Origin of the sequence: Morganella sp. Je.2.23, from assembly GCF_051129855.1 — a bacterium.
Classification (GTDB): domain Bacteria; phylum Pseudomonadota; class Gammaproteobacteria; order Enterobacterales; family Enterobacteriaceae; genus Morganella; species Morganella sibonii.
Map to the genome: position 1 here is coordinate 57,672 of NZ_JBCPSQ010000006.1, position 57,671 is coordinate 115,342.

The 57,671-nt window shown below is 51.4% G+C and carries 55 protein-coding genes and 5 tRNA genes (2 of these 60 cut by a window edge); 45 read left to right on the plus strand and 15 right to left on the minus strand.

All coding sequences use genetic code 11. The annotated features are described in order from the left end of the window. The 3 genes from mscM to rsgA all read right to left on the minus strand — a co-directional run. Positions 1-2,404, minus strand: the 5' portion of a protein-coding gene (mscM, locus tag AAZR23_RS16740; protein ID WP_434693882.1) for a miniconductance mechanosensitive channel MscM. Its footprint begins 959 nt before the window's first position; the window shows 2,404 of its 3,363 coding nt (coding positions 1-2,404); its start codon is at positions 2,402-2,404; its stop codon lies beyond the left edge, outside the window. A gap of 12 nt (positions 2,405-2,416) precedes the next feature. Continuing rightward, complete coding sequence (gene asd / locus AAZR23_RS16745) at positions 2,417-3,352, minus strand: archaetidylserine decarboxylase (RefSeq protein ID WP_434693884.1); 936 nt, start codon at positions 3,350-3,352, stop codon at positions 2,417-2,419. A gap of 89 nt (positions 3,353-3,441) precedes the next feature. Next, complete coding sequence (gene rsgA / locus AAZR23_RS16750; protein WP_046894238.1) at positions 3,442-4,491, minus strand: small ribosomal subunit biogenesis GTPase RsgA; 1,050 nt, start codon at positions 4,489-4,491, stop codon at positions 3,442-3,444. Between the two features lie 164 nt (positions 4,492-4,655). Here rsgA and orn point away from each other — a divergent pair, with 164 nt between their 5' ends. The 4 genes from orn (at position 4,656) to AAZR23_RS16770 (ending at position 5,712) form a co-directional block, all read left to right on the plus strand. Further along, positions 4,656-5,201, plus strand: a complete 546-nt coding sequence (gene orn, locus AAZR23_RS16755) for an oligoribonuclease (protein ID WP_025154642.1) — start codon at positions 4,656-4,658, stop codon at positions 5,199-5,201. A 214-nt stretch (positions 5,202-5,415) separates the two neighbouring features. Beyond that, positions 5,416-5,491 (plus strand) — tRNA-Gly (locus tag AAZR23_RS16760). Between the two features lie 35 nt (positions 5,492-5,526). Further along, positions 5,527-5,602 (plus strand) — tRNA-Gly (locus AAZR23_RS16765). A 34-nt stretch (positions 5,603-5,636) separates the two neighbouring features. Next, positions 5,637-5,712 (plus strand) — tRNA-Gly (locus AAZR23_RS16770). A gap of 698 nt (positions 5,713-6,410) precedes the next feature. Here AAZR23_RS16770 and queG read toward each other — a convergent pair. Beyond that, positions 6,411-7,568, minus strand: coding sequence for a tRNA epoxyqueuosine(34) reductase QueG (queG, locus tag AAZR23_RS16775; RefSeq protein ID WP_434693889.1), 1,158 nt, complete (start codon positions 7,566-7,568; stop codon positions 6,411-6,413). Between the two features lie 193 nt (positions 7,569-7,761). On the opposite strand from queG, the gene tsaE reads away from it, so the two are divergent. The 16 genes from tsaE (at position 7,762) to rplI (ending at position 23,541) form a co-directional block, all read left to right on the plus strand. Continuing rightward, positions 7,762-8,226: a tRNA (adenosine(37)-N6)-threonylcarbamoyltransferase complex ATPase subunit type 1 TsaE gene (gene tsaE / locus AAZR23_RS16780; RefSeq protein WP_046894241.1), complete on the plus strand. Its 465-nt coding sequence runs from the start codon at positions 7,762-7,764 to the stop codon at positions 8,224-8,226. Between the two features lie 13 nt (positions 8,227-8,239). After that, on the plus strand, positions 8,240-9,535 hold the full coding sequence (locus tag AAZR23_RS16785) for an N-acetylmuramoyl-L-alanine amidase (RefSeq protein WP_434693892.1): 1,296 nt from the start codon (positions 8,240-8,242) through the stop codon (positions 9,533-9,535). Positions 9,536-9,554: 19 nt separating this feature from the next. Then, positions 9,555-11,453 carry a DNA mismatch repair endonuclease MutL gene (gene mutL / locus AAZR23_RS16790; protein WP_434693895.1) on the plus strand — a complete coding sequence of 633 codons (1,899 nt, stop codon included), beginning with the start codon at positions 9,555-9,557 and terminating at the stop codon, positions 11,451-11,453. Further along, entirely contained in the window at positions 11,446-12,384 is a 939-nt protein-coding gene (miaA, locus tag AAZR23_RS16795; RefSeq protein WP_112549901.1) for a tRNA (adenosine(37)-N6)-dimethylallyltransferase MiaA, read from the plus strand. The genes mutL and miaA overlap by 8 nt, the downstream gene beginning before the upstream one ends. 106 nt (positions 12,385-12,490) lie before the next feature. Further along, positions 12,491-12,796 (plus strand): RNA chaperone Hfq, encoded by a 306-nt coding sequence (hfq, locus tag AAZR23_RS16800; RefSeq protein ID WP_046894245.1) that lies wholly within the window; start codon positions 12,491-12,493, stop codon positions 12,794-12,796. 98 nt (positions 12,797-12,894) lie between these two features. Next, a complete protein-coding gene (gene hflX / locus AAZR23_RS16805; RefSeq protein ID WP_166708787.1) occupies positions 12,895-14,175 on the plus strand; it encodes a ribosome rescue GTPase HflX in 1,281 nt (426 codons plus the stop codon). Between the two features lie 86 nt (positions 14,176-14,261). Further along, positions 14,262-15,539: an FtsH protease activity modulator HflK gene (hflK, locus tag AAZR23_RS16810; protein ID WP_054425248.1), complete on the plus strand. Its 1,278-nt coding sequence runs from the start codon at positions 14,262-14,264 to the stop codon at positions 15,537-15,539. A gap of 2 nt (positions 15,540-15,541) precedes the next feature. Then, the gene (hflC, locus tag AAZR23_RS16815) at positions 15,542-16,555 is read left to right on the plus strand and encodes a protease modulator HflC (protein WP_046894248.1); all 1,014 of its coding nucleotides are present in this window, start codon (positions 15,542-15,544) and stop codon (positions 16,553-16,555) included. Between the two features lie 191 nt (positions 16,556-16,746). Next, entirely contained in the window at positions 16,747-18,045 is a 1,299-nt protein-coding gene (locus tag AAZR23_RS16820; RefSeq protein ID WP_434693900.1) for an adenylosuccinate synthase, read from the plus strand. A gap of 204 nt (positions 18,046-18,249) precedes the next feature. Further along, on the plus strand, positions 18,250-18,678 hold the full coding sequence (gene nsrR / locus AAZR23_RS16825; protein WP_046894250.1) for a nitric oxide-sensing transcriptional repressor NsrR: 429 nt from the start codon (positions 18,250-18,252) through the stop codon (positions 18,676-18,678). 27 nt (positions 18,679-18,705) lie between these two features. Continuing rightward, a complete protein-coding gene (rnr, locus tag AAZR23_RS16830) occupies positions 18,706-21,144 on the plus strand; it encodes a ribonuclease R (RefSeq protein ID WP_434693903.1) in 2,439 nt (812 codons plus the stop codon). 78 nt (positions 21,145-21,222) lie between these two features. Next, positions 21,223-21,957, plus strand: coding sequence for a 23S rRNA (guanosine(2251)-2'-O)-methyltransferase RlmB (gene rlmB / locus AAZR23_RS16835; RefSeq protein ID WP_052926772.1), 735 nt, complete (start codon positions 21,223-21,225; stop codon positions 21,955-21,957). 151 nt (positions 21,958-22,108) lie between these two features. Continuing rightward, positions 22,109-22,498: a 30S ribosomal protein S6 gene (rpsF, locus tag AAZR23_RS16840; RefSeq protein WP_046894253.1), complete on the plus strand. Its 390-nt coding sequence runs from the start codon at positions 22,109-22,111 to the stop codon at positions 22,496-22,498. A 5-nt stretch (positions 22,499-22,503) separates the two neighbouring features. Continuing rightward, positions 22,504-22,821, plus strand: coding sequence for a primosomal replication protein N (priB, locus tag AAZR23_RS16845; RefSeq protein ID WP_072056886.1), 318 nt, complete (start codon positions 22,504-22,506; stop codon positions 22,819-22,821). Between the two features lie 4 nt (positions 22,822-22,825). After that, positions 22,826-23,053, plus strand: a complete 228-nt coding sequence (gene rpsR, locus AAZR23_RS16850) for a 30S ribosomal protein S18 (RefSeq protein WP_004234502.1) — start codon at positions 22,826-22,828, stop codon at positions 23,051-23,053. A gap of 38 nt (positions 23,054-23,091) precedes the next feature. Next, positions 23,092-23,541 carry a 50S ribosomal protein L9 gene (rplI, locus tag AAZR23_RS16855; RefSeq protein ID WP_025154545.1) on the plus strand — a complete coding sequence of 150 codons (450 nt, stop codon included), beginning with the start codon at positions 23,092-23,094 and terminating at the stop codon, positions 23,539-23,541. Positions 23,542-23,616: 75 nt separating this feature from the next. On the opposite strand, the gene AAZR23_RS16860 is transcribed toward rplI, so the two are convergent. Next, on the minus strand, positions 23,617-24,198 hold the full coding sequence (locus AAZR23_RS16860; protein ID WP_434693910.1) for a LysM-like peptidoglycan-binding domain-containing protein: 582 nt from the start codon (positions 24,196-24,198) through the stop codon (positions 23,617-23,619). Positions 24,199-24,463: 265 nt separating this feature from the next. On the opposite strand from AAZR23_RS16860, the gene AAZR23_RS16865 reads away from it, so the two are divergent. The 3 genes from AAZR23_RS16865 (at position 24,464) to AAZR23_RS16875 (ending at position 26,501) form a co-directional block, all read left to right on the plus strand. Continuing rightward, a complete protein-coding gene (locus tag AAZR23_RS16865) occupies positions 24,464-25,084 on the plus strand; it encodes a peptidylprolyl isomerase (protein ID WP_166708785.1) in 621 nt (206 codons plus the stop codon). A 138-nt stretch (positions 25,085-25,222) separates the two neighbouring features. Continuing rightward, positions 25,223-25,963: a 3'(2'),5'-bisphosphate nucleotidase CysQ gene (cysQ, locus tag AAZR23_RS16870; protein WP_046894256.1), complete on the plus strand. Its 741-nt coding sequence runs from the start codon at positions 25,223-25,225 to the stop codon at positions 25,961-25,963. Between the two features lie 331 nt (positions 25,964-26,294). Then, positions 26,295-26,501, plus strand: coding sequence for a DUF1107 domain-containing protein (locus AAZR23_RS16875; protein ID WP_004234508.1), 207 nt, complete (start codon positions 26,295-26,297; stop codon positions 26,499-26,501). A 35-nt stretch (positions 26,502-26,536) separates the two neighbouring features. Here AAZR23_RS16875 and AAZR23_RS16880 read toward each other — a convergent pair whose 3' ends face one another. Next, positions 26,537-27,907, minus strand: coding sequence for a hemolysin family protein (locus AAZR23_RS16880; RefSeq protein ID WP_218454741.1), 1,371 nt, complete (start codon positions 27,905-27,907; stop codon positions 26,537-26,539). 178 nt (positions 27,908-28,085) lie between these two features. Beyond that, positions 28,086-28,751 (minus strand): peptide-methionine (S)-S-oxide reductase MsrA, encoded by a 666-nt coding sequence (gene msrA, locus AAZR23_RS16885; protein ID WP_434693915.1) that lies wholly within the window; start codon positions 28,749-28,751, stop codon positions 28,086-28,088. 133 nt (positions 28,752-28,884) lie between these two features. Here msrA and tamA point away from each other — a divergent pair, with 133 nt between their 5' ends. From tamA to AAZR23_RS16900, 3 genes are read left to right on the plus strand one after another with little or no spacing between them, the layout of a single operon-like run. Beyond that, positions 28,885-30,627, plus strand: coding sequence for an autotransporter assembly complex protein TamA (gene tamA / locus AAZR23_RS16890; RefSeq protein WP_434693918.1), 1,743 nt, complete (start codon positions 28,885-28,887; stop codon positions 30,625-30,627). Continuing rightward, positions 30,627-34,397: an autotransporter assembly complex protein TamB gene (gene tamB / locus AAZR23_RS16895; protein WP_434693920.1), complete on the plus strand. Its 3,771-nt coding sequence runs from the start codon at positions 30,627-30,629 to the stop codon at positions 34,395-34,397. The genes tamA and tamB overlap by 1 nt, the downstream gene beginning before the upstream one ends. Before the next feature lie 3 nt (positions 34,398-34,400). Further along, a complete protein-coding gene (locus tag AAZR23_RS16900) occupies positions 34,401-34,763 on the plus strand; it encodes a gamma-glutamylcyclotransferase family protein (RefSeq protein WP_046894261.1) in 363 nt (120 codons plus the stop codon). Between the two features lie 67 nt (positions 34,764-34,830). Here the strand turns inward: AAZR23_RS16900 and ppa are convergent, their stop codons facing one another. Together ppa and fbp are read right to left on the minus strand one after the other, a co-directional pair. Beyond that, positions 34,831-35,361, minus strand: a complete 531-nt coding sequence (gene ppa / locus AAZR23_RS16905) for an inorganic diphosphatase (protein ID WP_046894262.1) — start codon at positions 35,359-35,361, stop codon at positions 34,831-34,833. A gap of 95 nt (positions 35,362-35,456) precedes the next feature. Further along, positions 35,457-36,470: a class 1 fructose-bisphosphatase gene (gene fbp / locus AAZR23_RS16910; protein WP_046894263.1), complete on the minus strand. Its 1,014-nt coding sequence runs from the start codon at positions 36,468-36,470 to the stop codon at positions 35,457-35,459. A 167-nt stretch (positions 36,471-36,637) separates the two neighbouring features. On the opposite strand from fbp, the gene mpl reads away from it, so the two are divergent. Beyond that, entirely contained in the window at positions 36,638-37,990 is a 1,353-nt protein-coding gene (gene mpl, locus AAZR23_RS16915; protein WP_230060012.1) for a UDP-N-acetylmuramate:L-alanyl-gamma-D-glutamyl-meso-diaminopimelate ligase, read from the plus strand. A gap of 99 nt (positions 37,991-38,089) precedes the next feature. Here mpl and argR read toward each other — a convergent pair whose 3' ends face one another. Then, on the minus strand, positions 38,090-38,560 hold the full coding sequence (gene argR, locus AAZR23_RS16920; RefSeq protein WP_004234524.1) for a transcriptional regulator ArgR: 471 nt from the start codon (positions 38,558-38,560) through the stop codon (positions 38,090-38,092). Positions 38,561-39,008: 448 nt separating this feature from the next. Here argR and mdh point away from each other — a divergent pair, with 448 nt between their 5' ends. Continuing rightward, positions 39,009-39,947, plus strand: a complete 939-nt coding sequence (mdh, locus tag AAZR23_RS16925) for a malate dehydrogenase (protein WP_024474260.1) — start codon at positions 39,009-39,011, stop codon at positions 39,945-39,947. A 93-nt stretch (positions 39,948-40,040) separates the two neighbouring features. Here the strand turns inward: mdh and AAZR23_RS16930 are convergent, their stop codons facing one another. Then, entirely contained in the window at positions 40,041-40,307 is a 267-nt protein-coding gene (locus AAZR23_RS16930) for a helix-turn-helix domain-containing protein (RefSeq protein ID WP_046894265.1), read from the minus strand. A 579-nt stretch (positions 40,308-40,886) separates the two neighbouring features. Between AAZR23_RS16930 and AAZR23_RS16935 the strand changes: the two genes are divergently transcribed. Continuing rightward, entirely contained in the window at positions 40,887-41,273 is a 387-nt protein-coding gene (locus AAZR23_RS16935) for a DNA-binding protein (RefSeq protein WP_046894266.1), read from the plus strand. A 40-nt stretch (positions 41,274-41,313) separates the two neighbouring features. On the opposite strand, the gene ispB is transcribed toward AAZR23_RS16935, so the two are convergent. After that, the gene (ispB, locus tag AAZR23_RS16940) at positions 41,314-42,285 is read right to left on the minus strand and encodes an octaprenyl diphosphate synthase (RefSeq protein ID WP_052926776.1); all 972 of its coding nucleotides are present in this window, start codon (positions 42,283-42,285) and stop codon (positions 41,314-41,316) included. A 262-nt stretch (positions 42,286-42,547) separates the two neighbouring features. On the opposite strand from ispB, the gene rplU reads away from it, so the two are divergent. From rplU to AAZR23_RS16965, 5 genes are all read left to right on the plus strand, one after another. After that, a complete protein-coding gene (rplU, locus tag AAZR23_RS16945) occupies positions 42,548-42,856 on the plus strand; it encodes a 50S ribosomal protein L21 (RefSeq protein ID WP_004241383.1) in 309 nt (102 codons plus the stop codon). Positions 42,857-42,876: 20 nt separating this feature from the next. Beyond that, complete coding sequence (gene rpmA, locus AAZR23_RS16950; RefSeq protein ID WP_046894268.1) at positions 42,877-43,134, plus strand: 50S ribosomal protein L27; 258 nt, start codon at positions 42,877-42,879, stop codon at positions 43,132-43,134. A gap of 128 nt (positions 43,135-43,262) precedes the next feature. Next, the gene (cgtA, locus tag AAZR23_RS16955; protein WP_107680082.1) at positions 43,263-44,432 is read left to right on the plus strand and encodes an Obg family GTPase CgtA; all 1,170 of its coding nucleotides are present in this window, start codon (positions 43,263-43,265) and stop codon (positions 44,430-44,432) included. Positions 44,433-44,691: 259 nt separating this feature from the next. Beyond that, positions 44,692-45,405: a hypothetical protein gene (locus AAZR23_RS16960; RefSeq protein ID WP_052926778.1), complete on the plus strand. Its 714-nt coding sequence runs from the start codon at positions 44,692-44,694 to the stop codon at positions 45,403-45,405. A 7-nt stretch (positions 45,406-45,412) separates the two neighbouring features. Further along, on the plus strand, positions 45,413-45,850 hold the full coding sequence (locus tag AAZR23_RS16965; RefSeq protein WP_166708780.1) for a hypothetical protein: 438 nt from the start codon (positions 45,413-45,415) through the stop codon (positions 45,848-45,850). Here AAZR23_RS16965 and AAZR23_RS16970 read toward each other — a convergent pair. Then, entirely contained in the window at positions 45,847-46,326 is a 480-nt protein-coding gene (locus AAZR23_RS16970) for an Hcp family type VI secretion system effector (RefSeq protein WP_052926780.1), read from the minus strand. The two genes, AAZR23_RS16965 and AAZR23_RS16970, sit on opposite strands and share 4 nt — an antisense overlap. Positions 46,327-46,477: 151 nt before the next feature. Beyond that, positions 46,478-47,920: a serine-type D-Ala-D-Ala carboxypeptidase gene (gene dacB, locus AAZR23_RS16975; RefSeq protein ID WP_434693932.1), complete on the minus strand. Its 1,443-nt coding sequence runs from the start codon at positions 47,918-47,920 to the stop codon at positions 46,478-46,480. A gap of 298 nt (positions 47,921-48,218) precedes the next feature. Here dacB and greA point away from each other — a divergent pair, with 298 nt between their 5' ends. Next, positions 48,219-48,695, plus strand: coding sequence for a transcription elongation factor GreA (gene greA / locus AAZR23_RS16980; RefSeq protein ID WP_107680078.1), 477 nt, complete (start codon positions 48,219-48,221; stop codon positions 48,693-48,695). Between the two features lie 199 nt (positions 48,696-48,894). Here the strand turns inward: greA and yhbY are convergent, their stop codons facing one another. Further along, the gene (gene yhbY, locus AAZR23_RS16985; RefSeq protein ID WP_046894275.1) at positions 48,895-49,188 is read right to left on the minus strand and encodes a ribosome assembly RNA-binding protein YhbY; all 294 of its coding nucleotides are present in this window, start codon (positions 49,186-49,188) and stop codon (positions 48,895-48,897) included. Between the two features lie 158 nt (positions 49,189-49,346). Between yhbY and rlmE the strand changes: the two genes are divergently transcribed. The 10 genes from rlmE to infB form a co-directional block, all read left to right on the plus strand. Next, complete coding sequence (gene rlmE, locus AAZR23_RS16990) at positions 49,347-49,976, plus strand: 23S rRNA (uridine(2552)-2'-O)-methyltransferase RlmE (RefSeq protein ID WP_004234546.1); 630 nt, start codon at positions 49,347-49,349, stop codon at positions 49,974-49,976. A 48-nt stretch (positions 49,977-50,024) separates the two neighbouring features. Continuing rightward, complete coding sequence (gene ftsH / locus AAZR23_RS16995; RefSeq protein WP_054425231.1) at positions 50,025-51,974, plus strand: ATP-dependent zinc metalloprotease FtsH; 1,950 nt, start codon at positions 50,025-50,027, stop codon at positions 51,972-51,974. A gap of 140 nt (positions 51,975-52,114) precedes the next feature. Next, positions 52,115-52,963, plus strand: a complete 849-nt coding sequence (gene folP, locus AAZR23_RS17000) for a dihydropteroate synthase (RefSeq protein ID WP_107680077.1) — start codon at positions 52,115-52,117, stop codon at positions 52,961-52,963. Further along, positions 52,956-54,290: a phosphoglucosamine mutase gene (gene glmM, locus AAZR23_RS17005; protein ID WP_004241391.1), complete on the plus strand. Its 1,335-nt coding sequence runs from the start codon at positions 52,956-52,958 to the stop codon at positions 54,288-54,290. The genes folP and glmM overlap by 8 nt, the downstream gene beginning before the upstream one ends. Positions 54,291-54,534: 244 nt before the next feature. Next, a complete protein-coding gene (gene secG, locus AAZR23_RS17010) occupies positions 54,535-54,873 on the plus strand; it encodes a preprotein translocase subunit SecG (protein ID WP_015422312.1) in 339 nt (112 codons plus the stop codon). A gap of 80 nt (positions 54,874-54,953) precedes the next feature. Further along, positions 54,954-55,043 (plus strand) — tRNA-Leu (locus tag AAZR23_RS17015). A gap of 57 nt (positions 55,044-55,100) precedes the next feature. Further along, positions 55,101-55,177: transfer RNA gene (locus tag AAZR23_RS17020), tRNA-Met, on the plus strand. 196 nt (positions 55,178-55,373) lie between these two features. Next, complete coding sequence (rimP, locus tag AAZR23_RS17025; protein ID WP_004241392.1) at positions 55,374-55,826, plus strand: ribosome maturation factor RimP; 453 nt, start codon at positions 55,374-55,376, stop codon at positions 55,824-55,826. A 26-nt stretch (positions 55,827-55,852) separates the two neighbouring features. Then, on the plus strand, positions 55,853-57,364 hold the full coding sequence (gene nusA / locus AAZR23_RS17030) for a transcription termination factor NusA (protein ID WP_046894278.1): 1,512 nt from the start codon (positions 55,853-55,855) through the stop codon (positions 57,362-57,364). A gap of 21 nt (positions 57,365-57,385) precedes the next feature. Continuing rightward, on the plus strand, positions 57,386-57,671 hold the 5' end (the start) of the coding sequence (gene infB / locus AAZR23_RS17035) for a translation initiation factor IF-2 (protein ID WP_166708776.1). 2,447 nt of this gene lie beyond the right edge of the window; only the first 286 of its 2,733 coding nucleotides appear in the window; the start codon lies at positions 57,386-57,388; the stop codon falls past the right edge of the window.

Genomic DNA, 57,671 nt, shown 5'->3' on the forward strand with positions numbered 1-57,671 from the left:
GGGCAATCATCGTCAGGATGGAGCGGACCAGCCCGACAGACTGCGCACTGATAGTGTCGAGGTCAATGACCTGCTCTTCAATATCAATCACGCCTTCAGCACTGTTGGCATTGCTGTTCACGCTGCTGTCGTCATCACTTTTTGCCCGCTGCGCCAGGATTTCAGCACGGCGCTGTTTGGCGCGTTCAAAGGCAATCCGGCGGCGCTGGATCAGCATCCAGCGGGTGATGATGTTATAGACCACCAGCAGCATAAACCAGATAGCAACCGACGTTTCCAGACGGCCCAGCAGTGCCTGTGAGGTTGCCAGATAGCCGAGCAGAGCCGAAATGGCCGCCACAACCGGTGCCAGCAGAAGCAGCCACCACATACCTTTGCTGACCGCATTGTCACCGCTGCCGTGACGGTCAAGATAGAGCGGAACCCCCGCGCGGCGCAGGCTGCTGGTAATAATAAACAGTGCGGCACACAGCAGCAGGAAGCAGAGGCGGCCGAGTGTCGGGGCGAATTCCCGGTCATTAAAGTATTCGAAGGTGGTCATTGCCATCATCAGCGGCACAATGACAAAAATAGAAAGCTGATAGAAGCGCATCGCCCGTTTGACACGGGCTTCCGGCCAGCGGAACTGTGCGGTAAACAGGCCGTTCGGACGGGCAAAGGTTGCACAGAACATAAACAGCCACAGAACCGGTGTGGTGGCGCTGACACCGTCGCCGATTGCTTTTGCCATCGGATACTGCCAGGCATTCTGTAATCCGTAGCCGATAGCCGACCACAGCACCGGCAGCGGCAGAGAGACAAGCACAGACCAGAACAGGGTACGCAGCGTGATGGAGAAGCGATCCAGTGTCACTTTACCGATACGCTGGCTGGTTCTGTCCAGAAATGCCTGGTAATGACGGCGGTAGTTCAGGCCGAAAATGGCCAGCAGCAGGGTACCGATAATATAGAGCGAAATCTCTTTGTTCTGCCATGAGAACATCGTTTTGAACGCACCGCCGAGCTGCGCCAGGGTATCCAGAGACAGCAGTTTGGTCAGGCTGGTCAGTACTTCAATCGGGTAATTGAGGGAAACCGGGGTGGCATCCGCCACCCAGAACAGATAACGGTGTGTATCATCGCGGACTTCAGCCAGTACATCACTGAGCTGACTGGTGGTCACTTTGAGTTTGGTCAGCTCCAGAATTTCGGTGTCGTAACCGGAGAGCAGGGAGCCGAGCAATTCTTTGCGGTTGTCAACCAGCTGCTGATACAGCGAGGCCTGATCAGCCGGGAGCGAGGTTGTCTGTGAAGTATCCGGTTCATTATTATCACCGGACAGGGCATCAAGCATATTTTCATATTTCAGACGCTCAACGCGCAGGTCGGTGATTTCTTTATCCAGCTGCTGGGGTTTCGGCATATCCGGCAGACGGCTGAGCTGCGCCCTCAGGGCTTCCCCCAGCGCCGTTGAGCCGTTCAGCCACTGTGCCTGTTCCTGAATGGTACCGAGAACCTGGCGTGCTTTCTGGATATCGGTTGCCGCCTGGCGCTGCATTTCTCCGATATCACTCATGTGCACGGCCTGATCATTCAGTACCTGCGACAACTCGCGGTTGATATCAACCTGTTCTTTCAGGAACGGCGGTAAATCACCGGCCTGTTCAGCCAGCAGTTCGGTACGTTCCAGAGCCAGCTCGGCTTTCTGCTGGCGTTTACCGTTCAGTACACTGCGCAGTTGCTGAAGCTCGAGATCCAGCCGCTGATAGCGTTTACGCAGCAGTTCGAGGCGGATACGGGTCAGTTCCTGGCGGTTATTGGCAGAAAGCTGTGCCAGTTCCAGCTCATTGACTGTCGCTTTGCGCGCCTGTACTTCAGCTGTGGCCAGCGTGGATTGCGCCTCGGCAAGCGGTGTCAGCGGGGTTGTCAGTCCCTGCTGGCGGGACGTGGCTTCATTGAGCAGGCGGCGGGCTTCGGACTGCTGCTGAGGCAGAAGCGTCAGGGAATCGCTGATTTCGCGGTTTTTATCCTGTTCCTGCTGTAACTGCCGTCCCTGCTCCAGTAACTGTCCGCTGAGCTGGATAGTCTGCTGCTCGAGGTCGCTGATAGGGCGGGTGGTCAGAATTTTGGCCGGAGAATCACTCTCTTCCAGCAGTTGCTGACGCAGTTCCCTGACCAGCTTCGGGAAGTTATCAATGGTGTCCTGATAGCTCTGTGCCCGCTCATCCGCGGCTTTGCTGTCTGCCAGCCAGTTCAGGGTCGCCTGTAACGCCTGAGCCATCTCAATATCTTTCGGATCTTTGCTGCTCTCAATCCGCTTGAGTTCCTGGCGGATCTGCGGCTCGTTAATATCCGATGCCGCATATACCGCTGTCAGCGGAGAGAAAAGAAAAACCGCCAGTAAAAATGAGATAATCAGGCGCACAGGGAAGAGTCCTCAGTTAGTGGCAGCGGCGTCAGGTTGCGGCGGGCAGTCAGGGCTGTCTTCTGCGTGAGCGTCATCATCCGTTGTGATACAGGTGGCCAGCAGTTCCCCCATACGGGTGGAAACACCGTTTGCCAGTGCACTGTTCAGTACAACAGTATCCGCCGGGAACAGGTTGATAACGGTGGAACCGAGTTTAAAGCGGCCCATCTCTTCGCCTTTCTTCAGGTTTACCGCACAGACACTGTCATGTGCCGGATAGGTCCAGCGGCGGACAATGCCTTCACGCGGCGGCGTGACCATACCGCACCAGACGGTTTCCATACTGCCGACAATAGTGGCACCCACCAGAATCTGCACCATCGGGCCGAAAGCGGTATCAAACACACAGATCAGGCGCTCGTTACGGGCAAACAGGTTCGGTACATTGGCAGCAGTCAGCGGATTGACGGAGAACAGATCGCCCGGAACATAGATCATTTCGCGCAGATGGCCGTCACACGGCATATGCACGCGGTGGTAATCACGCGGAGATAAGTAAGTGGTTACAAACTGCCCGTTGCGGAACTGATCCGCCAGTTGCCAGTTTCCGGCGAGGAGGGCTTCCAGGGTGTAATTATGCCCTTTGGCTTGTAAAATCTGATCGTCACGGATAAGCCCCAGCTGACTGATAGTACCGTCAGCCGGCAGCGCCAGAGTTTCACTGCCCTGTACGATCGGACGGACTTCCTCTTTCAGTGCGCGGATAAAGAATTCATTGAAGGTACTGTAAGCGATAAATTCGCTTTCTTTCGCTTCCTGCATATCCACTTTATAGGCTTTGGCGAATGCTTTGATCGCCAGCTGTGTCAGCCAGCCAAGTTTTTTGTTGGCAAAGCGGCCCGCCAGCTGAGTAAGACACTGTTTAGGCAGCAAATATTGTAATTTTATTTTAAGAGTATCCAGCACATCGACCTCTGGTATTGTTTGTTATCTGCCGGTTTTTCCGGCGAATTCTGAACAAAAGGGGGCTATTGTACCTGTGCTTATTGCGCTTGTCAGTCTTCACCGGCCGTAAAATTACGGCGTGGTTTGACTTGCGCCATACTTTCCAGAATGCGGTGATAATTTTCAAAGCGTTCCGCACTTATTTTGCCGTTTTCCACAGCGTCGCGCAGTGCACAGCCCGGGTCGTCCCCGTGTTTGCAGTCACGGAATTTACAGCCGCCGAGATAATCGCGGAATTCTGTAAATCCCTGAGTAACCTGCTCCGGTGTCAGGTGCCACAAACCGAATTCACGCACCCCCGGTGAATCGATCACATCGCCGCCGTGCGGGAAATGATACAGCCGTGAGGCGGTGGTGGTGTGCTGACCCAGCCCGGAAACATCAGAAACATTATTAACCAGAATATCTGCGGTTTCCGGCAGCAATGTATTGAGCAGGCTTGATTTTCCGACACCGGATTGTCCGGCGAAGATAGAAATCCGTCCGGCCAGTGCCGCAGTCAGTGCATCAATCCCCTCACCAGTGTGGCCGGACACTTCCAGCACACGGTATCCGATATTACGATAGATATTCATTAAATCATTGACCAGGGCGCGGCTTTCATCATTCAGCAGGTCAATTTTGTTGAGGACAATCAGCGGCTCCACACCCAGTGTTTCGCAGGCGACCAGGTAGCGATCAATAATATTGAGCGATAACTCCGGTAAAATGGCGGAAACAATCACGATCTGGTTGATATTGGCAGCGATCGGTTTAAGACCGTCATAAAAATCCGGGCGGGTCAGTACGGATTCGCGCTCATGTACCGCCTCGACAATCCCGTTAACACGGCCTTCCTCGTTATTCTGCAATGCCGCACGCCAGACCACGCGATCACCGGTGACCAGTGATTTGATAGTGCGGCGCAGGTTACAGCGCTGTACAGAGCCGTCTGCCGCCTCAATATCCGCATGCTGCCCGAAGCGGCTGATTACCTGTCCTTCCTGAGCCTCACCGAACAGGCTGTCTTCAGGCTCCGGCCGGTTCTCTCTGCGCAGTTTGCGCTGCTGGTTTGCCTGAACACGCCGTACCTGACCTTTGGAAAGTTTTTGTTTAGCCAACGAAACCTCGTCTGTTTTGACACCACGTAAAGAAGAAAGTGCCCGCCGGGGTGACTCGCAGCAGGGCTGATTACGCGCTATGATACACCATTCATTTTACCCGTCATCATTCAATCCGTATGAATAAAAAACAGGCGGATGCTCAGGTAACTATAGGATACAACATGGCTAAAAGTGAACAGAACCTTATCTGGATTGATCTGGAAATGACCGGACTTGATCCGGAACGTGACCGGATTATCGAAATCGCCACCATTGTGACGGATGCAAACCTGAACATTCTGGCGGAAGGCCCGGTTCTGGCGGTACATCAGTCAGATGAACAATTAGGTCTGATGGATGACTGGAATGTCCGCACACACGGTGCCAGCGGGTTAACTGAGCGGGTCCGTGCCAGTACATACTCCGATGCGCAGGCAGAGCAGGCCACTATCGCGTTTCTGGAACAGTGGGTACCGCAGGGGGTATCACCTATCTGCGGTAACAGTGTCGGCCAGGATCGCCGTTTTCTGTTCCGCTATATGCCTGCCCTGGAACAGTATTTCCACTATCGCTATCTGGATGTCAGCACGCTGAAAGAGCTGGCCCGCCGCTGGAAACCGGAAGTGCTGGATGGCTTTACCAAGAAAAATACCCATCAGGCGCTGGATGATATCCGCGAGTCGATTGCTGAACTGGCATACTACCGTGAAACCTTTATCCGTCTGTGATAAAACGTGGCACATGATTTTCAGCCGCAGACAGGTTAATATTAACGCAGGTTGCGTATTTTATAGCAGAATTGCCGGTTTTATCGGCATCTGAACAAAAAAATTCATTTTTTCGTGCCGGAGGGCTTGCCAGAAAATGAATTTTTCGTATAATGCGCTCCCCGTACCGAGATAGATTTTCAATCGAAAGCGGTGCGGGCAAATTGCAAAATATGCGGGAATAGCTCAGTTGGTAGAGCACGACCTTGCCAAGGTCGGGGTCGCGAGTTCGAGCCTCGTTTCCCGCTCCAATTTTCAGTTTGTCAGGTAATATACCGGTTGTGATGCGGGAATAGCTCAGTTGGTAGAGCACGACCTTGCCAAGGTCGGGGTCGCGAGTTCGAGTCTCGTTTCCCGCTCCAATTTTCAGATTGTCAGGTATATACCGGTTGCGACGCGGGAATAGCTCAGTTGGTAGAGCACGACCTTGCCAAGGTCGGGGTCGCGAGTTCGAATCTCGTTTCCCGCTCCAATTTTTTCTTCTCTTTTATTATCTCCCCCTGAAGTATCATTATCCTGAAGTTTACCTTTGCTGTTTTCTGTTACCGGTTACACCGGGAAAATTGTTGTGCAGTGCAAATAAGCATCAGCCACAGTCATCGGCAGCACAAAACGGGCCAGACCGGATTTTTGCTGATATTTTAATCGGTTAGATAGTTTTCTTCGTAATTACAGGGAAAAAACTTGCTAATCCCGGCGGGGTGAAATAGAATTTGCGCCCTCTCCGACGAAGGGGCAGATGAACGATCACCAGCGGTGATTATTCAGACAGTGAAAGATTATCACCGGTACTTTCCGGACTATCTTTATATCAGTTTCTGCTTTTCATCACCTTTCACAGGGTGATTAAGTCAAACCGGGGCCATTTTTTTGTCCTGATGTCATTTTTTATCCACAGCGCTGCGGGGCATGTTATTCACATCCCGGGTGTTCTGACACACTTTTCTGCACAGAGTTATCCACAGGCTGGTTTTGTCGGCTGAATCACAGAATTACGCTGAATACCGGAATAATACCTGTTTAATATATTGATATTTATATGTTAATTTAATTTATGTGAATTGTGTGACAGCTCTCTTGTATTTTTTCTTCACATTGATAGGCAAGGTCTTTTTATATTATTCACAACACTGAACATTGTGGATAACTTAACGGGATAATCAGGCGGGATCAGGCGTCGCGGGGTAAACCTTTGGAAATGGCGCGGATCAGCCGTTTTTGTTGTGAAGTCTGTATTTCGATACCTGATTCATCTCTTTTGGCATACTGACGGGCAACCGCCCAGCGGATATGTTCATCAAGCCAGTCAGCCAGTCCGGTTTTTTCTGTCAGTGCGATAATAATCTTATCTTCATACGGGGCGTTGCCGAGCGCTACACTGATATTTCTCAGCCAGCGCAGATATCCGATGCGCCGGATAGCCGAACCCTCTGTCACCCGCAGGAAAGTCGCTTCATCCCAGGCAAATAACTCCAGCAGCTCCGGCGTATGCAGGCGCTTGCGCGGTGAGAAATCTTCCTCGTCAGTCAGTTGTGAGAAGCGGTTCCACGGACAGATCAGCTGGCAGTCATCACAGCCGTAAATGCGGTTTCCCATCAGCGGGCGGAATTCTTCGGGGATGGCACCCTCCAGCTCAATGGTGAGGTAGGAGATACAGCGGCGTGCATCGACAGTATAAGGCGCGACAATCGCCTGAGTCGGACAGGTGGTCATACAGGCAACACAGCGGCCGCACTGCTCCTCAACAGGGGTATCAACCGGCAGCGGCAGGTTAATCAGCAGTTCGCCGAGGAAAAACCAGGAACCGGCTTCACGGTTTAATATAAGTGAGTGCTTACCAACCCAGCCGAGACCGGCTTTGGCCGCCAGCGGGCGTTCCAGTACCGGGGCAGAGTCGACAAACGGACGGTAACTGAGGGTATTATCCAGAGCCAGCACATCACACTCAGCCTGAATCCGCTCTCCCAGCTGCTTCAGGCGCTGGCGCAGGAGTTTGTGATAATCCCGTCCCAGCGCATAACGGCTGATATAACCCTGTTCCGGGTTTTGCAGCACAGCGGCAAAGGCCGCTTTGGCCGGAAGATAGTTCATCCGCACGCTGATCACCCGCAGCGTGCCCGGCAGCAATTCATGAGGGCGTGCGCGCATCATGCCGTGACGCGCCATCCAGTCCATCTCACCCTGATAGCCCGCATCCAGCCATGCCTGTAACTTCGGTTCTTCCGCGCTGAGATCAGTATCGCAGATACCGACCTGCTGAAAGCCGAGTTCGCGCCCCCATTGTTTTATCCGGGCGGCAAGCTGATGTAATGCGGAGTCAGTGCTCATGAGTGAGTGTTTACTTACATTGCAGGGGTAATGGTGAATGGTGCGGAGTTTATCACAGAGTGTCCGGCACAAAAACTGCGCATTATTGTCGTTTTTTCGCACGCCGTTATGCAGGTATATCACCGGAATGTGGTATGTTTAACGGATTACACGCTCAATTATTTCAATAAAATAACCTGTGACGACAACGAGAATGAAAGAACGTCTGTTTACGCTGGCAGATGAAGCTGCCACTGTCGCGCTCGGCCGTGCACTGGCACAGCAGAGTCAGCGCGGATTTGTCCTGCATCTTTTCGGCGATCTGGGTGCCGGAAAAACCACCTTCAGCCGCGGTTTCCTTCAGGCACTGGGCCATCAGGGGCATGTGAAAAGCCCGACTTACACCCTGGTGGAACCGTACGAGCTCTCACCGCGCCCGGTTTATCATTTTGACCTGTATCGTCTGGCCGATCCGGAAGAGCTGGAATTTATGGGTATCCGCGATTATTTCGGGGAAAACACCGTGAGCCTGGTCGAATGGCCGCAAAAAGGCGCCGGTTTTCTGCCGGATGCAGATTTGGAATTGCACTTACGGTATGATGGGGAAGGACGGGAAGCGCGTTTTACCGCCCGCTCGCCTTATGGTGAAGAACTCCTGGATAAGTTAGCGGAGATGTGAGGAATTACCGAGAATGAATGCATATCTGACACGGAAATCTGATGTGGCCGCCGTATCGTGGCTGACAGCGCTGCTTTTCTGCATGGGCCTGCTGTTCAGCACAGCCGGGCACGCCGCATCCCTGACGGGAATCAATGTAAGCAATAACGGCTCTCAGGGAACATTACAGCTCAGTTTTGACGGTAAACCACAGTACAAACTGTTTCCGCTGCACGACCCGGAGCGTCTGGTCATCGACATCCGTCAGCCGCAGAAAATTACCGGCCTGCCGATCAACCTTGATAACGGGCTGATTAACGTCGTCAGAGAGAGCCGTGCCCCGGATGCTCAGCATCAGCGTATTGTGCTGGAACTGGCGGAAAAGAGCACTTTCCGTGATTCAGCGGATAACGGCGGGCTGACTATCACCCTGACCGGCAAAAACAGTTATACCGCAGCCCCGGTGGCTGCCGCACAACCGGTAACGACCACAACCGGCAAACCACTGCGCATGAATGGCAGCACACAGTCAGCACCGGTTGCAGCTGCCCCGGCCTCGGTGCCGGCACAGGCAAAAATCCCGGTTGTACCGACAGGTAAACTGCCGAAAAACAGCCGTCAGGTGGTGGTGGCGATTGATGCCGGACACGGCGGGAAAGATCCGGGTGCTATCGGGCAGAATGGTCTGAGAGAGAAAAACGTCACTATCAGTATCGCCCGTAAGCTGGAAAAGCGTCTGAAAAATGACCCGATGTTCAAACCGGTTCTGACCCGTGACGGCGATTATTTTATCTCCGTTGCCGGACGCTCAGAAGTGGCGCGCAAATTCGGTGCCAATATGCTGGTCTCCATCCATGCGGATTCCGCACCAAACCGCACCGCGACCGGTTCATCGGTCTGGGTGCTCTCTAACCGGCGGGCAAACAACGAATTAGGTAACTGGCTGGAACAGAGCGAGAAGCAATCGGAACTGCTTGGTGGTGCCGGTGATGCGCTGGCAAACGGTGCGGACCCGTATCTCAGCCAGGCCGTGCTGGATCTCCAGTTCGGTAACTCCCAGCGTGTCGGTTATGCCGTGGCGCAGGATGTGATCCGCCAGCTGCGCAAGATAGGTAAAGTTCACAAAGGCACACCGGAACACGCGAGCCTGGGTGTACTGCGCTCGCCGGATATTCCGTCCATTCTGGTGGAAACCGGTTTTATCAGTAACAGCACTGAAGAACAGCTGTTAGGGTCCGATACTTATCAGGAACAGGTGGCTGCCGCGATTCACGGCGGGTTACGCGAATATTTTACCGCGAATCCGTTACAGGCGGCACCGTCCAAATAACAGGAGAACGGGGGCAATTATGGCGATCCGGATTTTACCGCCGCAGCTGGCAAACCAGATAGCCGCAGGCGAAGTGGTTGAGCGCCCGGCATCGGTGGTGAAAGAACTGGTGGAAAACAGCCTGGACGCCGGAGCCACCCGTATCGATATTGATATTGAGCGCGGCGGTGAAAAGCTGATCCGTATCCGTGATAACGGCTGCGGTATTGCCAAAGACGAGCTGGCACTGGCGCTGGCCCGACACGCCACCAGTAAAATCGCCACGCTGGATGACCTTGAAGCTATCATGAGCATGGGATTCCGCGGCGAGGCACTCGCCAGTATCAGTTCGGTATCCCGCCTGACCTTTACTTCCCGCACCCGCGAACAGAGCGAAGCCTGGCAGGCGTATGCCGAAGGGCGGGAAATGGACGTGACGCTGAAACCGGCGGCACATCCGGCGGGCAGTACCGTGGAAGTGCTGGATCTTTTTTTCAATACCCCGGCCCGCCGGAAATTCCTGCGCACCGAAAAAACCGAGTTCGGCCATATTGATGAAGTGGTCCGGCGCATCGCGCTGTCCCGTTTTGATGTGGCCATTAATCTCACCCACAACGGTAAACTGATGCGCCAGTACCGCCCGGTCAAAGCGGAAGATCAGCAGGAACGCCGTCTGGGGGCGATCTGCGGTACGGCTTTTATGCAGCAGGCGCTGGCAGTGACCTGGTCTCATGAGGAACTGGCGATCCGCGGCTGGGTGGCCTCACCGGCGGATTACAGCGGCCCTTCTGATTTACAGTATTGTTATGTGAACGGGCGGATGATGCGTGACCGCCTGATCAATCACGCGATCCGTCAGGCGTATGAAGACCGGCTGAACGGCGATCAGCAACCGGCTTACGTTCTGTATCTGACCATTGACCCGCGTCAGGTGGATGTGAATGTGCATCCGGCCAAACATGAAGTGCGTTTTCATCAGGCGCGGCTGGTGCATGACTTTATTTATCAGGCAGTGCTCAGTGTGCTGAAGCAGCATGAGCAGCCGGTTTCCCTGTTTGAACCGGCGCCGTCAGTACCGCAGACACAGCATGTGCCCGAGAACCGCGCGGCGGCCGGTAAAAATATTTTTGAACGGGAGGACGTGCATACTCCTTCCCCGCACCGGGAAACGGCGGCAGGTCCCGCATCTTACAGCGGCCGTAACAGCGGGAAACCGGTATATTCTGCGGATAAACCCGTATACAGCCCGAAAGAAGCCGGAATATATCAGTCACTGATACAGACTCCGGCGGAAAACCGGCCGCAGCTGTTTCCGGAAAAAAGTACTTTTCTGTCAGAAAGCCGGATCAGTGCCGCAGGTGAGGCGGTGACGGAAAAAAGTGAGCGTGTAAGTTTTGGTAAAATCCTTACGCTTTATCCGCCGTGTTATGCGTTAATTGAGACAGATGCAGGTATTGCGCTGTTTTCCCTCAGTAAAGCGTCACATTCTCTGCGGTGTCAGCAACTGATTCCGGGAGAGCAGGGACTGAAATCCCAGCCGCTGATGATCCCGCTTCAGATGGCATTAAGCGCACAGGAATGTGAGACATTTACGCGGTTTGCCGGGGTATTGCGTACTTTCGGCATAGAAGGTTCAGTTTCCCGTGGAAAAGCGACGATTCGTACGGTATCGTTACCGCTTCGTCAGCAAAATTTACCGCACCTTATCCCTGAATTACTGAACTTTCTGGCTGATAACCCGGATGCGGGTGAACACGCTGTTGCGGCGTGTCTGGCCGGTATGCTGACCGGCGAATCGCCGGTTCAGAGCAAAGCGCAGGCGGTGCAACTGCTGGCAGATGTGGAGCGGCTGTGCCCGGAACTGGTGCGCAGGCCGCCGGAAGATTTAGTGCAATTAATTGATTTAACTGAGGTCGTTGCAGCATTACGTCATGAGTGAACAGAATCATCATAAACCCGCAGCCCTGTTTCTGATGGGGCCGACGGCTTCAGGAAAAACCGCGCTGGCAATTGAACTGTGTCAGCGGCTGCCGGTGGAAATCATCAGTGTGGACTCCGCGCTGATTTACAAGGGGATGGATATCGGGACCGCAAAGCCCGACGCTGCCGAACTGGCGCTCGCCCCGCACCGGCTGATTGATATTCTCGATCCGTCAGTGGCCTATTCCGCTGCCGATTTCCGCCGTGATGCACTGGCGGCGATGACAGATATCACCGCGCAGGGAAAAATTCCGCTGCTGGTCGGCGGAACCATGATGTATTTCAAGGCATTACTGGAAGGATTATCGCCGCTGCCGTCCGCTGACCCGGAAATCCGGGCGCAGATTGAGGCGCGGGCAGCGCAGGATGGCTGGCAGGTTCTTCATGATGAACTGAGCCGGATTGACCCCGTCGCCGGGGCACGAATCCATCCGAATGATCCGCAGCGGCTCAGCCGGGCGCTGGAGGTATACTATATCTCCGGGAAAACGATGACAGAACTGACGGAAACTGCAGGGGAGAATTTGCCCTTTAATGCTTATCAGTTTGCCATTGCACCGGCAGATCGTAAAATATTGCATCAGCGAATTGAAATGCGTTTTCAGATGATGCTGAACGCCGGTTTTGAGGACGAAGTCCGTGCGCTGTATCAGCGCGGGGACCTTCATCCGGATTTGCCGTCGATCCGTTGTGTCGGCTACCGCCAGATGTGGTCTTATCTGGCCGGTGAAATCAGTTATGACGACATGGTGTATCGGGGCATTTGCGCCACCCGCCAGCTTGCCAAGCGGCAGCTGACGTGGTTGCGGGGTTGGGAAGGCGTTCACTGGCTTGACAGTGAACAGCCTGAACAATCTCTTAAAGCCGTTATGCAGGTTCTTCGTGCATAGCGCCGTTGATTGTGTACAATTAACGGGTTACGAAAGTTTTGAGTAGTTATTTTTCGAACCCAGTTTGGGTTTCATTTAAAAAACAACAAAATAAGGAAAATACAGAATGGCTAAGGGGCAATCTTTGCAAGATCCGTTCCTGAACGCATTACGTCGCGAAAGGGTTCCGGTTTCTATTTATCTGGTCAACGGTATTAAATTGCAGGGTCAGATCGAATCATTCGACCAGTTTGTTATTCTGCTGAAAAACACGGTCAGCCAAATGGTTTATAAACACGCGATCTCTACCGTCGTACCTTCCCGTCCGGTTTCTCACCACAGCGGTGGCGCAAACCCGGGAACCGGCAGCAGCAATTACCACCAGTCAGCCGGTAACGGTGGTGCGCAACAGGATACTGATGGCGCTGAATAAGTCAGTGTGCAGTTATCAATCGCGGAAAAACATAGGTAGGGAGACTTTACCTGTGTTTTTTCCTGCGTGTTTTTCACTCAGCCTGAGAGGTTCTGCTGTTGTTTGACAGGTATGAAGGCGGTGAACGGGCCGTACTGGTCCATCTGTTTTTCTCACAGGATAAAAACACTGATGATCTCAGTGAATTTGAATCCCTTGTGACATCCGCGGGTGTGACACCTGTCCGGATAGTGACCGGCAGCCGCAGCGCTCCCCATCCGAAGTATTTTGCGGGTGAAGGGAAAGCTGAAGAGATTGCTGACGCTGTGATGGAAAGTGACGCCGATGTGGTGCTCTTTAACCATGCCTTAAGTCCGGCGCAGGAACGCAACCTCGAGCGTTTGTGCCAGTGCAGGGTGGTTGACAGAACCGGGGTTATCCTCGATATCTTCGCCCAGCGGGCACGGACACATGAAGGTAAATTACAGGTGGAACTGGCGCAGTTACGCCACCTTTCCACACGTCTGGTCCGCGGCTGGACGCACCTTGAACGCCAGAAAGGCGGGATTGGTCTGCGGGGGCCGGGTGAGACTCAGCTTGAGTCCGACCGCCGGATGCTGCGGGATAAAATCAAACAGATTTCAGGGCGTCTGGAAAAAGTGGAACGCCAGCGCGGACAAGGCCGTCAGGCGCGCAGTAAAGCGGATATTCCGACGGTGTCTCTGGTCGGTTACACCAACGCCGGGAAATCCAGTCTGTTTAATCACATAACTGATGCGAAAGTCTATGCGGCGGATCAGTTATTTGCGACACTCGATCCGACCCTGCGGCGGATTGATGTTGATGATGTCGGTACTGTGGTACTGGCAGATACGGTCGGGTTTATCCGCCATCTGCCGCACGACCTGGTGGCGGCATTTAAAGCCACGTTGCAGGAGACCCGCGAAGCGACACTGCTGCTTCATGTGGTGGACGCGGCGGATAACCGTATTGATGAAAATATTCATGCGGTTAATACAGTTCTGGAAGAGATTGATGCACATGAAATTCCGGTTCTGATAGTCATGAATAAAATCGATATGCTGGACGATTTTGAACCGCGTATCGACAGAAATGAGGACAACCTGCCGGTCAGGGTCTGGCTTTCAGCACAGACCGGAGCAGGAGTCCCGTTGTTGTTCCGGGCACTGACAGAACGCCTTTCCGGTGAGATCGCACACCTGGAATTGTGTCTGCCTCCGTCAGAGGGTCGTCTGCGCAGCCGTTTTTATCAGCTTCAGGCGATTGAACGCGAGTGGCTTGATGACGATGGCCGGATTTGCCTTGAAATCAGGCTGCCGGTTGTTGACTGGCGCCGTCTCTGCAAGCAGGAACAACAGTTAGCCGATTACGTTATCTGATTATCAGCGGCGTAATATATTGATTGAGAGCGCGTTTTTGTGCTCTTAGCCCTGAAAAACCGATCATAAAAGAGTGGAGCGAAGGCATGGCGTGGAATCAGCCCGGTAATAACGGACAGGACCGCGACCCGTGGGGGAGCAGCAATAAAGGCGGCAACTCCGACGGTAACAAAGGCGGCCGGAACCGTGGGGCATCTGATCTCGACGATCTGTTCCGGAAAATGAGCAGAAAACTCGGTGGTCTGGGTGGCGGTAAAGGCGGAAATAATAACGGACAGTCCGGCGGGAACAATCGTCCTCCGGTACAGTTCGCCGGCGGACGTATTATCAGTCTCGCTATTGCCGCCGTTGTTGTTGTCTGGGCCGCAACCGGCTTCTATACGATTAAAGAAACGGAACGTGGTGTGGTTACCCGTTTCGGTAAATTCAGTCATGTGGTGCAGCCGGGTCTGAACTGGAAACCGACATTTATTGATCGCGTCACCGCGGTTGATGTGGCGACCGTCCAGGATCTGGCGACCAACGGGATGATGTTAACGGCTGACGAAAACGTCGTCCGCGTCAATATGAACGTCCAGTTCCAGGTTGTGAACCCGGAAGAGTATCTCTTCAGCGTCACCAACCCGGGCAACAGTCTGCGTCAGGCGATGGACAGTGCGGTGCGCGGGGTTATCGGTAAGTTCACCATGGAGAAAATCCTGACGGCGAACCGTACCGTGGTCCGTAACGAAACCCAGAAAGTTCTCGAAGAGACAATCAGACCTTATAAAATGGGGATCGCGATTGTCGACGTCAACTTCCAGGAAGCCCGTCCGCCGGCTGAAGTTCAGGCCTCATTCGATGACGTGATTGCCGCGCGTGAAAACGAACAGCAATCTATCCGTGAAGCGGAAGCTTACTCAAACGAAGTTCTGCCGCTGGCAAAAGGTAACGCGCAAAGCATGATCGAAAGCGCGCAGGCCTATAAAGCCAGTATCGTGCTGAAAGCACGCGGTGAAGTGGCAAGCTTCTCGAAAATGCTGCCGGAATACCGTGCGGCACCGGATATCACCCGTGAACGTCTGTACATTGAGACAATGGAACGTGTGCTGAGCAATACCCGTAAAGTGATTGCCAATGATAAAAGCAACAGCATGATGGTGCTGCCGCTGGATCAGATTATGCGCGAGCAGAGAGCCGCCTCTCAGACTGCACCGGCGAAATCCGCTGCCTCGTCATCATCCGCGCCGGCAACACAGGCACCGTCAGGCCGTCAGGCACAAAACAGCACCCGGAATCCGAATGTACCCGCTGAATACAACAACACGTATGATCTCAGCAGTTCGGGTATCCGTGGTAACACTGAACGCACAGGGAGACAATAATCATGCGTAAGTATTTAGCCGTTATTGTTATTCTGGTTTTAGGCGTTCTGTATGCGTCTGTCTTTACTGTTCAGCAGACCGAGCGCGGTATTGTGCTGCGCTTTGGTAAAGTTCTGCGTGATGCGGAGAACAAACCGATTGTCTATGAACCGGGCCTGCATCTGAAAGTGCCGTTTATTGAAACCGTTAAAATGCTGCCTGCCCGTATCCAGACTCTGGATATCCAGGCTGACCGTTTCCTGACAAACGAAAACAAAGACCTGATCGTCGATTCTTACCTGAAATGGCGGATTAGTGATTTCAGCCTGTATTATCTCGCAACAAACAGCGGTAATATTAATCAGGCTGAAAACCTGCTGAAACGTAAATTCAGTGACCGTCTGCGTTCTGAGTTCGGTCGTCTGAGCGTGAAAGAGATTGTGACGGATTCCCGCGGTACATTAACGACGGAAGTCAAAAATGCACTGAACGAAGGGAGCTCCGGTAACGATCCGCAGGCAACTGATGCTGATAACGCTATTGCCGATGCGGCAGCGCGTGTTCAGGAAGAAACCAAAGGCGCACAGCCTCAGGTGAATCCGAACAGTATGGCAGCGTTAGGTATCGAAGTGGTGGACGTCCGTATCAAGCAGATCAACCTGCCGGCGGAAGTCTCCGAAGCTATCTTCCAGCGTATGCGTGCAGAACGTGAAGCTGTGGCACGTCGTCACCGCTCACAGGGTCTGGAAGAAGCCATGAAGATTCGTGCGGTGGCAGATAAAACCCGTACTGAAATCCTGGCCGAAGCGGAGCGCCAGTCACTCTCCCTGCGTGGTGCGGGTGATGCGGAAGCCGCTAAACTGTTTGCGGATGCATTCAGTCAGGACCCGGATTTCTATGCGTTTATCCGAAGCCTGCGTGCTTATGAGCAAAGCTTCAAACCCGATGGCAACGACATTATGGTGTTAAGCCCGGATACGGATTTCTTCCGTTACATGAAGGCACCGACATCATTGCGTCCGGCTTCAGGCCAGTAAGTCCGGTAACCGCATAACCGGTACTGACAAATCGTCAGCATGCTGATGGTCGCACTCTGATGAAGAAAGCCCGCTTAGGCGGGCTTTATTATGGACATAGATCAGGTGACTTTCATAAAGTGGATAAAAAGTGCTGAAAGGGCGGTCATGAGATGCTAGAATCCTTTTTTAAGCAACCAGGTAAAAACGAAATGGGTAAGAACGTTGTCGTATTGGGCACCCAATGGGGTGACGAGGGCAAGGGCAAAATCGTCGACTTGCTGACTGAACGGGCTAAGTATGTTGTTCGTTATCAAGGTGGCCACAACGCTGGTCACACTCTGGTTATCAACGGTGAGAAAACCGTCCTGCATTTAATTCCGTCAGGTATTCTCCGCGAAAACGTCGTCAGCATCATTGCTAACGGTGTTGTACTCGCACCCGATGCACTGCTGAAAGAAATGACTGCACTGGAAGAGCGTGGTATTCCGGTGCGCGAACGTCTGCTGATTTCTGAAGCATGTCCGCTGATCCTGCCTTATCATGTTGCGCTGGATAATGCCCGTGAGAAAGCACGCGGCGCGAAAGCTATCGGCACAACCGGGCGCGGTATCGGACCTGCATACGAAGATAAAGTTGCCCGTCGCGGTCTGCGCGTGGGTGATCTCTTCGATAAAGAAACTTTCGCTCAGAAACTGAAAGAAATCCTTGAGTATCACAACTTCCAGTTAGTGAACTACTACAAAGAGCCTGCGGTTGACTATCAGAAAACCCTGGACGAAATCATGGCAGTTGCGGATATCCTGACCGGTATAGTTGTGGATGTGTCTGATCTGCTGTACAAAGCCACCGTTAACGGTGAGCTGGTGATGTTTGAAGGTGCACAGGGTACACTGCTGGATATCGACCACGGTACCTATCCGTATGTGACCTCCTCAAACACCACTGCCGGCGGTGTTGCCACCGGTTCCGGTTTAGGTCCGCGTTATGTGGATTATGTCCTGGGTATCATCAAAGCTTACTCCACCCGTGTGGGTGCCGGTCCGTTCCCGACCGAACTGTTTGATGAAACCGGTGAATACCTGCGTACCAAAGGCCAGGAGTTCGGTGCAACCACCGGACGCAGCCGTCGTTGCGGCTGGCTGGACATCATTGCTATCCGCCGTGCTGTGCAGATTAACTCCCTGTCAGGGTTCTGCATGACCAAGCTGGATGTGCTGGATGGTCTGAAAGAAGTGAAAGTGTGTGTCGGTTACCGTTTACCGAATGGTGAAATCATCGAAACCACACCACTGGCTGCGGATAACTGGGAAGGCATCGAGCCTATCTATGAAGTGATGCCGGGCTGGACTGAAACCACCTTCGGGGCGAAGAGCCGCGAAGCACTGCCTCAGGCAGCACTGGATTACATCCGCCGCATTGAAGAACTGACAGGCGTTCCTGTTGATATTATTTCAACCGGTCCGGATCGTTCTGAAACGATGATCCTGCGCGACCCGTTCGACGCATAAGATCGTTCAGTTGATACCAGTCAGGGCCGGACATGTTTGTCCGGCTTTTTGTTTTCTGACGCCGGAATTTCTGACTGCGTGAGCGCAGGAAATCCGGCGTTTTTAACGACAAATTTTGCTTAATAAGCAAAAGACACACATAATGATTATCCATTACTTATCATGTGATCCCCGCGCGGGATAACAGAATTTACGGGGTAAAATGTGCAGTTAACCAGTTTTACAGATTATGGCTTGCGGGCGCTGATTTATATGGCGTCACTTCCTGATGGTAAAATGACCAGTATTACGGAAGTGACGAATGTCTACGGTGTATCCCGTAACCATATGGTCAAGATAATTAACCAATTGAGCCATTTGGGTTATGTCGAGGCGATTCGCGGCAAAAATGGCGGGATCCGCCTGGGAAAACCTGCTAATACTATAGGTATCGGTGAGGTTGTCCGCGCGCTCGAGCCGTTAACACTGGTGAACTGCAGCGGTGAATTCTGTCACATTACCCCGGCTTGCCGGCTGAAATCGGTACTGAACAAAGCCATACGGGAGTTTCTGCAGGAACTGGATAAACACACGCTCGCTGATATGGTGCAGGACAATCAGCATCTTTATAAATTGTTACTGACGGACGAATAACGCTTGTCAGAAACCACGGAGGATATAATGTCAGTGGAAAAACAATCAAACGACCCTTACCGTGAGCGCGAAGCGGAAAAATACGAATCTCCGATCGCGAGCCGTGAATTTATTCTTGAAACTGTCCGCCGTCACACCAAACCGGTGAGCCGCGACGATATCGCACAGGAACTGGGTATCACCGGTGAAGAGGCTCAGGAAGCCCTGCGCCGCCGTCTGCGCGCCATGGAGCGTGACGGGCAGCTGGTCTTTACCCGCCGTCAGTGCTACGCCTTACCGGAACGCCTTGATTTAATTAAAGGAACCGTGATCGGCCATCGTGATGGCTTCGGGTTCCTGCGTGTCGAAGGACAAAAAGACGATCTCTACATCCCGCAGGATCAGATGAAATTATGCATCCACGGGGATGTGATCCTGGTTCAGGTGATGGGGGCTGATCGCAAAGGCCGCCGCGAAGCGCGCGTTGTGCGTGTCGTTGAGCCAAAAACCGGCCAGATTGTCGGCCGTTACTTTACCGAAGAAGGCATGGGATTTGTCGTGCCGGATGACAGCCGCCTGTGCTTTGATATTCTGATCCCGAAAGAGTCGATTAACGGCGCACGGATGGGGAATATCGTAGTGGCGGAACTGACCCGCCGTCCGGGCAAACGCGTGCAGGCGCTCGGTGTTATCACTGAAGTGCTGGGCGAGAAAATGGGCACCAGTATTGCTGTGGATATTGCCCTGCGCAAACATGAAATTCCGTTTACCTGGCCTGAACAGGTGGAACGCCAGGTTGCGGATATCCGCGAGGAAGTACCGGAATCCGCCAAAAAAGGCCGTGTTGATTTACGCGACCTGCCGCTGGTGACTATCGACGGCGAAGATGCCCGTGACTTTGATGACGCCGTACACTGCGAAGCCAAACGCGGCGGCGGCTGGCGTCTGTGGGTGGCAATTGCTGACGTCAGTTATTATGTGCGTCCGCAGACGGCGCTGGATGATGAAGCCCGCAGCCGGGGAACCTCAGTTTACTTCCCGTCACAGGTTGTACCGATGCTGCCGGAAGTACTGTCGAACGGTGTCTGCTCACTGAACCCGCAGGTTGACCGCCTGTGTATGGTGTGTGAAATGACGATTTCGGCGAAAGGTAAGCTTTCCGGTTACCGTTTCTATGAAGCGGTAATGAGCTCACACGCCCGTCTGACCTACACCAAAGTGTGGAAAATCCTCGAAGGCGATGAAGAGCTGCGTGAGCATTACGCGCCGCTGGTCAAACACCTGGAAGAGCTGCATAAACTCTATAAAGCACTGGCGGAAGCCCGTGACGAGCGCGGCGCGATTGCCTTTGAATCCGAAGAAGCTAAATTTATTTTCAATGCGGAAAAACGCATTGAACGTATCGAGCCGGTACTGCGCAATGATGCGCACAAACTGATCGAAGAATGTATGATCATGGCGAACGTTGCCGCAGCCCGTTTCGTTGAGAAAAACAATGAACCGGCGCTGTACCGTGTGCATGATCGTCCGAAAGAGGACAGCGTTACCAACCTGCGTACTGTCTTTAATGAACTGGGTCTGACCCTGCCGGGCGGCCTGACACCGGAGCCGAAAGATTACGCCCGTGTCATGCTGGAAGTGGCGGAACGTCCTGACCACGAACTGTTACAGACCATGCTGCTGCGCTCGATGAAACAGGCGATTTATGATCCGGATAACCGCGGCCACTTCGGCCTGGCGTTACCGGCGTATGCCCACTTTACCTCACCGATCCGCCGCTATCCGGATCTGAGCCTGCACCGTGCGATTAAATACCTGCTGGCGAAAGAGCGCGGCGAGGCGAAATCGCAGACCGGTGCATGGCATTATGATATGCAGAGTATGCTTCAGCTGGGTGAGCACACCTCCATGACGGAGCGCCGTGCTGATGAAGCCACCCGCGATGTGGCGGACTGGCTGAAGTGTGACTTTATGCAGGATCAGGTGGGGAATGTCTTTACCGGGCTTATCACCAGCGTGACCGGTTTCGGTTTCTTTGTCCGTCTCAATGATCTGTTTATCGATGGTCTGGTACACGTATCAACACTTGATAACGATTACTACCGCTACGATAATGTCGGCCAGCGTCTGATTGGTGAATCGTCCTCTAATGTATACCGCCTGGGTGATGAAGTTGAAATCCGGGTGGAAGCCGTGCATATGGATGAGCGCACCATTGATTTCGCGCTGATTTCGACCACCCGCCGTGCCCGTAATGAAGGCAAAACCGCGAGAACCCGTGCGAAAGCCGGTGACAGAGGGGACAAGCGCCGGGATGGTAAGAAAGCTGATCCGCGCCGTGACAAAAACTTCGAACCGGACAGTGCGTTCCGCAAGAAGAAAAAAGAGGACGGCCCGAAAGCACCGAAAAGTAAGAAATCAGCCCGGACCAAAAAAATCGAAGCCAATATAAAGGCGAAACGCGCGAAGAAAAAAGCTGCGAAGTAACTGCCTTTGGTTTATATCTTCCCGTAATGAGGCGGTAACGCCTCATTACGCTTATTGTCCCGCAACAAACGGAACGTTATGAGTGAAATTATTTATGGTATCCACGCCGTGGATGCTCTGCTGGCGCGTGATCCCAGCCGTTTTCTTGAAGTTTTTGTTTTAAAAGGACGTGAAGACCGCCGTCTGACTCCGGTTGTGCATGCTCTGGAAGCCGCGGGTGTCCGCGTCCAGGTGGCCAGCCGTCAGTGGATGGACGGCCAGACCGAAGGGGCTGTTCATCAGGGTATTATCGCCAAAGTCAAAGGCGGCCGTCAGTATCAGGAGCAGGATCTGCCTGATCTGCTGGCAGAGCATGAAACACCGTTTCTGCTGGTGCTCGACGGTGTGACGGATCCGCACAACCTCGGTGCCTGTCTGCGTACCGCAGATGCCGCCGGTGTGCATGCGGTGATCATCCCGAAAGACCGTTCCGCGCAGCTGAATGCGACGGCGAAAAAAGTCGCGTGCGGCGCGGCGGAAAGCGTACCGCTGATCCGTGTCACTAACCTGGCCCGTACACTGCGTCAGCTGAAAGATGAAAATATCTGGGTTGTCGGCACGGCCGGTGAAGCGACTCATGATCTGTATCAGAGCAAAATGACCGGCCCGGTGGCGCTGGTGATGGGTGCGGAAGGAGAAGGCATGCGCCGCCTGACCCGCGACCTGTGCGATGAACTTATCAGCATTCCGATGGCCGGGGCGGTATCCTCCCTGAATGTCTCGGTGGCAACTGGCGTCTGCCTGTTTGAGGCTGTGCGTCAGCGCGGAAAATAATCCCGCATCACACACTTATTACCTTGTCTTTTGAGGCGGGTATGAGTATAGTTATGCGTCAAATTTTTCAGCCGCACTTAAACAAGTTCCTTGCCTCTCAGGGTTGCGGTTGCCCGGACAGGAGGCTAATAATCCGTAAGGAGCACTACTAATGCGTCATTACGAAATCGTCTTCATGGTTCATCCGGACCAGAGCGAACAAGTACCGGCAATGATCGAGCGTTATAAAACTGCTATTACTAACGCAGAAGGTCAGATCCACCGTCTCGAAGACTGGGGTCGTCGCCAACTGGCTTACCCAATCAACAAACTGCACAAAGCACACTACGTTCTGCTGAACGTTGAAGCTCCGCAGGAAGTGATTGACGAGCTGGAAACTATTTTCCGCTTCAATGATGCCGTTATCCGCAGCATGGTTATGCGCGTTAAGCACGCGGTGACTGAACCTTCTCCAATGGTTAAAGCGAAAGACGAACGTCGCCCGCGCGACATGTCTGACGACGTTGAAGAAAATGATGAAGCTGAGGAAACTGAAGAGTAATAACGGTGTCCGCTAACCGTCTGGTGTTATCCGGCACAGTGTGCAGGGAACCCACCCGGAAAGTCAGCCCGGCCGGAATTCCGCATTGTCAGTTTGTGCTTGAGCACCGCTCACAACAGCAGGAAGCCGGACTTACCAGGCAGGCATGGTGCAGAATGCCCGTGGTTGCCAGCGGACAGACGATCCAAACCATTACTCGCAGTATAACGGTCGGCAGTCAGATAACCGTTCACGGATTCATCAGTACCCATCAGGGGCGAAATGGATTATCGAAACTGGTTCTTCATGCCGAACATATTGAATTGATAGATTCTGGAGACTAGCCATATGGCACGTTATTTCCGTCGTCGTAAATTCTGCCGTTTCACCGCAGAAGGCGTTCAAGAGATTGATTATAAAGACATCGCTACGCTGAAAAACTATATCACTGAAAGTGGTAAAATCGTACCAAGCCGTATCACCGGTACCAGTGCGAAATATCAGCGTCAGCTCGCTCGTGCTATCAAGCGTGCACGCTACCTGTCTTTACTGCCTTACACTGATCGTCATCAGTAATCGGCACAGTCCATTAATGACTTTAAGAGGATAAGGTAATGCAAGTTATTCTGCTTGATAAAGTAGCAAACCTGGGCAGCCTGGGCGACCAGGTAAATGTTAAATCTGGTTATGCACGTAACTTCTTAGTACCGCAAGGTAAAGCAGTTCCTGCAACCAAGAAAAACATCGAATTCTTCGAAGCGCGCCGCGCAGAACTGGAAGCTAAATTAGCTGACGTTCTGGCAGCAGCACACGCTCGCGCAGAGAAAATCAATGCCCTGGGCGTTGTGACTCTGTCTTCCAAAGCGGGTGACGAAGGTAAACTGTTCGGTTCTGTCGGTACCCGTGACATCGCTGATGCTGTAACTGCAGCCGGCGTTGAAGTGGCGAAAAGCGAAGTTCGTCTGCCAAACGGCGTTCTGCGTACTCTGGGTGATCACGAAGTTCACTTCCAGGTTCACAGCGACGTGTTTGCAGAACTGAATGTGAAGATTGTTGCTGAGTAATCTCTGATTACACGGTAAACATCTTTGAAAGACGCTGGCTCAGGCCAGCGTTTTTTTTATGTGACAAAACAACGGTTAAGAGCGGCGGTAACTGCCGTCTTTCTGTCGTTTAAAGGTGGCGGACTGCCCGTTGGCCTTATCAATTCTCAGCACTGAGACCGTGTTTCCCTTTCCTTTGGTCACGCTGATTTTATCCCCGGATTCCACCTGATTCAGCGGTTTCTGCGGCCCTTCAACCGCCGTCATGCGGAATAAGTCATCGACCGGCAATCCGTTGCTGCGAAATACCTGAGCTAATGTCTGACCTTTTTTGAGGGTGAAACGCAGTGTACTGTCCTGTACAGGCGCAGGAGTCTGTTCTGCGCTGGCCGGAGGTTGTGCGGTAACGGGCTGGGGAGCCGGTCCGGTGTTCAGTGCGCCCGGCGGGAGGTTATCCGGCAGCGGTAAATCGGGAGTAACAGCTGCGGTATCCGGTGGTGTACCGGTCTGCTCTGCTATCAGGTCACCCAGCGGATCAGCCGGCGGCGTCAGCGTGATATTCTGCGAAGGCACGATCACCGGGGGCTTCTGTGCGGCAGGCCAGAATATCAGGACAAGCATGACAATCAGCGCAATAGCGGTGATGGCGTAAAGATGGCGCTTTGGCAGTAGTCTCATCAGAATCTCCCGCTTTTCAGCATGAATAATTATCCTCCGGTATTATTCCAGTGTAGCAGCAGACGTACTGAAATTATTCGGAATTAGTCTTGTTTTATAAATTGATTAATCTTGTTTTATAAATTGATTAGTCTTGTCTTATAAATTGATTATGCTGTTTTCCGGTAATCACAGGGCTGCACCAGCTTTCACTGATTATCGGGTTTACCGGGGTACATCCTGCTGTTATGCTTATCCGTCTTAATTTATTAATCAGGTATCTCTCATGACACAACCGACTTTTGACACGATGGAAGCACAGGCAAGCTACGGAATCGGCTTACAAATCGGCCAGCAATTACAGGAATCAGGACTGAGCGGATTAGTACCGGAAGCCATTCTGGCCGGTATCACTGATGCACTGGAAAATAATCAGCCTGCTGTGGCGGTGGATGTTCTGCATCGTGCCCTGCGTGAAATGCATGAGCGTGCTGATGCTGTCCGCAATGAAAAACAGGCTGAACTGGTCAAAGACGGAATGCGTTTCCTGGAAGAGAATGCGAAGAAAGAAGGCGTTTCCACTACTGAAAGCGGCCTGCAGTTCTCTGTCATCAATCAGGGCGACGGTGCGATCCCGGCGCGTACTGACCGTGTCCGTGTTCACTACACCGGTCGTCTGATCGACGGTACTGTGTTTGACAGCTCCGTACAGCGCGGCCAGCCTGCTGAATTCCCGGTAAGCGGCGTGATCGCGGGCTGGATTGAAGCACTGACCCTGATGCCGGTCGGCTCCAAGTGGGAACTGTATATCCCGAGCAACCTGGCGTACGGTGAGCGTGGTGCCGGTGCGGCAATCCCGCCGTACAGCACACTGGTATTCGAAGTGGAGCTGCTGGAGATCCTGTAATACTCTCTTTGCTGACAAAAACAGAATATGCGAAATGGCCGGTTTTCACCGGCCATTTTTATTTCTATACTCATGTCTCCGGAGACGTGAACAGGATTACGACGCGACTCACTAACCGTTCTGTGAAAGAGGTGAAGGATGCTCAATCAAATTTGTCTGCTGGCCCGGCGGGCGGGCGACGCAATCATGGATATCTACCATCATCCCGACACACTGACCATCTCCGCCAAAGCGGATAACTCCCCTTTAACCGCCGCGGATTTAGCCGCGCACCACATCATCGTGCAGGAACTGAACGCCCTGACACCGGATATCCCGGTGCTTTCAGAGGAAGATCCGCAGCCGTGGTCTGAGCGGCAGCACTGGACCCAATACTGGCTGGTGGACCCGCTTGACGGCACCAAAGAATTTATCAGCCGCAACGGCGAATTTACGGTCAATATTGCCCTGATTTCCGGCGGCGTGCCCGTACTCGGTGTGGTGTATGCGCCGGTACCGGATATTCTCTATCTGGCGGAAGGTAAACACGCCTGGCGCGAGCGGGGCGGGCAGCGAATGGCAATCAAAGTGGTTAATACGGATCTGCCGATGGTGGTGATCAGCCGCTCACATCAGGATGCGGAACTGGCAGATTATCTGGAACAGCTGGGACCGCACGAAACCCGGGCTATCGGCTCATCCCTTAAATTCTGCCTGGTGGCAGAAGGTAAAGCCCAGCTCTATCCGCGCTTTAACCCGACCCATATCTGGGATACAGCGGCAGGACATGCCGTCGCACTCGCGGCGGGAGCGCATATCACGGACTGGAGTGGTAAAACGCTCGACTATACACCACGTGAATCACTGATAAACCCGGGATTCCGTGTCAGCAGTTTCTGATTGCCATTTTATTCCTGAATAACAGTGTAATTTGCATGGTTATGCAAATTACACTGACTTTTCTCCGCCCGGAAAATCTCCTGCCTGATAATGTCAGTTCCTGTATTTCACCCTGAAATTATTTATAAAACTTATAGTAATTATGAGGTTATTATTTCACTTTTATAGTGTGACGGGGATCGTTTTTCGTGATGATTTGTGAAGTAAGTCGTAGTGAAGTGTCATTTTATGTAAAAATAGTGATTAAATCATTTGATTAATGAACCCGGGTGGTAGAATCGGGTCATACCTTAGGCATGAAAGAAAAGGTAAAGGGGAGGACATAAGTACGATGAAAATTTTCGCCCGTTACAACCCGGCTCAGATCGCCCGCTACGTGAAGACATTATTCCGCGGCCGCCTGTATATACAGGGAATGGGCGCGTTTGAATTTGACTACGGCAAGATTTTACCGCCGAAAATCAGAGACAAACGCCACCTGAGTGCAATGAGTGAAATTAATCAGCAGGTATCGTTGCTGCAGGCGCAGCTGGCATAAATCACAATACCTGACTGATTGAAGAAGGGTTAGTTTTACGGTTTTTGGTGCTGTTCGCCGTGTGCCACGTCAGACTGACCCTCTTTACTGCTTTCCGCCGCTGACGGACGCGGTATTACCGGTGTATCCGCAATACGTGTGACCAGCAGCTGGTCAATCTTGTAGTTATCGATATCAACCACTTCAAATTTGTAGCCTGAGAATTTCACGGAATCTGTCCGTTTCGGGATGCGACGCAGTTTGTACATCAGGAACCCGGCGATGGTTTCATAATTGCTGTCATCCGGGAACTCATCGATATCCAGCACCCGCTGTACATCCTCAATAGGGGTGCCGCCCTCAATCAGCCAGGAATTTTCATCACGGGCAACAATCTGTTCTTCCTGCCCCTGACCGACCAAATCCCCCATCAGCGTAATCATCACGTCATTGATAGTGATGACACCCATCACCATGGCGTATTCATTCAGAATGATAGCGAAGTCTTCCCCGGCATTTTTAAAGCCTTCCAGGGTATCTGACAGGCTCAGCGTATCCGGGATCATCAGTGCCGGGCGGATTTGCACACCTTCGCGCAGATTCAGGCTCTGGCCGTTCAGTACGCGGTTCAGCAGATCTTTGGAATCGACATAGCCGAGCACATGATCCAGCCCGCCGTCACACACCAGGAATTTCGAATGTGGCTGCGTGGAGATCTTCTCTTTGATGCTCTCTTCGTTTTCCTGTTTATCGAAATAGACCACGCTCTCGCGGGAAGTCATGGCTGACGGTACAGTCCGGGATTCCAGCTCAAACACGTTTTCGATCAGTTCGTGTTCCTGCTTGCGCAGCACACCGGCCACGGCACCCGCTTCCACCACCGCGTAAATATCATCAGAAGTGATATCTTCATTACGGGCCAGCGGAATTTTGAATAATTTAAAGAACAGGTTAGATAACCCGTTAAACAGCCAGGCCAGCGGACGCAGAACTGTCAGACAAAAACGCATCGGCTGGACAATCCGGATGGCGACCGCTTCCGGTTTGATCATGCCGAGACGTTTCGGGGTCAGATCCGCCAGCAGGATAAACATGGAGGTCACGATAATAAATGACAGTATTGAGCCGAGCTGTTGTGCTGCGGCATCGGCCATAAAATTGCCGAACAGGGTGCGGAGTGCCGGTGAAAAGGCAGATTCACCGACAATACCGGCGAGGATAGCCACGGCGTTCAGGCCGATTTGCACGACGGTGAAGAACATTCCCGGCGCTTCCTGTAAGCGGAGCACGTGGGCGGCATTGGTATTGCCTTCGTCAATCATGACTTTGAGTTTGATACGCCGTGAGGCGGCCAGTGATATTTCAGATAACGAAAAGAATGCGCTGATCGCGCACAGTAACAGGACGATTAATAAACTATTTAACATATAAGTTCCGAATGGCCGGCACGATTGCCTCCTGGCACGCTGTTCTTGATTATGCGTGGCGACCGGTTATTTTAGATATATAGAGCATAAGTATCGGATATAAAAAAAGAAAGGCGCACAGAGCATCCAATTTGTCTGTGCGCGGATGTGCAGTATAGCACCGGAACGGGAAAAACGACTAGTTTCTCAGCGAAGGCGGCAGACAAACACCGATCCCGCCGAGTCCGCAATAGCCTTCCGGGTTCTTATCCAGATATTGCTGGTGGTAATCTTCAGCCACATAAAACGGGCCGAGAGGGCGGATGGCCGTGGTGATACTGCGGCTGTCCTGACTCTCATTCATCGCCTGCTGATACTGCTCACGCGAAGCAAGGGCCTGCACGCGCTGGCTGTCAGACTGAGTATAAATCGCGGAACGGTATTGTGATCCGATATCGCCGCCCTGTTTCATGCCTTGTGCCGGGTCGTGGTTTTCCCAGAACAGACGCAGCAGATCGGCATAGCTGATGACGGACGGGTCATAGACCACCCGGACGGCTTCGGCATGTCCGGTTCTGCCGGTGCAGACATCGTCGTAGGTTGGGTTCTTTGTCGTGCCGCCGGTATACCCGGCAGTCGTGCTGTACACACCCGGCTGTTGCCAGAACAGACGCTCCACGCCCCAGAAACAGCCCATGGCGAAATACGCGGTATCAAAGCCGTCAGGCACATGGTTCACATCATGGCCGGTCACGGTATGGCGCGGGCTGATAGTCAGCGCCACGGCGCTGTCAGGCAGTGCATCGGCGGTGGAAACAGGAGATACAATGGTGTCCTGCGGGTATTGAGTGGTGTTTTGTGTCATTTGCGGTGGCTCCTGTTTTAAGAATAATCGGTGCATTATCAGCAGATTTCAGGTTATTTATCTTATGTATCTATAGTAAACTTCAAATAATTTTCATTTATCTCAGTCAAATCTCAGAAATTCAGGAGTTGATGTGATCCGATACCCTCTTGTTTGTGTTGTCGCTGTGTCTCTCACATCCCCTCTGGCATATAGTGCAAATCTTCGCTTAAAAGTGGAAGGGCTCGACGGGCAACTTGAAAAAAATGCAAGAGTCCAGCTTTCCACTATCACGACCGATGAAGTCGTGGCTGACGGCCGTTTTCGCGCCAGGGTGGAAAAAGCCATCAAAGAAGGGCTTCGTCCGCTGGGGTATTATGAGCCGGTGATCACCTTTGATTATCAGGATAATACACCACCTGCGCGCCCGGTATTGTATGCCCGGGTGGTTCCGGGGGAACCGGTTAAAATTGCCGGGGTCACTGTGGATATCGAAGGTGCGGCAAAAACCGATCCGGCGTTTAAAAAATTTATTACTAAAAATACACCGGAAACCGGGACTGTCGTCAATCACGGCGAGTACGAAAGTTTTAAAAGCGGACTATCCGGGCTTGCCTTAAAACGCGGCTATTTTGATGCGGAGATGGAAAAAAGCCAGCTCGGCATTGCCCTTTCCCGTCAAGCGGCCTACTGGGACTTTGTGTTTAACAGTGGCAAACGATACCGTTTCGGTAAGGTAAATTACCAGGGATCGCAAATCAGAGATGCCTATCTGGAAGGTCTGGTACCCTTTAAAGAGGGGGATTACTACACCTCAGAACAACTGGCGGAATTTAACCGTCTGCTGGCGGAAACCGGCTGGTTCCAGTCCGCGATCGTCACCCCGGATATTGCAAAGGCGCGGGCGGATAACAGTGATTATCTGACCATGGATGCGTCTTTCACCCCGCGTGCGCAAAACTTCGTTGAGCTGGGTGGTGGTTTTGCCACCGATGTGGGGCCGCGTGTTCAGGCGAAATGGAATAAGCCGTGGGTGAACTCAAGAGGCCACAGCCTGACCTCCAGTATCAGCCTGTCCGCCCCGGAACAGATCATTGATACCTCTTACCGCATCCCGCTAAAGGTTAATCCGATCGAGCAGTATTATGCTGTTTCCGGCGGGTATAAACGGACCGATCTGAACGATACCAAAGCCGATACCGCCACCGTCAGTGTTTCCCGTAACTGGGATTTATCCACCGGCTGGCAGTACGGCATCAATATGCGCTGGAGCCTCAGCCACTTTACCCAGGCGGATATCACGAACACCACCATGCTGCTCTATCCGGGTGTGAATGTCAGCCGCGTCCGTTCGCGGGGCGGGATGATGCCGTCCTGGGGGGACAGTCAGCGTTACTCGGTGGATGTTTCCAATGAAATGTGGGGCTCGGATGTGGATTTTTCCATTTTCCGCGCCCGTAACGTCTGGATACGGACACCGTGGGATGGCCACCGCTTTGTGATGCGCGGTAATCTCGGCTGGATTGAAACCAATAATTTCGACAAAGTTCCGCCGGATCTGCGTTTCTTCGCCGGTGGCGACGGCAGTATCCGTGGTTATCGTTACAACAAAATCTCACCGGAAGATTCTGACGGCAAACTGACCGGCGGTTCGCGGATGGTCGTCGGTTCGCTGGAATATCAGTACAACGTGACCGGTGACTGGTGGGGTGCCGTATTTGTTGACAGCGGTGAAGTGGTGAATGATATCAAACGAAGTAATTTCAAAACCGGTGCCGGTGTCGGGGTGCGCTGGGCATCGCCGGTCGGGCCAATCAAGTTTGACCTTGCCGCGCCGGTAGGGGATGACCAGACGAAAAATATCCAGTTTTACATCGGCTTGGGGGCAGAACTCTGATGAAATGGCTGAAGTATCTGAAGTGGCCGGCAATCATTCTGCTGGTACTGATCCTGATGATTGGCGGTACACTCGGCTGGGTACTGGGTACACAATCCGGGCTGCACTTTGCCCTGAATCTCGCGCCGCGTATGGTATCCGGCCTGACTATCGGCCAGGTTGAGGGCGATCTGCGTAATCTGACCCTGAAACAGGTGAAGTACACCATGCCCGGTATTGATGTCAGTGTGGATAAGGTTGATCTGGCGTTGCGCCTGAGCTGCCTGAAAGACATGACACTCTGTGTTGAAAACCTCAGCACGGACGGCACACGGGTTGCTGTCGATACCGCAAAACTGCCGCCGTCAGAAGAAACCCCGCCGTCAGAGCCGCTGACAGAGCTGAATGCACCGCTGACCATTTTCCTTGATTCGCTTTCCGTGACTGACACACAGGTTACCGTGGATGACATGGCGGTGAATCTGGATACTTTCCGTACCGCCATGACCTGGCAGGGCGACCAGCTGACGCTGAAACCAACGGTGATTAATGCCCTTTCTGTTGTGCTGCCGAAAAGTGACCCGGCTGCGGCAGAAGAACCGGCACCGGCAACGGATGCACCGGAGAAGCCGTTAGGTGAAACCATCAGTGAGATTTTTGCTCAGCCGATGCTGGCAGAACTGCCGGAGGTTATTCTGCCGCTGAATATCTCAGTGGAAGGTATTTCCGGTGAGAACTGGCAGGTGAGCGGTGATGCACCGGTAACTCTCAATTCTCTGCATCTGGCGCTGTTTAACAAAGGTCAGGTGCTGACTCTTAGTGATCTGTCTGCGGATGCACCGCAGGGCAATATCGCGATCAGCGGGGAAGTGGCGCTCAGTGAAAAATGGCCGGTGGCGCTGTCTGTTAAAGGCCATGTCCGTGATTTTGATGAATTCAGCGGGCAGGATCTTGATCTCAGCCTGAACGGCGGACTGCTGGATGAACTGAAGCTGGCACTGGCGCTGAAAGGGCCGGTTAATGCCACGCTGGATGCACAAACCAATCTGACACAGGCCGATCTGCCGCTGCTGCTGACACTGGAAAGTCAGAAAGTCAGCTGGCCGCTGACCGGAGAGGCGGACTATCAGCTTGATGGTGTGAAACTGCGTCTTAACGGAAAAGTGAGTGGTTACGATCTCTCCCTGCGTTCAGATATCAAAGGTAAGGACATCCCGCCCGCTCTGCTGACCCTGGATGCCAAAGGGAATACAGAACAGCTTAATCTCACCCGCCTGCGTCTGAATGCGTTACAGGGCTTTGCGGAAGTGACCGGGGTGGCGGACTGGCAGAAAGCCATCAGCTGGCAGGCAGTACTGACACTTTCCGGGCTGAATACCGCAAAAGCCTATCCGGAATGGCCGGCCAAAGTGGACGGTAAAATCAGTACCCGGGGCAGCCTGTACGGCGGCAACTGGGAGCTTGAAATCCCGGATATCACCCTTGACGGCAAAGTGAAAACCTATCCGCTGAAAGCGCGCGGTAATGTGAAAGGTAACGCGGGCGGTCAGTGGACGATCCCTGATCTGAAACTGGCGCTGGGTAACAATAAACTGGATGTCCGCGGACAGCTGGCGGATAACTGGAAGCTGGATGCCGATATCAATGCTCCGGTGCTCGGCGGGCTGGTTCCGGGTCTGGCGGGAACCATCAAAGGGAAACTTAATGTCCGCGGTAATATGGAAAAACCGCAGATCCTTGCTGATCTGACGGTTAACAGCCTGAAATGGCAGAACGATCTGTCCGTGGCGGATGCCAAAATCAAAGGGGATATCACTTCTGCGGAACAGATCAAAGGTCAGCTGGATGTCACTGTGAATCAGCTGAAACAGGCGGATCTGGTGATCAGCAATCTGACCCTGAATGCCAAAGGCACAGAAGCACAGCATCAGCTGAAACTGACCATGAAAGGCGAACCGGTCTCCGCACAGCTGATGCTGAACGGCGGGTTTGATCGTAAAACCGAAACCTGGAAAGGCACGCTGAATAATACCCGCTTTGACACACCGGTGGGTGAGTGGTCACTCAGTAAGGCGATGGCACTGACCTATCTGAATGAAAAACAGGAAGTGACCATCGGCACCCATTGCTGGGTGAATCCGGATGCCCGTATCTGTGTGCCGAAACCGATCACTGCCGGGGCTTCCGGTAATGCATCTGTAGCCCTGGAACGTTTTGACCTGGCGATGATTAAACCGTTCCTCGGCCAGGATACCCGGCTGGACGGCGTATTCAGCGGTAATGCCAATGTCCGCTGGTTTGCGGACGGCTCACAGCCGGTGATTGACGCATCCCTGAAAGGTAACGGCGTGAAGGTGGTGCAGAACCTCGACGGTACGAATCTGCCGGTCGCGTTTGATACCCTGACACTGACTGCCGCCATGAAGAACGGCAAACTGAATCTTCAGTGGCTGATTGCCATTGCCGGTAACGGGAAGATTAACGGTAATGTCCAGATTACTGATCTGGAAAAACGCCGTCAGCTGAGCGGCAATGTCGGTATCGACAATATCTCGCTGGATCTGCTGAAACCGCTGCTCGGCAAAGGCGATAAAGCCACCGGTCGGCTGAATGCCGCGCTGCGTCTGGGCGGTAACGCGGCATCGCCGCTGCTGTTTGGTCAGCTGGGATTGTCTGATCTCGCGGTCAGCGGACGTCTTCTGCCGTTCGATATCACGACCGGCGGACTGAATGTGAATTTCGACGGCGCCCGCTCTGATCTCAGCGGAAACATCAAAACACCGGAAGGGTATCTCAACCTCAGCGGTAACGCGGACTGGCGCAGAATGGATGCCTGGAGTGCGAAGATTTTTGCACAGGGTGACAAACTGCGCGTTTCGCTGCCGCCGATGGTGCGGATTGATGTCAGCCCGGATCTGGTCTTTGAGGCCACGCCATCCATGCTGAAACTGGACGGTACGGTCAATATTCCGTGGGCACGGATCACAGTACATGAAGTCCCGGATTCCGCCGTCAGTGCCACCTCTGATGAAGTGATGCTGGATGATAATTTACAGCCGATCCATGAAAAACAGACCAGCATTCCGATCCTGAGTAATCTGCGTATCCATATCGGTGATGATGTGCTGCTGGATGCTTTTGGTCTGAAAGCAAAACTGACCGGGGATCTGAAAGTCGCTCAGGATAAGCAGGGACTGGGACTTAACGGCCAGGTGGATATTCCGCGCGGACGCTTCCATGCTTACGGGCAGGATCTGCTGGTACGTAAAGGACAGATCCTGTTCTCCGGTCCTGCTGACCAGCCGTTCCTCAATCTGGAAGCGATCCGTAACCCGGATAACACCGCCAACGGCGTGATTGCGGGGGTTCGCGTGACCGGGCTTGCTGACAGACCGAAAGTGGAAATATTCTCTGATCCGGCGATGTCTCAGGAAAATGCGCTCTCTTACCTGCTGCGTGGTGAGGGGCTGGATACCGGGGATGCGGACAGCTCGCAGATGACCTCCATGCTGATCAGCCTCGGTGTGGCACAAAGCGGGCAGTTAGTCGGAAAAATCGGTGAGACATTCGGTATTTCGGATCTGGCGCTGGATACCCAGGGCGTGGGCGATAAGTCGCAGGTTGTGGTCAGCGGTAAGATAACCAATGATCTGCAGGTAAAATATGGTGTCGGTATATTTGACTCCTTAGCGACCTTAACGTTACGCTATAGGTTAATGCCCAGGTTATATCTGGAAGCGGTGTCTGGTGTTAACCAGGCGATCGATCTGCTTTATCAGTTTGAGTTTTAATATATGCGAGTGATCGTTTATGGCAGTTTGCGGCAGAAACAGGGCAACCATCATTGGATGACCTATGCCGCCCTGCTGGGAGAATATACGCTTGAAGGCTATGACCTGTATGATTTGGGACACTATCCTGCGGTGGTGCCGGGAACCGGTTCGATCGAATGTGAAGTGTACCGGATCTCCTCGTCGATCCTGACTGAGCTGGATGAATTAAAAAAAGATGGTCAGGATTACCGGCGTGAACTGGTTTCAACGCCGTACGGCAGTGCCTGGATTTACTTATATCAGCGTCCGGTGGACGGACTGGTGAAGATAAATTGCGGGGACTGGCTGAAACGGCACGAGGAAGCAGACCCGGAAAGCGAATGATTTCCCTGTGAATAAAAAAACCGCTGTGAAAACAGCGGTTTTTTTTGTCTCTGAAACGGACTGCGGATTATTTTTTCGCAGCGCGTTCGAAAGAAGCGATGATTTCAGCTTTTGCTGCTGCGGCATCTTCCCAGCCGTCAACTTTCACCCATTTGCCTTTTTCGAGATCTTTGTAGTGCTCGAAGAAGTGCGTGATCTGAGCTTTCAGCAGTTCAGGCAGATCGTTCACATCGTTGATGTGATCGTATTCTTTGCTCAGTTTGGTGTGCGGAACCGCAACCAGTTTGGCATCTTCACCTGATTCGTCAGTCATTTTCAGCACGCCGACAGGACGGCAGCGGATCACTGAACCCGGCTGTAACGGATACGGAGTCGGTACCAGCACGTCTACCGGGTCACCATCCAGAGATAAGGTGTGGTTGATGTAACCGTAGTTGCACGGGTAGAACATGGCGGTTGACATGAAACGGTCAACAAACAGTGCGCCGGATTCTTTATCAACTTCATATTTAATCGGATCTGCGTTGGCAGGGATTTCGATAACAACATAGATATCTTCCGGCAGATCTTTACCTGCAGGAACATTATTCAGGCTCATGAACGGATTCCTTAATCTTCAGAACAAATAGCGTGGCGGATATTATAACGAAAAAAAGGCGGTGGTATACCGCCTTTTCCTTCTCTTACTCTTGCTTACTTCCCGTTTTCGTCCGGGAATTCCGCCATAAAGCTTTCTGCTTTCTCTACCATTGAGCGGGTACCGACAAAGTACGGTGAACGCTGGTGGAGTTTTTCCGGAATGATATCGAGGATGCGGTTCTTACCGTCACTCGCTTTACCGCCTGCCTGTTCCGCGAGGAATGACATCGGGTTGCACTCGTACAGCAGACGCAGTTTGCCGCTCGGATGGCTTGCGGTGCTCGGATAGATGTAGATCCCGCCCTTGAGCAGGTTGCGGTGGAAATCCGCTACCAGCGAGCCGATATAACGGGTGGTGTACGGGCGATCTGTCGCAGGATCTTCTTCCTGGCAGTATTTGATGTATTTTTTCACGCCGACAGGGAAACGGATGTAGTTCCCTTCGTTGATGGAATACATTTTGCCGTTCTCCGGGAATTTCATATCAGCCTGACACAGGCAGAACACACCCAGGGACGGATCATAGGTGAAGGCGTGAACACCGTTACCGGTTGTGTAAACCAGCATGGTGGATGAGCCGTACACCACGTAACCGGCAGCGACCTGGCGGTTGCCCGGCTGGAGGAAGTCAGCTTCGGTGACCGGCTGGCCCAGCGGGGTGATACGGTGATAAATAGAGAAAATAGTACCGACTGACACATTCACATCAATGTTGGATGAGCCGTCGAGCGGGTCCATCAGAACCACATATTTGGCGTTTTCCGCACGGCCGCCTTCAAAAACAACAATGTCGTCTTCTTCTTCAGAGGCAATACCGGCAACTTCACCACGGGCTTTCAGCGCGGCTTTCAGTTTCTCGTTGGCGTAAAGATCCAGTTTCATCTGGACTTCGCCCTGCACGTTTGAGATACCATTAGTACCAAGGATATCAACCAGCCCGGCTTTGTTAATATCACGGTGAATAATCTTAGCGCCTAACTTAATCGCGGAGAGGAGTGCAGTCAGTTCTCCGGTGGCGTGAGAAAAGTCCTGCTGTTTTTCGACGATAAATTCGCCTAATGTTTTCATGACGTACGTCCTGAAGTGGGTGAAATAAAAGTATTACGAAAGCGGTTGCCCGTAAACGCGGGTGCAAGTTTAGCCAAAGAAAATCATAATTGATAGGCTAATCCGTTTCAGTTCTTTTGAGAGATGGTTAGAATAGTGACCAACGTCATGCTATTGGATAAAAAATAATGCATATTCATATTCTCGGTATCTGCGGCACCTTCATGGGCAGCCTGGCTATCCTGGCCCGCGCACAGGGGCACAAAGTGACCGGCTCGGATCAGAATGTCTACCCGCCGATGAGTGATTTACTGACAGAGCAGGGGATCGAACTGATCACCGGTTACGACCCGGCACAACTGACGCCGCGTCCGGATATGGTGGTGATCGGCAATGCCATGAAGCGCGGAAATCCGTGTGTTGAAGCGGTGCTGAACCTGGGAATTCCTTACACCTCCGGCCCGCAGTGGCTGCATGACCATGTCTTACCGGAGCGCTGGGTGCTGGCGGTTGCCGGTACTCACGGCAAAACCACCACAGCCGGTATGCTGGCCTGGATTCTGGAAGACTGCGGTTATCAGCCGGGCTTTCTGATCGGCGGTGTTCCGGGGAACTTTGATGTCTCCGCCACACTGGGTAACAGTCCGTTCTTTGTTATCGAAGCCGATGAATATGACTGTGCATTCTTTGATAAACGTTCGAAATTTGTGCATTACAGCCCGCGTACACTGCTGCTCAACAACCTCGAATTTGATCACGCGGATATCTTTGAAAACCTCGCGGCGATTGAAAAACAGTTCCATCATCTGGTGCGTGTGGTGCCGGGTGACGGCAAAATTATTGCCCCGGCTCAGGATGCCAATCTGAAACAGGTACTCAGTATGGGCTGCTGGAGCGAAGAAGAGTATACCGGTGACAACGCCCGCTGGCAGGCAGAGAAAATCACTAATGACTGTGGTGAGTTCGATGTGCGTTATGACGGCGAAATCAGCGGCCGTGTGACCTGGGGACTGGTGGGCGAGCATAATATGCAGAACGCCCTGATGGCGGTTGCTGCCGCACATCACGTCGGTGTGCCGGTGGCGGAAGCCTGCCGTGCTCTGGGTAAATTTATCAACGCCCGCCGCCGCCTTGAGCTGCGCGGTCAGGTAAACGGCATCAGTATCTACGATGACTTTGCACATCACCCGACGGCGATTCTGGCCACATTACAGGCACTGCGCAGTAAGGTCGGGGGTACCGCCCGTATTCTTGTGGTGCTGGAACCGCGCTCAAACACCATGAAAATGGGGATCAGCAAAGACGATATCGCGCCTGCGCTGGGTCGTGCGGATGAAGTGTTTATCTTCCAGCCGGCAGATATTCCGTGGCTGGTCAGTGAAATTACCGAGCGTTGTGTGCAGCCGGCTTACTGGACCGGAGACCCGGACGCACTGGTCAATATGGTGGCCGGGCATGCTCAGCCGGGAGATCATATCCTGGTGATGAGCAACGGCAGCTTCGGCGGTATCCACGATAAACTGCTGGAAAAGCTGAAGTAATCTGACAGCTGAGAATGTGAAAGCTGAGAATTTGAAGACTAAGAAAAAAAACCGCGCGGGACATCAGTACCGCGCGGTTTTTGTATGATTAACGGCAGATTACAGTTCCTGTTCGAACAGGGCAAGAATCGCTTCGTAAAGCTGTTCTGTGGTGAAATCTTTGGCCGGTGTCGAGAAAATGGTGTCATCCCCGGCGATACTGCCGAGAATACCCTCGGATTTGCCGATGGAATCCAGCAGACGGGCAATCAGCTGCGCTGCGCCCGGACTGGTACGGATAACCACCACCGAGTCATTGTAATCAATATCCAGCACCAGGTTTTTTAACGGGCTGGTGGCTGTCGGAACACCCAGTTCCGCAGGCAGACAGTAAACCATTTCCATTTTTGCGTTACGGGTGCGGACAGCACCGAACTTGGTCAGCATCCTGGAAATCTTGGACTGATTAATATTCTCAAAGCCCTCTTCCTGCAGGGCGGTGACAATCTCCCCCTGAGAGCTGAATTTTTCTTCTTTCAACAGCGCCTTAAACGCCTTGATCAGATCTTCCTGTTTAGAAGGTGCACGCATAGTCTTTCCTGAAAATTTGGATACGGACTTTATTATTATGCGGAAAAATGCATTTTTATGCAAATTAAACCCTGTGGTCTGGCCCGGGTAAACCGCATTAATGGTCAAAACTGGTGATCAGTTCACGTAATTGACATTGCTTATGGTTCTGACCAGGTTATCACCATAGGTAAATATATTGTTAATTAAATGATGTTGTTAGCAGTTACGTATTGTTATATTAACGCACATGACTATAAGTGCTCTTAAAGTAAAATAATTGTCAAAATAGTGTTCCTTATCTCATTAACAGATAAGCGATTTGTTTAGAATGGATAACAATAGACAAACAGATTCAAATGCGTGAATATGCAATCAGTCTGTTAAAATATTGTATTCACAGCCCTCATGCACGGATTCGCGCCTGATGCGCAATCGTGCTAACCGTCCCAAGTTAAGGAGTCTCAGGATGAAAGTTGCAGTTCTCGGAGCAGCAGGTGGTATTGGTCAGGCTCTCGCCCTTCTTCTTAAAACCCAGCTTCCTTCCGGTTCAGATCTTACTTTATATGATATCGCACCGGTCACTCCGGGTGTGGCAAAAGATCTCAGCCATATTCCGACAGATGTCCGGATCACCGGATTTGCCGGGGAAGATCCTACCCCTGCATTAGAAGGTGCGGATATTGTCCTGATTTCTGCCGGTGTGGCCCGTAAACCCGGCATGGATCGTTCTGATCTGTTTAATGTGAACGCAGGGATCGTGCGTAATCTGGTGGAAAAAATTGCCAAAACCTGCCCGAAAGCGTTAATCGGTATCATCACCAACCCGGTAAACACCACGGTAGCTATCGCGGCAGAAGTGCTGAAAAAAGCCGGTGTGTATGACAAAAATCGTCTGTTCGGCGTTACCACGCTGGATATTATCCGCTCCAACACCTTTGTGGCGGAACTGAAAGGGAAGAAACCACAGGAGCTGGAAGTGCCGGTTATCGGCGGGCACTCCGGTGTGACTATTCTGCCGCTGCTGTCTCAGATCCCGGGCGTCAGCTTCAGTGATGCGGAAATTGACAGCCTGACCAAGCGTATTCAGAACGCGGGTACAGAAGTTGTGGAAGCCAAAGCAGGCGGCGGATCCGCGACACTTTCTATGGGCCAGGCTGCTGCACGTTTCGGTCTGTCACTGGTTCGCGCCATGCAGGGTGAAAGCAATGTGGTGGAATGCACCTACACAGAAGGCGACGGCAAATATGCCCGTTTCTTTGCCCAGCCGGTCGTATTAGGCAAAAACGGTGTTGAAAAGCGTCTGGATATCGGGTCACTCAGCGCCTATGAAGAGAAAGCGCTTAACGGCATGCTGGATGTGCTGAAAGCGGATATTGCACTTGGTGAGAAATTTATTAACAGCTGAGTTATTAAATAGTTGTATTTATTTTTTTGAGCCGTAAATAAAACCGCTAATTATGATTAGCGGTTTTATTGTTTTTATAACTATATATTGAAATTAATTAGTTACCTTCACTCTTATTTTCCTATCTAATAATTCACCTGTGATAGAATTAAAATAACGGCTGGGCCAAATCTCCGACGGATGGACGGCGAGAAAGTCTGCGATGAGCCATTCACCTTTCGGCCACGGGCGGGAGAGCGCATTGGCGAGCGTTGAGGAGCTGAGCCCTGCGTTACGTGACAGGGCGGCCAGGGTTGTCCCCCGTTTCTTCAGCGCAGCAATAATATCAGCAGGGTGCCAGTCAGATTTACCGGAATCCATATATTGAGTCCTTTTTATTTTAGATTAATGCCGTGTTAGTGGTATAAATAACGGGTTGCCATCACATTAAAGATGAATTCAATTCGTTATTAAGAAAATAAAATACCATTATTTTTCTAAATATTTTCTTAAATTTTTTCTTAAAAATATCTTTTTTGAACTCTGTTACAGAATTAAGAAACAGAATGAAAATGTGCAGGTAACGCAAAGGACTGAATGAGGTAAGCATATTTGCTTACTTAACATAAGGAGTTTGTTGATGAAACAAAAGCGATTTTTATCTGTTACCAGGTGTGATACGTCAGCAGCACTGAGCCGGATCTCATTTTCTGCCCGACGATCATTGTATTAAGTGCTTACCGTTGTTGTAACAAAATATGCCGATTATTCACAAATAAATAATGTTTTATCCTTGTGTTTGTAAAATAATCCCGTAAAAATCGGTGTAGATCCGGAATCAGTTAAAAAATTCAGTGCAGATAAAGCATTTGTCATTTTTAGGAAAGTGCCCGGCAGATTCACGCAGTTTAAACACAGAAATTGCCGATTTTTTGCTGAAAATGGGTTGCAGGAGAAAAGATGAAAAAAGAATGGTATTCCGCGAAGGAATTGGTTGGTTTGGCGGGCTTGCCATCATCTCCTCAAGGTGTCAACCTGATGGCGAGACGGGAAGGCTGGCATCAGCGGCGCAAGCGCGGCGTGCAGGGAAAAGCAGTCGAGTACAGTATCGATAGTCTGCCGGATGAAGTTCAGGCAATTCTGCATGCGTGTGACAACAGCGCGAGCTATCAGGCAAAGCGGCAGGATGCGTTTCTGATTTGGGTGGAAGCTTATTATCAGCTCACCAGAGAGGAGCGCGAAAAAATTGTCACGTTCATTCTGCGGGAAGGTTTAGCCAAACTGATCCAGCATCTCGATGCACAGGAGCTTCCGGGCAGCCGGGAGCAGGACGAAAAACCGGAATAAAAAAAACGGGATCTTTACAGATCCCGTTTTTTCTCTGTGATCAGGCAGAGCGGCGGACCGCGATATGTGCCAGACCTGCCAGGGCATCTTTGTACTGAGAATCCGGCAGTGCAGAGAGCGATGCGATCGCTTTGTCTGCTTCTTCTTCGGCGCGGGCATAGGTGTATGCCAGAGAGCCGCAGCGCTTCATTACGGTAAGCACCTGCTCCAGCAGATGACGCCCGTTACCCTGTTCAATCGCCTGACGGATCAGCGCGGATTCTTCCGCATTGCCGTTGTGCATGGCATGAAGCAGCGGGAGTGTCGGCTTGCCTTCATCGAGATCATCCCCGGTATTTTTACCGAGTGTCGTATTATCCGCATCATAGTCCAGAACATCATCGATCAGCTGGAAAGCCGTGCCGAGATACCGGCCGTAATCCTGCAACGCTTTCTCCTGCTCCGCAGTGGCACCGGCCAGAATCGCGGCAGATTGCGAGGCGGCTTCAAACAGACGGGCGGTTTTGCTGTAGATAACCTGCATGTAATCCGCTTCGCTGATATCCGGATCGTTGCAGTTCATCAGTTGCAGTACTTCACCTTCCGCGATCACGTTTGTCGCTTCTGACATCAGTTTCAGCACACGCATGGAATCCAGATCCGTCATCATCTGAAAAGATCGTGTGTAGATAAAATCCCCGACCAGCACACTGGCGGCATTACCGAACACTTCGTTAGCCGTCTGTTTGCCGCGGCGCATGTCGGATTCATCCACCACATCGTCGTGCAGCAGGGTGGCGGTATGGATAAATTCGATCAGTGCCGCCACCTGAATATGTTTGTCGCCGTCATAGCCCAGAGCCCGGCCGGTCAGTACGGCGATCATCGGGCGGATCCGTTTCCCGCCGCCGCTGATAATGTAATAACCCAGCTGGTTGATGAGCGATACGTCTGAGGTCAGCTGTTTTTGAATCTTTTGATTGACTGCGGCCATATCATCCGCCGTCAGCGCGATTATTTGTTCTGAGTTCATATGACTTGCTTTAACCTTGTTTTTGACATCCCGATCAAAGGTAATGGTTTATGATAGCAGCGTTTTTTTATATTTTGTGATTGTACTGTAAAAAAGCCGCAAATAAACGGCTATCTGTAAAGTGACGATTTTTTATCATTAGATCGTTTTCAGCACTTGTCATTTGCGGCATTTTTGCGTAAAATCCGCGCCCTATTGTGAATAATTTTATAGTGCACTCTGAGAATCAAATTTTATGGGGTGTGCGGAAAGCGGAGTTAATATGTACGCGGTTTTCCAAAGTGGTGGTAAACAACACCGGGTCAGCGAAGGTCAAATCGTTCGCTTGGAAAAGCTGGACATCGCAACAGGTGAAACTGTTGAGTTTGACCAGGTTCTGATGGTTGCAAATGGTGAAGACATCAAGATCGGCGCTCCAGTCGTTGAAGGTGTTAAAATTAAAGCTGAAGTGGTTACACACGGTCGCGGCGATAAAATTAAAATCGTTAAGTTCCGTCGTCGTAAACACAGCCGGAAACAGCAGGGCCACCGTCAGTGGTTCACTGATGTTAAAATCACCGGTATCGCTTAAGTTAATAGGAGAGCAGATCAATGGCACACAAAAAGGCTGGCGGCTCGACTCGAAACGGTCGCGATTCTGAAGCAAAACGTCTGGGTGTAAAACGTTTCGGTGGTGAAGCTGTATTAGCAGGCAGCATCATCGTTCGTCAGCGTGGTACTAAATTCCACGCAGGCAACAACGTAGGTTGCGGTCGCGACCACACTCTGTTCGCGTTAGCTGACGGAAAAGTAAAATTCGAAGTTAAAGGCCCGAAAAACCGTAAATTCATCAGCATCGAAGCTGAATAAGTTTTTCACGTCTTAACCGAGTCCGAAAGCCCTGCAAACCTTTTGCAGGGCTTTTTATATGCGTAAAACGTCATCCCGGGTCATACTGAACCGGTAGTCCGGACACGGCAACGTTACGGAGAAAAGTAATGAAATTTGTAGATGAAGCTAAAATCCTGGTTGTGGCAGGAGATGGCGGCAACGGATGCGTGAGCTTCCGTCGCGAAAAATATATTCCGAAAGGCGGACCAGACGGCGGAGACGGCGGCGATGGCGGTGATGTATACCTCCAGGCCGATGAAAACCTCAATACCCTGATTGATTACCGTTTTGAAAAATCATTCCGTGCTGAGCGGGGTCAAAACGGCCAGAGTCGTGACTGTACCGGTAAACGGGGCAACGATATCACGATTAACGTGCCTGTAGGCACCCGTGTGCGTGATATGACCACCAACGAGATACTGGCGGACATGTTGCAGCACGGACAGCGCCACATGGTTGCCAAGGGCGGATTTCACGGCCTGGGTAACGCACGCTTTAAATCTTCCGTTAACCGTGCACCGCGTCAGCGCACCATGGGTACCCCGGGCGAAACCCGTGAACTCATGATGGAACTGATGCTGCTGGCTGACGTCGGGATGCTGGGGATGCCGAATGCCGGTAAATCCACCTTTATCCGTTCTGTCTCTGCGGCAAAACCAAAAGTGGCGGATTATCCGTTCACCACGCTGGTACCGAGCCTGGGTGTGGTGCGGATGGATAACTCACAGAGCTTCGTGGTCGCGGATATCCCGGGGCTGATCGAAGGCGCATCTGATGGTGCCGGCCTGGGTATTCGTTTCCTGAAACATCTGGAGCGCTGCCGCGTGCTGCTGCACCTGATCGATATCTGCCCGGTGGATGAAAGTGATCCGGTGGAAAACGCGAAGATCATTGTCGGTGAACTGGAAAAATACAGTGAAAAGCTGGCAGAGAAGCCGCGCTGGCTGGTCTTCAACAAGGTCGATCTTATTGATCCGGAAGAAGCGAAAGCCCGTTCTCAGGCGATCGCGGATGCGCTCGGCTGGGATGAAAAATTCTATATGATCTCTGCGGTCAATCACGAAGGCGTGAAAGCACTGTGCTGGGATCTGATGGAATTCCTCAACACCCACGCCCGCGAAGCGGTTGCCGAAGTACCGGCCGCAGATGCGAAAGTGGACTTTATGTGGGACGATTACCACAAAGAGCAGCTTGAGCAGACGGAAGACGATGATGACTGGGACGACGACTGGGATGAAGACGACGAAGAAGGTGTCGAATTTATCTGGAAGAAATAATCGTCAGAATCCGGAATAAAAAAACCCCCGATAGTTGGTCACCAATTATCGGGGGTTTTTCTTTACCAGTGAGTGGTGGCCGCCATGTTTATCAGTATTCTGTGATCACTACCGGGTAAAAAGGCCCTCAATACCAACAGAAACTGTTATAAACTTTCAGAATAATGGCCGGACGCGGTTTTGAGTAGTAAGTTCACCCATTTAACATAACGGAGCTTGTAAAATATAATTTCTATTACATCAATATAGGGATATTAGTATGAGTGAAATAGATATTAAATCTTTTGATTATAACGATATAGGGAGAGCCTATGATTTTAAATCACCGTTACCCGAGGGAGAATATTTTGCTCTTGAATTAACCAGCCCTGTTCCACCCGGGGCCGTGCCTGTTGTTGATGAAGATTCAGGGATATGTATTGGTTATTTATATGGATTTTCCGGGGTCTATGATGTTTATGACGCAACCGGAGAGTATTTAGGTAAATATGAGTTACCATTAGAATCACCACTGATTGATCCTTTGGATATAATCTTAATTGGCGGATGGTTTATTAAAAATGGTTTAAAACTGGTTACTCTGTTAAAAGCAGGTGGTTCATCTTTAGTAAAAGCAGGGTCAATTAAATTAACTGAACATCTGGTTTCACTTTTACGGGGTCGGTTAAAGTTAGGTTTATCACCCAGAACATTAAAGTTTACACCTAAGGCAGCCGCTCATATGGCTGAAGCAGAACGATATGTTCCTATAACAATTATTGAAAAAGCAATAAGATATGGAAAAAGAGGAATAGATGCGAAAGGCCGGTCTGCTTTAGTACTCAAAAGATACACTATCAATATTAAAAAATATCGTTATCCGTCAACAACAAAAAATCTTCAGGGTAAGAATATCAATGAGATAAAAGAGTATACTCTGGAGGTTGTTGTCGATGAAAGAGCCTGGACCGTTACTCATTTTATGTATAAATAGAGGGAATATGTTTAATATAGAAGGCGATGTTAATCAGATTAATTTCAATATAAGCAATATATGCGATTTTTCTGTTTCCGGTGATACGTGTACAGAATATGACAAATCAATTTACTTTAATATTGAATTGATTTTGGAAAGAGGTTTTTTCAATATTTTAAATTGTGAATTCTATTATTTTGAGTTAGAGGATTTTATTAAAGGCCTTTTGCTTATTTTAAATAATAATAAAGATGAATATTTATTTTCAGATGAAAGGAATATAGTAAATATTAATTTTAAGAGAGGTAAGGATTCTTCTGATATTTCAGTTTGTTATAAATTATTTGAGTCTTTTGATAGCGAGTGCTATATAACCGGAATCTTTTATCTCTTTGAAGAAAAAATCTATGATATTATAAACAATATAAAACCTTATCTTTCAGAAAATAAAGCATCTGTTTAGTAGATGCTTTCTTCTTTTATACTGTACCCGGAGGTTGATGCCATTAAATGTCTCCAGGTAATATCTCTGTAATCTAATAATATTATTTCCTCTGGCTGTCTGTCGTTATGAGACACAGAGTTAGGATAATCATATGTTATATTCTTTATGGTGGCCTTTTGTAATGAGATGCTGTAGTACTTTTCCTGGGCACCATTCTGACTGGTACGAAAAAAATCAATATTACAGTCGAGAAGTTCATTATTGGATATAGCCACGCCCAGCAGAGGTGATGATTTATCTATAGGTTTTATTATTTCTAACGGATGATGATGCGAGTTCTGTGCTCTGGAAATCGAATGCCTGACCGCGAATACCAAAATTTCATCTTCATGATCTTTCTGGTATTTATTTCCGATGGAATCATAACTTGAACATCCTTTAGATATTAATCCCTGCTTATTACCTGTCAGGGTCATGTATATAATATTGGCCATACCTGTCTCCGTTTCCGTGGATTTTTATCTATTCTTGCTTAAAAAAAGAGCAAAAACAACCCCGGTCTGTTCTCTCTTATCCGGAACAATTTTGATTATTGTTGTTCCGTTTCAGAGAGAACAGACACATGCAGCAGTTTTTTTATATCACTCAGTAATTACGGTATAAATCTTTATACAAATGCCCCTCAAAGCGGACCAGCGGCACACGGCGGCTGCGCTGTTGGGCAGGCGGGACGGCATAAGCGGAAATAAACTGCACGAACGCAATGCGCTGTCCGCTGGCGGTGGTGAGGAACCCGGCCAGGTTATACACCCCCTGTAATGAACCGGTTTTGGCTGAAAGTTTGCCGTTAACGCCTGCTTCTGTCAGGCCGCCGCGGTATTGCAGTGTGCCGTCATAGCCGGAGAGCGGCAGCATTTTAATGAATTGCAGCTGATCATCATGTTTGGCTATAAATTGCAGCACTTCCATCATGGTCGCCGGGGTGATCAGATTATGGCGTGATAACCCGGAACCATCCACCATCACGGTATTGCCCATATCAATGCCGGCTTTCTCTTTCAGAACCTGACGGACAGCCTGCTGGCCGGAACGCCAGGTACCGGGCACGCCGTAATAGCTGCGGCCGATAGTGCGGAAAACTTCATCGGCAATCATATTGTCGGATTTTTTCAGCATTTTGGTCAGCAACGCGTGCAGCGGGGCGGATTGTGTCTGTATCAGCACGGTGCCGGGTTGTTCCGGATGAGTCTGACGGCGGACATTACCGTTCAGGGCAATCCCGGCGTGAATCAGTTCATTTTTGACGATAGCCCCGGCGTAGCTTGCACCGTTCTGTACCCCGAATGCCAGCGGCAGCGGCTCACTGCGCTGATTCATACAGCCGGTGATGGTATAGCGGTTCAGTTCACCGGGCACCACATCCAGTTCGCAGAAACGTCCTTCGGCAGAGCCGCGCTCCAGCGTTTTGACTTCACTGAACATATTGACCGGGTAGTAATCCGCCGTGCGGATATACGCGGTATCTCCGGGCTTATCACCGGGGTGCAGCGTTACCGAAAAGCAGTTACGGTCAATAATGGCAGCTCCCGGCGGAGCGCTGAAGCACTGGGTTAAATCATTCCACACCCAGCCCGGTGCTTTGTCATGACTGGCAAATGCAGAGATGTCGATCACCAGATCACCATCAATAGTCTGTACCCCGGCTTTGCGCAGTTCATTGACCATATTGCGGATCTGCTGACGGGTAAGGGTCGGATCACCGGTAAAACGGGTGATTAAATCCCCTTTCAGGGTGGTACCATCAAGATGTCCTTTGGTTTCCAGACTGGTGGTGAAGCGGAAATCCGGTCCCAGCTGTAACAGTGCGGCCAGCGCCGTTACCACTTTCTGGGTACTGGCGGGCAGGGCCATTTGTTGTCCCTGGTATTCCACGATTGGCTGAGCATCGCCTACCCGCTGTGCAATCATTGCCAGGTTTGTGCCGGCGGGCAGATATTGGGTATATTCCTCAACCGGAGTAGCTGCTGCACCTGCAGCCAGTAATACTGATAATCCCGTTGCATACGAGAGCCGGGTAAAAACATTCATTGAGCGACCTATCCATCACAATCCGGGGTGAGAGCCCGTTATACTAAAGCCACGGGCCGGTAAAAGTAAACGATGACCCGCATTGCGCTCCGGGATAGAATACCGGAACAGGATCTCAGTTCAGCCCGCGCGGATAACGCGTCAACCGCGCTGACAGCATCCGTAGTGCGATGGCCGTATCAGCGCAAATTTACACGGTTTTACTTAATAGTAGTGTGCCACATATGGTGCATAAGGTACTGTTATCGTTTAATCAGGATGATATGACTATTACTTAGGAATGATTCAGAGGTAGAGAATGAAACAAATCCCTATGACGGTACGCGGCGCAGACCAACTGCGTGAAGAATTAGAATTTCTCAAAAATGAGCGCCGTCCGAAAATTATTGCTGATATCGCGGATGCCCGCGAGCACGGCGATCTGAAAGAAAACGCAGAATACCACGCAGCACGTGAGCAGCAGGGTTTCTGTGAAGGCCGCATCCAGGAGATCGAAGCCAAGCTCTCCAATGCGCAGGTGATTGATGTCACCAAAATGACCAACAACGGCCGGATTATTTTCGGTGCGACAGTCACGGTTTTTAACGTCGCAACGGATGAAGAACAGACTTACCGTATCGTGGGTGATGATGAGGCTGATATCAAATCAAACCTGCTGTCAGTAAACTCCCCGATTGCCCGCGGCCTTATCGGCAAAGAGGTTGACGACGTGGTTGTCATCCAGACACCGGGCGGTGAAGTTGAGTACGAAGTGGTAAATGTGGAATACCTGTAAGCAGTGCCGTAAAAAAACAGCACAATACGGATATTTCATCAGAAAAATGCAGTGAAAGGCATTTTTACTGAACTTTACATTCAGGTGGCTGAGCACAGAGTCTGCCGGGATATGAAGAAAATCTGAAAGGAATGCCACCGGCCGGACGATATCGTCAGAAATCATCTGCCGGTGGCATTTTTTTATAAATATGCAATTATCATTTAGGTAAAATGATCTTCCGGGCTTCCGACGGGCGGTAGAGCACCAGAATTTTACCGATAATCTGCACATTGTAAGCACGGGTTTCACGCACAATCGCATCAGCGATCAAGGTTTTCATTTCACGGTCTTCGCCCGCGATTTTAACTTTGATAAGCTCATGATGTGTAAGAGCCACTTCAGTTTCTGCGAGTACGCCTTCAGTCAGCCCGTTGTTGCCAATCATGACAACCGGGTTCAGATGATGAGCGAGCGCTTTCAGGTGCTGGACTTGTTTTTTAGTGAGGTTCATCGTTTTTTTTGCTTAATAACTATTGAAAACGGTGTATTCTACCGCCATATCATGCTTATCACCATCATTAGGTGAGGAGTACTGTCTGCGGTAACAGGACTTTTGTCCGGTTATGCGAAAAAACTGAGTCAGAAATAACAGGTTAGTCGGAAAACACAATGGCCAATAAAAAACGTTCAGCAAGCTCCGGGCGCTGGTTACAGGAACATTTTAGTGATAAATATGTTCAGATGGCGCAGAAAAAGGGGCTTCGCTCTCGTGCCTGGTTTAAGCTCGAAGAAATTCAGCAGGGCGATAATATTTTCAGACCGGGTATGACTATTGTGGATCTGGGTGCTGCACCCGGCGGCTGGTCACAATATGCTGTTAATCATATCGGGCAGTCCGGGCGTGTTATTGCCTGTGACCTGTTGCCGATGGACCCTATCGTCGGCGTGGATTTCCTTCAGGGCGATTTCCGTGACGAAAACGTGCTTAAAGCTCTGCTGGGGCGCGTGGGAGATAAAAAAGTCCAGGTTGTTATGTCAGACATGGCACCAAATATGAGCGGAACACCGGCTGTTGATATTCCGCGCGCGATGTATCTGGTTGAGCTGGCACTTGATATGTGCCGTTCTGTTCTGGCACCGGGGGGCAGTTTTATTGTTAAAGTCTTTCAGGGAGATGGCTTTGACGAGTACCTCCGGGAGGTTCGCTCCCTGTTCACGAAAGTGAAAATCCGTAAACCCGATGCTTCGCGGGCCCGATCGCGTGAAGTATACATTGTAGCGACAGGGTGGAAAGTGTAGTACCCTGTGCGTTATTTGTTAACACAGATGTAATAAGAGGTTAATCCCTTGAGTGACATGGCGAAAAACCTAATTCTCTGGCTGGTCATCGCAGTAGTGCTGATGTCGTTGTTCCAGAGTTTTGGCCCAGGCGATTCAAACAGTCGTAAGGTGGACTACTCTACCTTCATCACTGAGTTAGCACAGGATCAGGTGCGCGAAGTCCGTATTTCCAATCGTGATCTTAACGTCAGTAAAAAAGACGGCTCCAAATACACGACGTACCTGCCGATGCAGGACAATCAGCTGCTTAACACCATGCTGAACAAAAACGTTGCTGTGGTCGGTGAACCACCGGAAGAGCCGGGTATCCTGACAACCATCTTCATTTCCTGGTTCCCGATGCTGCTGTTGATCGGCGTCTGGATCTTCTTTATGCGCCAGATGCAGGGCGGCGGCGGTAAAGGTGCGATGTCCTTCGGTAAAAGTAAGGCTCGTATGCTGACCGAAGATCAGATCAAAACCACCTTTGCGGATGTGGCCGGTTGTGATGAGGCCAAAGAAGAAGTCGGCGAGCTGGTGGAGTATCTGCGTGAGCCGAGCCGCTTCCAGAAACTCGGCGGTAAAATTCCGAAAGGTATTCTGATGGTGGGGCCTCCGGGCACCGGTAAAACCCTGCTGGCAAAAGCGATTGCCGGTGAGGCAAAAGTACCGTTCTTCACCATTTCCGGTTCTGACTTCGTCGAAATGTTCGTGGGTGTGGGTGCGTCCCGTGTCCGTGATATGTTCGAACAGGCGAAGAAAGCAGCTCCATGTATCATCTTTATCGATGAAATCGACGCCGTCGGCCGTCAGCGTGGTGCGGGTCTGGGCGGTGGTCACGATGAACGTGAGCAGACGCTGAACCAGATGCTGGTTGAGATGGATGGTTTCGAAGGTAACGAAGGTATTATCGTTATCGCGGCAACCAACCGTCCGGATGTGCTTGACCCTGCGTTACTGCGTCCGGGCCGTTTCGACCGTCAGGTCGTGGTCGGTCTGCCGGATGTGCGCGGCCGTGAGCAAATCCTGAAAGTGCATATGCGCCGTGTGCCGTTATCGCCGGACGTTGAACCGTCTGTGCTGGCACGTGGTACACCGGGCTTCTCCGGTGCGGATCTCGCTAACCTGGTGAACGAAGCTGCGCTGTTTGCGGCACGCGGTAACAAACGCGTTGTAACCATGGTCGAGTTCGAAAAAGCAAAAGATAAAATCATGATGGGTGCGGAGCGCCGCTCTATGGTGATGACAGAAGAGCAGAAAGCCTCGACTGCCTACCATGAAGCCGGTCACGCGATCATCGGTCGTCTGGTGCCGGAGCATGACCCGGTACACAAAGTGACTATTATTCCGCGCGGACGTGCGCTGGGTGTGACCTTCTTCTTACCGGAAGGGGATCAGATCAGTGCCAGCCGTCAGAAACTTGAAAGTCAGATTTCCACCCTGTACGGCGGTCGTCTGGCGGAAGAGATTATCTACGGGCCGGAAAATGTGTCCACAGGCGCATCCAACGACATCAAAGTGGCAACGAACATTGCCCGTAACATGGTGACGCAGTGGGGCTTCTCTGAAAAACTGGGGCCATTACTGTATGCGGATGAAGACGGTGAAGTATTCTTAGGCCGTTCTGTGTCAAAAGCACAGCACATGTCTGATGAAACTGCCCGGACTATCGATGAGGAAATCCGCGGGCTTATTGAGCGCAACTACAAACGTGCGCGTCAGATCCTGATGGATAACCTGGATATCCTGCACACCATGAAAGATGCATTAATGAAATATGAAACCATTGATGCACCACAGATTGATGATCTGATGAACCGTGTGCCGGTCCGCGAACCTGCGGGCTGGGAAGGTGACAAGCCGAAAGCGGATACCCGTCCGCCGGAAAGCAGTAACCAGGTTCCGGTTCAGGAAGCACCTGAATCATCAGATGACAACAATGCTGCGCCGTCTGAAGACGACAACAAGCAGTCATAATTCATCATTCAGTTGTATGAAGCAGTAATATGAAAAACCCGGCGGAAAATCTGCCGGGTTTTTTTATATCTTTATCCCGCCGGAGTCAGGCATTACAATCACCTCACGATTTGAATAATAAACAGTAAGAAGGCCGGATTATGAAACTTACCGCACGCGGTCAGACGCTCTCGCTGGCAACACCGCAGGTGATGGGGATCCTCAATGTAACCCCGGATTCATTCTCAGACGGCGGTACACACAACACCCCCGCCAAAGCACTGGAACATGCCCGTAAAATGATTGCCGAAGGTGCGACGATTATTGATATCGGCGGCGAATCCACCCGTCCCGGAGCTGCCGAAGTGAGTCCGGAACAGGAAGCGGAGCGGGTTGTCCCGGTTGTGGCGGCGATTGCCCGGGAGTCGGATGTCTGGATTTCGGTGGATACCTCAAAAGCTCTGGTGATCCGCGAAGCTGCAAATGCCGGTGCTCATATTCTCAATGATATCCGTTCATTCAGCGAACCCGGCGCATTACAGGCGGCTGCACAGAGCGGTCTGCCGGTTTGTGTGATGCATATGCAGGGGGAGCCGCGTACCATGCAGCAGGCACCGCACTATCAGAATGTGGTGCGTGAGGTTTATGCGTATCTTGAAGAGCAGGTGGCGCGTTGCACGGCCGCCGGTATTGAAAAAAATCATATAATTCTCGATCCGGGTTTCGGTTTCGGGAAAACACTGGCGCATAATTACCAGTTATTGGATAAATTAGACGTATTTCATAATCTGGGATTACCGGTTCTTGCCGGAATGTCACGAAAATCTATGATTGGCCAGCTGATGGATATTCCCCCGGATGAACGGGTTGCCGGCAGCGTGGCCTGTGCGGTGATCGCCGCGATGAAAGGTGCGCAGATTATCCGTGTTCATGATGTGAAAGAAACTGTCCAGGCCATGAAAGTGGTGGAAGCAACCCGTTTAGCGAAGGAAACAAACGACAATGAGTGATCGCAAATACTTTGGTACTGATGGCATCCGCGGAAAAGTGGGTGACAGCCCGATTACCCCTGATTTTGTGCTCAAACTGGGCTGGGCGGCCGGGAAAGTGCTGGCACGTCACGGCTCACGTAAAATTATTATCGGCAAAGACACCCGTATTTCCGGCTATATGCTGGAATCTGCACTGGAAGCCGGGCTTGCCGCCGCAGGGTTATCCGCCTCTTTTACCGGCCCGATGCCGACGCCGGCGGTCGCTTATCTGACCCGTACTTTCCGTGCTGAGGCGGGTATCGTGATCTCTGCCTCTCATAACCCGTATTATGATAACGGTATTAAATTCTTCTCTATCGACGGCACCAAACTGCCGGATCACGTGGAAGAAGCCATTGAAGCTGAAATGGAAAAACCGCTGACCTGCGTGGAATCCGCCGAACTGGGCCGTGCCAACCGCATTGTGGATGCCGCCGGTCGTTATATTGAATTCTGTAAAGGCACATTCCCGAATGAACAAAGCCTGAACGGGCTGAAAATGGTGATCGACTGCGCACACGGCGCAACCTATCACATCGCGCCGAACGTATTAAGCGAGCTGGGTGCGGAAGTCATTGCTATCGGCTGTGATCCGAACGGTATCAACATTAACGAAAAATGTGGTGCGACAGATGTCCGCCAGTTACAGGAACGTGTTCTGGCTGAAGGCGCACATGTCGGCCTGGCGTTTGATGGTGACGGCGACCGCCTGATTATGGTGGATCACCTGGGTGAGAAGGTGGACGGTGACCAGATCCTGTTTATCATTGCCCGTGAAGCGCTGCGTCAGGGACAACTGCGCGGCGGTGCTGTCGGTACACTGATGAGTAACATGGGACTGGAACTGGCACTGAAACAGCTGGGTATTCCGTTTGAGCGCGCGAAAGTCGGTGACCGCTATGTGCTCGAAAAACTCCAGGAAAAAGGCTGGCGTCTGGGTGCGGAAAACTCCGGTCATATCATTCTGCTGGACAAAACCACCACCGGTGACGGTATCGTGGCCGGTCTTCAGGTGCTGAGTGCCATGGTACGCAACAACATGAGCCTGCACGACCTGTGCAGCGGTATGAAACTGCTGCCGCAGGTGCTGGTGAACGTCCGCTTTGCCGGTCAGCACGACCCGCTGGCAAGCGAGGAAGTCACCCGTGTGGCACAGGAAGTGGAAAAAGAACTGAACGGCAAAGGCCGTGTGCTGCTGCGTAAATCCGGTACTGAACCGCTGATCCGTGTGATGGTGGAAGGGGAAGATGAAGCGCAGGTCACTGCAATGGCAAACCGTATTGCAGACGCGGTGAAACGCGTATAATTATTTATGATGTGAATGACAGAGCCGGAAAAACTGATTGCGGTTTTTCCCCGGCTCTGTCAGAATCCGCCCCTTATTGTTGTTTTTTTCCGCAACCGATGCGCCGGGCTTAAAATAGACTTGCGTGTCCGCGTTTGTTTGGTTAGTATTCTGACCCGCTCAGCAAGGTAATTTATTTTACCGGTGAGTGTGCAGATTGATACCGAATCAGTCGGTATACCGTACGAGGAATAGGTACACGTTTATGTATACAGCTCTCTTAGTCGTTTTCTTACTTGTTGCGATCGCCCTGGTGGGTATGATCTTAATGCAGCAGGGGAAAGGTGCGGACATGGGTGCTTCGTTCGGTGCAGGCGCGTCTGCAACACTGTTTGGTTCTTCGGGTTCAGGTAACTTTATGACCCGTACCACAGGCATTTTAGCAACACTGTTTTTTGTACTGAGTTTAGTCCTGGGTAATATGACCAGCAATAAAACCGGTACAGGCAGCAAGTTTGATAATCTCGCTCAGCCGGTGCAGACAGAACAGAAAACAGATGTTCCCGCAGCACCAGCAGCTCCTAACAGCGATATTCCGCGCTGATTGTTGCAAGTCTGAAGTAAAAGTTTTAAACGGGATTGATACACACCATCAGTCAGTCCCGTAAAAAAGAGCAGTTCAGTGCCGAGGTGGTGAAATTGGTATACACGCTACCTTGAGGTGGTAGTGCCTACAAAACGGGCGTACGGGTTCAAGTCCCGTCCTCGGCACCATTTAGTTTCACACTTGCGTTTTGCAGGTGATCAGCGTAGAATTTTTCACGTTTCGAACGCGGGATGGAGCAGCATGGTAGCTCGTCGGGCTCATAACCCGAAGGTCGTCGGTTCAAATCCGGCTCCCGCAACCACTTCTTATAACAAATCGTTTTTTCCAATGTTGATTGTATCAACAACTCTTACGTTATCCCTGATTTGGAAAAAAGATTAAGAAGTGTGATGTACACAGGGTCCAGTTGCATAAAGCCCCGAAATTTCGGGGTTTTTTGTTATCAGTCAACAGAGATACTGGGCGTTATGCCCTTTTTTTATGTCCCGGGGGTGGTCTTGTCCACATTAGAGCAGAAATTAACAGAGATGGTCACTGCACCTGTCGAAGCACTCGGTTTTGAGCTTGTCGGCGTGGAGTTTATCCGCGGCCGCGTGTCAACACTGCGTATTTTTATTGATAGTGAAGAGGGTATCACTGTTGATGATTGCGCGGACGTGAGCCACCAGGTCAGTGCCGTTCTTGATGTTGAAGATCCTATTACGACCGTTTATAACCTTGAGGTTTCATCTCCGGGTATGGAGCGACCGTTATTTACGGCAGAACATTATCAGCGGTTTACCGGTGAGGAAGTCTCACTGACTTTACGAATCGCAATGCAGAACCGTCGCAGATGGCAGGGTATTATCAAAGCCGTTGACGGTGAAATGATCACGGTTACAGTGGATGGCAAAGACGAAGTGTTCGCACTTGGCAACATCCAGAAAGCTAACCTGGTACCCCACTTTTAATATAAAGTTCAAAAGAGGCAACTAGGATGAATAAAGAAATTCTGGCTGTTGTTGAGGCAGTTTCTAACGAAAAATCGCTTCCTCGTGAGAAAATTTTTGAGGCACTTGAAACTGCGCTGGCAACCGCCACCAAGAAAAAATACGAACAGGAAATTGATGTTCGTGTTGAAATTGATCGTAAATCCGGTGATTTTGATACCTTCCGCCGCTGGGTGGTGGTAGAAGAAGTTACTCAGCCGACCCGTGAAATCACACTGGAAGCGGCTGATTATGAAACACCCGGCATTCAGTTAGGCGAATATATCGAAGATCAGATTGAATCTGTCACCTTCGACCGTATCACCACTCAGACCGCCAAACAGGTTATCGTACAGAAAGTGCGTGAAGCCGAACGTGCGATGGTGGTTGATCAGTTCCGCGAGCAGCAGGGCGAAATCATCACCGGTGTGGTGAAAAAAGTGAACCGTGAAAACATTACCCTCGATCTGGGGAATAATGCGGAAGCGGTCATTATGCGCGAAGATATGCTGCCGCGTGAGAACTTCCGTCCGGGTGACCGTATCCGCGGTGTTCTGTATGATGTCCGTCCGGAAGCCCGTGGTGCGCAATTATTTGTGACCCGTTCCCGTCCGGAAATGCTGGTCGAATTATTTAAAATCGAAGTGCCGGAAATCGGCGAAGAGATTATTGAAATTAAAGCGGCTGCCCGTGATCCCGGTTCCCGTGCGAAAATCGCGGTGAAAACCAATGACAAACGCATCGACCCTGTCGGGGCATGTGTGGGAATGCGCGGCGCCCGCGTTCAGGCCGTTTCCGGTGAGCTGGGCGGCGAGCGGATTGATATCGTGTTGTGGGATGACAACCCGGCGCAATTCGTGATTAATGCAATGGCTCCGGCAGATGTTGCATCCATTGTTGTCGATGAAGACAAATGCACAATGGACGTTGCTGTGGAAAGCAGCAACCTTGCACAGGCCATTGGCCGTAACGGCCAGAATGTGCGTCTCGCTGCACAACTGCTGAAAAAACATCGTGGTGATGACAAATGGGAACTGAACGTCATGACTGCGGAGGAACTTAACGCGAAACACCAGGCGGAAGCACACGCTTCCATTGAAACTTTTGTTAAGCATCTCGACATCGATGAAGATTTCGCAACCTTATTAGTGGAAGAAGGTTTCTCCACACTGGAAGAACTGGCCTATGTGCCGGTCAGCGAACTTCTGGAAATCGACGGCCTCGAAGAGGAAACCGTTGAAGTTCTGCGCGAACGTGCAAAAGCCGCTTTAACAACGCTCGAACTGGCACAGAAAGAGAGCCAGTCAGGTACCACACCGGCGGATGACTTGTTAAACCTTGAAGGCATGGATCGCACACTGGCATTCACCCTGGCTTCCCGTGGTATTTGTACCCTTGAAGATCTCGCAGAGCAGGGTATCGATGACCTCACAGATATCGAAGGTCTGACTGATGAGAAAGCAGGTGAGCTCATCATGGCAGCGCGTAATATCTGTTGGTTTGGCGACGATGCATCTTAATTTGTAGCGGGAAGGAGCAGCATGACAGAATCGGTAAAATCACTGGCAGACGAAATTCAGACATCCGTAGAGCGCCTGGTACAGCAGTTTGCTGATGCCGGCATCAACAAAACGGCGTCTGATAACGTTTCCCAGCAAGAGAAAGAGGCCCTGCTGGCCCATCTGAACCGCGAGCAAGGCGGGGCAAGTCAGCCGGGTAAATTAACACTTCAGCGCAAAACTCGCAGTACGCTGAGTGTTCCGGTAACCGGTGGCAAGAGCAAATCGGTTAATATTGAAGTCCGCAAAAAACGCACATATGTAAACC

Coding starts and splice junctions, on each gene's coding strand:
- orn (WP_025154642.1), top strand. CDS start 4,656: ATGGCTAAAAGTGAACAGAACCTTATCTGGATTGATCTGGAAATGACC.
- queG (WP_434693889.1), bottom strand. CDS start 7,568: ATGAGCACTGACTCCGCATTACATCAGCTTGCCGCCCGGATAAAACAA.
- tsaE (WP_046894241.1), top strand. CDS start 7,762: ATGAAAGAACGTCTGTTTACGCTGGCAGATGAAGCTGCCACTGTCGCG.
- AAZR23_RS16785 (WP_434693892.1), top strand. CDS start 8,240: ATGAATGCATATCTGACACGGAAATCTGATGTGGCCGCCGTATCGTGG.
- mutL (WP_434693895.1), top strand. CDS start 9,555: ATGGCGATCCGGATTTTACCGCCGCAGCTGGCAAACCAGATAGCCGCA.
- miaA (WP_112549901.1), top strand. CDS start 11,446: ATGAGTGAACAGAATCATCATAAACCCGCAGCCCTGTTTCTGATGGGG.
- hfq (WP_046894245.1), top strand. CDS start 12,491: ATGGCTAAGGGGCAATCTTTGCAAGATCCGTTCCTGAACGCATTACGT.
- hflK (WP_054425248.1), top strand. CDS start 14,262: ATGGCGTGGAATCAGCCCGGTAATAACGGACAGGACCGCGACCCGTGG.
- hflC (WP_046894248.1), top strand. CDS start 15,542: ATGCGTAAGTATTTAGCCGTTATTGTTATTCTGGTTTTAGGCGTTCTG.
- AAZR23_RS16820 (WP_434693900.1), top strand. CDS start 16,747: ATGGGTAAGAACGTTGTCGTATTGGGCACCCAATGGGGTGACGAGGGC.
- rnr (WP_434693903.1), top strand. CDS start 18,706: ATGTCAGTGGAAAAACAATCAAACGACCCTTACCGTGAGCGCGAAGCG.
- rlmB (WP_052926772.1), top strand. CDS start 21,223: ATGAGTGAAATTATTTATGGTATCCACGCCGTGGATGCTCTGCTGGCG.
- rpsF (WP_046894253.1), top strand. CDS start 22,109: ATGCGTCATTACGAAATCGTCTTCATGGTTCATCCGGACCAGAGCGAA.
- rpsR (WP_004234502.1), top strand. CDS start 22,826: ATGGCACGTTATTTCCGTCGTCGTAAATTCTGCCGTTTCACCGCAGAA.
- rplI (WP_025154545.1), top strand. CDS start 23,092: ATGCAAGTTATTCTGCTTGATAAAGTAGCAAACCTGGGCAGCCTGGGC.
- AAZR23_RS16860 (WP_434693910.1), bottom strand. CDS start 24,198: ATGAGACTACTGCCAAAGCGCCATCTTTACGCCATCACCGCTATTGCG.
- AAZR23_RS16865 (WP_166708785.1), top strand. CDS start 24,464: ATGACACAACCGACTTTTGACACGATGGAAGCACAGGCAAGCTACGGA.
- cysQ (WP_046894256.1), top strand. CDS start 25,223: ATGCTCAATCAAATTTGTCTGCTGGCCCGGCGGGCGGGCGACGCAATC.
- AAZR23_RS16875 (WP_004234508.1), top strand. CDS start 26,295: ATGAAAATTTTCGCCCGTTACAACCCGGCTCAGATCGCCCGCTACGTG.
- AAZR23_RS16880 (WP_218454741.1), bottom strand. CDS start 27,907: ATGTTAAATAGTTTATTAATCGTCCTGTTACTGTGCGCGATCAGCGCA.
- msrA (WP_434693915.1), bottom strand. CDS start 28,751: ATGACACAAAACACCACTCAATACCCGCAGGACACCATTGTATCTCCT.
- tamB (WP_434693920.1), top strand. CDS start 30,627: ATGAAATGGCTGAAGTATCTGAAGTGGCCGGCAATCATTCTGCTGGTA.
- AAZR23_RS16900 (WP_046894261.1), top strand. CDS start 34,401: ATGCGAGTGATCGTTTATGGCAGTTTGCGGCAGAAACAGGGCAACCAT.
- ppa (WP_046894262.1), bottom strand. CDS start 35,361: ATGAGCCTGAATAATGTTCCTGCAGGTAAAGATCTGCCGGAAGATATC.
- fbp (WP_046894263.1), bottom strand. CDS start 36,470: ATGAAAACATTAGGCGAATTTATCGTCGAAAAACAGCAGGACTTTTCT.
- mpl (WP_230060012.1), top strand. CDS start 36,638: ATGCATATTCATATTCTCGGTATCTGCGGCACCTTCATGGGCAGCCTG.
- argR (WP_004234524.1), bottom strand. CDS start 38,560: ATGCGTGCACCTTCTAAACAGGAAGATCTGATCAAGGCGTTTAAGGCG.
- mdh (WP_024474260.1), top strand. CDS start 39,009: ATGAAAGTTGCAGTTCTCGGAGCAGCAGGTGGTATTGGTCAGGCTCTC.
- AAZR23_RS16930 (WP_046894265.1), bottom strand. CDS start 40,307: ATGGATTCCGGTAAATCTGACTGGCACCCTGCTGATATTATTGCTGCG.
- AAZR23_RS16935 (WP_046894266.1), top strand. CDS start 40,887: ATGAAAAAAGAATGGTATTCCGCGAAGGAATTGGTTGGTTTGGCGGGC.
- ispB (WP_052926776.1), bottom strand. CDS start 42,285: ATGAACTCAGAACAAATAATCGCGCTGACGGCGGATGATATGGCCGCA.
- rplU (WP_004241383.1), top strand. CDS start 42,548: ATGTACGCGGTTTTCCAAAGTGGTGGTAAACAACACCGGGTCAGCGAA.
- rpmA (WP_046894268.1), top strand. CDS start 42,877: ATGGCACACAAAAAGGCTGGCGGCTCGACTCGAAACGGTCGCGATTCT.
- cgtA (WP_107680082.1), top strand. CDS start 43,263: ATGAAATTTGTAGATGAAGCTAAAATCCTGGTTGTGGCAGGAGATGGC.
- AAZR23_RS16960 (WP_052926778.1), top strand. CDS start 44,692: ATGAGTGAAATAGATATTAAATCTTTTGATTATAACGATATAGGGAGA.
- AAZR23_RS16965 (WP_166708780.1), top strand. CDS start 45,413: ATGTTTAATATAGAAGGCGATGTTAATCAGATTAATTTCAATATAAGC.
- AAZR23_RS16970 (WP_052926780.1), bottom strand. CDS start 46,326: ATGGCCAATATTATATACATGACCCTGACAGGTAATAAGCAGGGATTA.
- dacB (WP_434693932.1), bottom strand. CDS start 47,920: ATGAATGTTTTTACCCGGCTCTCGTATGCAACGGGATTATCAGTATTA.
- greA (WP_107680078.1), top strand. CDS start 48,219: ATGAAACAAATCCCTATGACGGTACGCGGCGCAGACCAACTGCGTGAA.
- yhbY (WP_046894275.1), bottom strand. CDS start 49,188: ATGAACCTCACTAAAAAACAAGTCCAGCACCTGAAAGCGCTCGCTCAT.
- rlmE (WP_004234546.1), top strand. CDS start 49,347: ATGGCCAATAAAAAACGTTCAGCAAGCTCCGGGCGCTGGTTACAGGAA.
- folP (WP_107680077.1), top strand. CDS start 52,115: ATGAAACTTACCGCACGCGGTCAGACGCTCTCGCTGGCAACACCGCAG.
- glmM (WP_004241391.1), top strand. CDS start 52,956: ATGAGTGATCGCAAATACTTTGGTACTGATGGCATCCGCGGAAAAGTG.
- secG (WP_015422312.1), top strand. CDS start 54,535: ATGTATACAGCTCTCTTAGTCGTTTTCTTACTTGTTGCGATCGCCCTG.
- nusA (WP_046894278.1), top strand. CDS start 55,853: ATGAATAAAGAAATTCTGGCTGTTGTTGAGGCAGTTTCTAACGAAAAA.